Origin of the sequence: Xanthomonas sp. 3307, assembly GCF_014199735.1 — a bacterium.
GTDB classification, from domain to species: Bacteria; Pseudomonadota; Gammaproteobacteria; order Xanthomonadales; family Xanthomonadaceae; genus Xanthomonas_A; species Xanthomonas_A rydalmerensis.
On sequence record NZ_JACHOG010000008.1, the window covers coordinates 56,165 to 113,159 of the forward strand.

At 68.1% G+C, this 56,995-nt stretch carries 55 protein-coding genes and 1 pseudogene (2 of these 56 cut by a window edge); 28 read left to right on the plus strand and 28 right to left on the minus strand.

The window, feature by feature from the left end:
- The 3 genes in view from GGR64_RS17135 to GGR64_RS17145 are tightly spaced (at most 10 nt apart) and all read right to left on the minus strand, a layout consistent with a single transcriptional unit that may run on beyond the window.
- Window positions 1-398, minus strand: partial view of an efflux transporter outer membrane subunit gene (locus tag GGR64_RS17135; RefSeq protein WP_184647328.1) — the start only. 1,036 nt of this gene lie to the left of the window's left edge; 398 of the gene's 1,434 nt are visible here — the first part of the coding sequence; it begins with the start codon at window positions 396-398; its stop codon lies beyond the left edge, outside the window.
- Window positions 395-3,523 (minus strand): efflux RND transporter permease subunit, encoded by a 3,129-nt coding sequence (locus tag GGR64_RS17140; protein ID WP_184647330.1) that lies wholly within the window; start codon window positions 3,521-3,523, stop codon window positions 395-397. The genes GGR64_RS17135 and GGR64_RS17140 overlap by 4 nt, the downstream gene beginning before the upstream one ends.
- Before the next feature lie 10 nt (window positions 3,524-3,533).
- Window positions 3,534-4,676, minus strand: a complete 1,143-nt coding sequence (locus tag GGR64_RS17145) for an efflux RND transporter periplasmic adaptor subunit (RefSeq protein ID WP_276568308.1) — start codon at window positions 4,674-4,676, stop codon at window positions 3,534-3,536.
- A 346-nt stretch (window positions 4,677-5,022) separates the two neighbouring features.
- Between GGR64_RS17145 and GGR64_RS17150 the strand changes: the two genes are divergently transcribed.
- Window positions 5,023-7,452, plus strand: coding sequence for a membrane-bound PQQ-dependent dehydrogenase, glucose/quinate/shikimate family (locus GGR64_RS17150; RefSeq protein WP_326520365.1), 2,430 nt, complete (start codon window positions 5,023-5,025; stop codon window positions 7,450-7,452).
- A gap of 202 nt (window positions 7,453-7,654) precedes the next feature.
- On the opposite strand, the gene GGR64_RS17155 is transcribed toward GGR64_RS17150, so the two are convergent.
- From GGR64_RS17155 to GGR64_RS17170, 4 genes are all read right to left on the minus strand, one after another.
- Window positions 7,655-8,962 (minus strand): MFS transporter, encoded by a 1,308-nt coding sequence (locus tag GGR64_RS17155; RefSeq protein ID WP_184647334.1) that lies wholly within the window; start codon window positions 8,960-8,962, stop codon window positions 7,655-7,657.
- 48 nt (window positions 8,963-9,010) lie between these two features.
- Window positions 9,011-9,916 carry a type I 3-dehydroquinate dehydratase gene (gene aroD, locus GGR64_RS17160; protein WP_260303144.1) on the minus strand — a complete coding sequence of 302 codons (906 nt, stop codon included), beginning with the start codon at window positions 9,914-9,916 and terminating at the stop codon, window positions 9,011-9,013.
- A gap of 36 nt (window positions 9,917-9,952) precedes the next feature.
- Window positions 9,953-10,942, minus strand: coding sequence for a carbohydrate porin (locus tag GGR64_RS17165; RefSeq protein WP_326520366.1), 990 nt, complete (start codon window positions 10,940-10,942; stop codon window positions 9,953-9,955).
- A gap of 342 nt (window positions 10,943-11,284) precedes the next feature.
- The gene (locus tag GGR64_RS17170; RefSeq protein WP_184647336.1) at window positions 11,285-12,793 is read right to left on the minus strand and encodes a NosD domain-containing protein; all 1,509 of its coding nucleotides are present in this window, start codon (window positions 12,791-12,793) and stop codon (window positions 11,285-11,287) included.
- Window positions 12,794-13,058: 265 nt separating this feature from the next.
- Between GGR64_RS17170 and GGR64_RS17175 the strand changes: the two genes are divergently transcribed.
- On the plus strand, window positions 13,059-13,610 hold the full coding sequence (locus GGR64_RS17175) for a gamma carbonic anhydrase family protein (RefSeq protein ID WP_184647338.1): 552 nt from the start codon (window positions 13,059-13,061) through the stop codon (window positions 13,608-13,610).
- A gap of 12 nt (window positions 13,611-13,622) precedes the next feature.
- Here GGR64_RS17175 and GGR64_RS17180 read toward each other — a convergent pair whose 3' ends face one another.
- Window positions 13,623-14,096, minus strand: coding sequence for an Lrp/AsnC family transcriptional regulator (locus GGR64_RS17180; RefSeq protein WP_160962554.1), 474 nt, complete (start codon window positions 14,094-14,096; stop codon window positions 13,623-13,625).
- Between the two features lie 123 nt (window positions 14,097-14,219).
- Between GGR64_RS17180 and GGR64_RS17185 the strand changes: the two genes are divergently transcribed.
- The 8 genes from GGR64_RS17185 (at window position 14,220) to GGR64_RS17220 (ending at window position 23,024) form a co-directional block, all read left to right on the plus strand.
- Complete coding sequence (locus tag GGR64_RS17185; RefSeq protein WP_160968724.1) at window positions 14,220-14,780, plus strand: alpha/beta fold hydrolase; 561 nt, start codon at window positions 14,220-14,222, stop codon at window positions 14,778-14,780.
- A gap of 131 nt (window positions 14,781-14,911) precedes the next feature.
- A complete protein-coding gene (locus GGR64_RS17190; RefSeq protein ID WP_184647340.1) occupies window positions 14,912-15,835 on the plus strand; it encodes a DUF2167 domain-containing protein in 924 nt (307 codons plus the stop codon).
- A gap of 173 nt (window positions 15,836-16,008) precedes the next feature.
- A complete protein-coding gene (locus GGR64_RS17195) occupies window positions 16,009-16,686 on the plus strand; it encodes an RDD family protein (RefSeq protein WP_184450007.1) in 678 nt (225 codons plus the stop codon).
- On the plus strand, window positions 16,683-17,738 hold the full coding sequence (locus GGR64_RS17200) for a stage II sporulation protein M (RefSeq protein ID WP_184647342.1): 1,056 nt from the start codon (window positions 16,683-16,685) through the stop codon (window positions 17,736-17,738). Before GGR64_RS17195 ends, GGR64_RS17200 begins: the two co-directional genes overlap by 4 nt.
- Entirely contained in the window at window positions 17,728-19,386 is a 1,659-nt protein-coding gene (locus tag GGR64_RS17205; RefSeq protein WP_184647344.1) for a DUF4129 domain-containing protein, read from the plus strand. The genes GGR64_RS17200 and GGR64_RS17205 overlap by 11 nt, the downstream gene beginning before the upstream one ends.
- Window positions 19,383-20,570: a DUF4350 domain-containing protein gene (locus tag GGR64_RS17210; protein WP_184647346.1), complete on the plus strand. Its 1,188-nt coding sequence runs from the start codon at window positions 19,383-19,385 to the stop codon at window positions 20,568-20,570. Before GGR64_RS17205 ends, GGR64_RS17210 begins: the two co-directional genes overlap by 4 nt.
- Window positions 20,567-21,559: a MoxR family ATPase gene (locus GGR64_RS17215; RefSeq protein WP_184647347.1), complete on the plus strand. Its 993-nt coding sequence runs from the start codon at window positions 20,567-20,569 to the stop codon at window positions 21,557-21,559. Before GGR64_RS17210 ends, GGR64_RS17215 begins: the two co-directional genes overlap by 4 nt.
- A 166-nt stretch (window positions 21,560-21,725) precedes the next feature.
- Window positions 21,726-23,024 carry a DUF58 domain-containing protein gene (locus tag GGR64_RS17220; RefSeq protein ID WP_184647349.1) on the plus strand — a complete coding sequence of 433 codons (1,299 nt, stop codon included), beginning with the start codon at window positions 21,726-21,728 and terminating at the stop codon, window positions 23,022-23,024.
- A gap of 414 nt (window positions 23,025-23,438) precedes the next feature.
- Here the strand turns inward: GGR64_RS17220 and GGR64_RS17225 are convergent, their stop codons facing one another.
- The 5 genes from GGR64_RS17225 to GGR64_RS17245 form a co-directional block, all read right to left on the minus strand.
- Window positions 23,439-23,717, minus strand: coding sequence for a hypothetical protein (locus tag GGR64_RS17225; protein ID WP_184647351.1), 279 nt, complete (start codon window positions 23,715-23,717; stop codon window positions 23,439-23,441).
- A 229-nt stretch (window positions 23,718-23,946) separates the two neighbouring features.
- Entirely contained in the window at window positions 23,947-24,252 is a 306-nt protein-coding gene (locus GGR64_RS21045; protein WP_326520368.1) for a hypothetical protein, read from the minus strand.
- Between the two features lie 361 nt (window positions 24,253-24,613).
- Window positions 24,614-25,795: a glutathionylspermidine synthase family protein gene (locus tag GGR64_RS17235; RefSeq protein WP_184647353.1), complete on the minus strand. Its 1,182-nt coding sequence runs from the start codon at window positions 25,793-25,795 to the stop codon at window positions 24,614-24,616.
- A gap of 34 nt (window positions 25,796-25,829) precedes the next feature.
- Window positions 25,830-26,384, minus strand: a complete 555-nt coding sequence (locus tag GGR64_RS17240; protein WP_184449995.1) for a DUF1190 domain-containing protein — start codon at window positions 26,382-26,384, stop codon at window positions 25,830-25,832.
- A gap of 102 nt (window positions 26,385-26,486) precedes the next feature.
- Window positions 26,487-27,758, minus strand: coding sequence for a cellulase family glycosylhydrolase (locus GGR64_RS17245; protein ID WP_184647481.1), 1,272 nt, complete (start codon window positions 27,756-27,758; stop codon window positions 26,487-26,489).
- A gap of 330 nt (window positions 27,759-28,088) precedes the next feature.
- Between GGR64_RS17245 and ilvD the strand changes: the two genes are divergently transcribed.
- Entirely contained in the window at window positions 28,089-29,927 is a 1,839-nt protein-coding gene (gene ilvD / locus GGR64_RS17250) for a dihydroxy-acid dehydratase (protein ID WP_184647355.1), read from the plus strand.
- Window positions 29,928-30,073: 146 nt separating this feature from the next.
- On the opposite strand, the pseudogene GGR64_RS21050 reads toward ilvD, so the two are convergent.
- Window positions 30,074-30,238, minus strand: a pseudogene (locus GGR64_RS21050) (tyrosine-type recombinase/integrase); the annotation flags it as partial.
- Window positions 30,239-30,446: 208 nt separating this feature from the next.
- On the opposite strand from GGR64_RS21050, the gene GGR64_RS17260 reads away from it, so the two are divergent.
- The 16 genes from GGR64_RS17260 (at window position 30,447) to acpA (ending at window position 39,999) form a co-directional block, all read left to right on the plus strand.
- Entirely contained in the window at window positions 30,447-30,854 is a 408-nt protein-coding gene (locus GGR64_RS17260; protein ID WP_184647357.1) for a hypothetical protein, read from the plus strand.
- 62 nt (window positions 30,855-30,916) lie between these two features.
- Entirely contained in the window at window positions 30,917-31,690 is a 774-nt protein-coding gene (locus GGR64_RS17265; protein WP_184647359.1) for a hypothetical protein, read from the plus strand.
- Between the two features lie 105 nt (window positions 31,691-31,795).
- Entirely contained in the window at window positions 31,796-32,200 is a 405-nt protein-coding gene (locus tag GGR64_RS17270; RefSeq protein ID WP_184647361.1) for a hypothetical protein, read from the plus strand.
- Between the two features lie 119 nt (window positions 32,201-32,319).
- Window positions 32,320-32,604 carry a hypothetical protein gene (locus tag GGR64_RS17275; RefSeq protein WP_184647363.1) on the plus strand — a complete coding sequence of 95 codons (285 nt, stop codon included), beginning with the start codon at window positions 32,320-32,322 and terminating at the stop codon, window positions 32,602-32,604.
- Between the two features lie 66 nt (window positions 32,605-32,670).
- Entirely contained in the window at window positions 32,671-33,045 is a 375-nt protein-coding gene (locus GGR64_RS17280; protein WP_184449985.1) for a hypothetical protein, read from the plus strand.
- A gap of 56 nt (window positions 33,046-33,101) precedes the next feature.
- Complete coding sequence (locus GGR64_RS17285) at window positions 33,102-33,641, plus strand: transglycosylase domain-containing protein (protein ID WP_184449982.1); 540 nt, start codon at window positions 33,102-33,104, stop codon at window positions 33,639-33,641.
- An 86-nt stretch (window positions 33,642-33,727) separates the two neighbouring features.
- A complete protein-coding gene (locus GGR64_RS17290) occupies window positions 33,728-34,264 on the plus strand; it encodes a hypothetical protein (RefSeq protein WP_260303178.1) in 537 nt (178 codons plus the stop codon).
- A 5-nt stretch (window positions 34,265-34,269) separates the two neighbouring features.
- Window positions 34,270-34,740, plus strand: a complete 471-nt coding sequence (locus GGR64_RS20945; RefSeq protein ID WP_255421809.1) for a DUF1161 domain-containing protein — start codon at window positions 34,270-34,272, stop codon at window positions 34,738-34,740.
- A 31-nt stretch (window positions 34,741-34,771) separates the two neighbouring features.
- Window positions 34,772-35,116, plus strand: a complete 345-nt coding sequence (locus GGR64_RS17300) for a hypothetical protein (protein WP_260303180.1) — start codon at window positions 34,772-34,774, stop codon at window positions 35,114-35,116.
- A 69-nt stretch (window positions 35,117-35,185) separates the two neighbouring features.
- A complete protein-coding gene (locus tag GGR64_RS20950) occupies window positions 35,186-35,482 on the plus strand; it encodes a DUF2695 domain-containing protein (RefSeq protein ID WP_237475202.1) in 297 nt (98 codons plus the stop codon).
- Window positions 35,479-35,790, plus strand: a complete 312-nt coding sequence (locus GGR64_RS17310; protein ID WP_326520369.1) for a hypothetical protein — start codon at window positions 35,479-35,481, stop codon at window positions 35,788-35,790. The genes GGR64_RS20950 and GGR64_RS17310 overlap by 4 nt, the downstream gene beginning before the upstream one ends.
- A gap of 28 nt (window positions 35,791-35,818) precedes the next feature.
- Window positions 35,819-36,157, plus strand: coding sequence for a hypothetical protein (locus GGR64_RS17315; protein ID WP_184647364.1), 339 nt, complete (start codon window positions 35,819-35,821; stop codon window positions 36,155-36,157).
- Window positions 36,154-36,543 carry a VOC family protein gene (locus tag GGR64_RS17320; protein ID WP_184449980.1) on the plus strand — a complete coding sequence of 130 codons (390 nt, stop codon included), beginning with the start codon at window positions 36,154-36,156 and terminating at the stop codon, window positions 36,541-36,543. Before GGR64_RS17315 ends, GGR64_RS17320 begins: the two co-directional genes overlap by 4 nt.
- A 260-nt stretch (window positions 36,544-36,803) precedes the next feature.
- Entirely contained in the window at window positions 36,804-37,799 is a 996-nt protein-coding gene (locus GGR64_RS17325; RefSeq protein WP_184450108.1) for an AI-2E family transporter, read from the plus strand.
- A gap of 34 nt (window positions 37,800-37,833) precedes the next feature.
- On the plus strand, window positions 37,834-38,124 hold the full coding sequence (locus GGR64_RS17330) for a hypothetical protein (protein WP_184647366.1): 291 nt from the start codon (window positions 37,834-37,836) through the stop codon (window positions 38,122-38,124).
- Window positions 38,125-38,286: 162 nt separating this feature from the next.
- Entirely contained in the window at window positions 38,287-39,999 is a 1,713-nt protein-coding gene (gene acpA, locus GGR64_RS17335) for an acid phosphatase (protein ID WP_184647368.1), read from the plus strand.
- Window positions 40,000-40,087: 88 nt separating this feature from the next.
- Here acpA and GGR64_RS17340 read toward each other — a convergent pair whose 3' ends face one another.
- Window positions 40,088-41,395, minus strand: coding sequence for an MFS transporter (locus GGR64_RS17340; RefSeq protein WP_160964450.1), 1,308 nt, complete (start codon window positions 41,393-41,395; stop codon window positions 40,088-40,090).
- A gap of 374 nt (window positions 41,396-41,769) precedes the next feature.
- On the opposite strand from GGR64_RS17340, the gene GGR64_RS17345 reads away from it, so the two are divergent.
- Complete coding sequence (locus GGR64_RS17345; protein WP_184647370.1) at window positions 41,770-42,237, plus strand: metallophosphoesterase family protein; 468 nt, start codon at window positions 41,770-41,772, stop codon at window positions 42,235-42,237.
- A 206-nt stretch (window positions 42,238-42,443) separates the two neighbouring features.
- Here the strand turns inward: GGR64_RS17345 and GGR64_RS17350 are convergent, their stop codons facing one another.
- From GGR64_RS17350 to aroE, 13 genes are all read right to left on the minus strand, one after another.
- Window positions 42,444-44,015: an SDR family oxidoreductase gene (locus GGR64_RS17350; protein ID WP_160964451.1), complete on the minus strand. Its 1,572-nt coding sequence runs from the start codon at window positions 44,013-44,015 to the stop codon at window positions 42,444-42,446.
- 232 nt (window positions 44,016-44,247) lie between these two features.
- A complete protein-coding gene (locus GGR64_RS17355) occupies window positions 44,248-44,805 on the minus strand; it encodes an ankyrin repeat domain-containing protein (protein ID WP_184449973.1) in 558 nt (185 codons plus the stop codon).
- 64 nt (window positions 44,806-44,869) lie between these two features.
- Complete coding sequence (gene katB / locus GGR64_RS17360) at window positions 44,870-46,393, minus strand: catalase KatB (RefSeq protein ID WP_184647372.1); 1,524 nt, start codon at window positions 46,391-46,393, stop codon at window positions 44,870-44,872.
- Window positions 46,394-46,924: 531 nt separating this feature from the next.
- Window positions 46,925-47,422 (minus strand): hypothetical protein, encoded by a 498-nt coding sequence (locus tag GGR64_RS17365; protein ID WP_237475203.1) that lies wholly within the window; start codon window positions 47,420-47,422, stop codon window positions 46,925-46,927.
- Between the two features lie 361 nt (window positions 47,423-47,783).
- A complete protein-coding gene (locus GGR64_RS17370) occupies window positions 47,784-48,311 on the minus strand; it encodes a DUF6624 domain-containing protein (RefSeq protein WP_260303194.1) in 528 nt (175 codons plus the stop codon).
- Between the two features lie 77 nt (window positions 48,312-48,388).
- Window positions 48,389-49,474 carry a hypothetical protein gene (locus GGR64_RS17375; RefSeq protein WP_184647376.1) on the minus strand — a complete coding sequence of 362 codons (1,086 nt, stop codon included), beginning with the start codon at window positions 49,472-49,474 and terminating at the stop codon, window positions 48,389-48,391.
- Window positions 49,475-49,544: 70 nt separating this feature from the next.
- Entirely contained in the window at window positions 49,545-49,712 is a 168-nt protein-coding gene (locus GGR64_RS17380; protein WP_167087915.1) for a hypothetical protein, read from the minus strand.
- Between the two features lie 26 nt (window positions 49,713-49,738).
- Window positions 49,739-51,910: a peptidase domain-containing ABC transporter gene (locus tag GGR64_RS17385; RefSeq protein ID WP_184647378.1), complete on the minus strand. Its 2,172-nt coding sequence runs from the start codon at window positions 51,908-51,910 to the stop codon at window positions 49,739-49,741.
- Window positions 51,907-53,190 (minus strand): HlyD family efflux transporter periplasmic adaptor subunit, encoded by a 1,284-nt coding sequence (locus GGR64_RS17390; RefSeq protein ID WP_160964457.1) that lies wholly within the window; start codon window positions 53,188-53,190, stop codon window positions 51,907-51,909. Before GGR64_RS17390 ends, GGR64_RS17385 begins: the two co-directional genes overlap by 4 nt.
- Before the next feature lie 198 nt (window positions 53,191-53,388).
- Window positions 53,389-55,518 carry an ATP-dependent DNA helicase DinG gene (gene dinG, locus GGR64_RS17395; protein ID WP_184647380.1) on the minus strand — a complete coding sequence of 710 codons (2,130 nt, stop codon included), beginning with the start codon at window positions 55,516-55,518 and terminating at the stop codon, window positions 53,389-53,391.
- Between the two features lie 67 nt (window positions 55,519-55,585).
- Window positions 55,586-55,951 (minus strand): hypothetical protein, encoded by a 366-nt coding sequence (locus GGR64_RS17400; RefSeq protein ID WP_160964459.1) that lies wholly within the window; start codon window positions 55,949-55,951, stop codon window positions 55,586-55,588.
- A 30-nt stretch (window positions 55,952-55,981) separates the two neighbouring features.
- Window positions 55,982-56,308: a hypothetical protein gene (locus tag GGR64_RS17405; protein WP_184647382.1), complete on the minus strand. Its 327-nt coding sequence runs from the start codon at window positions 56,306-56,308 to the stop codon at window positions 55,982-55,984.
- 49 nt (window positions 56,309-56,357) lie between these two features.
- Window positions 56,358-56,995: the 3' portion of a shikimate dehydrogenase gene (gene aroE / locus GGR64_RS17410; protein WP_184647384.1), read on the minus strand. Its footprint extends 211 nt past the window's final position; only the last 638 of its 849 coding nucleotides appear in the window; the start codon falls outside the window, past its right edge — the gene reads right to left on this strand; the stop codon is at window positions 56,358-56,360.

The window sequence follows — 56,995 nt, forward strand, 5'->3', positions numbered from 1 at the left end:
TCGCTGGTGCTGACCTCGGGAACGCCGTCGTCGTTGCTGGCGGCGCTGGTGCGACTGCGGTTCACGCTGGCGTTGGCATCGAACGACGGCAATTGCGCGGCGCGCTGGAGGCGGTACTGCGCGCGCGCCTTGTCGATGGACAGCATCGCCACGCGCAGGTCGCGGTTGTTCTGCAAGGCCAGCGCGATGGTCTGGCGCAGTCGCGGATCCAGGAACACCTGCTGCCAGTCCGGCATCGCCAGGGTGTCGGTGGCGGTGCCCGCGGCGGGCGCCGCGTCGACCGCCGCCAGATCGGCCGGCACCGGCGCCGCCGGGCGCACGTAGGTCGGCGCCAGGGTGCAGCCGGACAGGGCCAGCAGCGTGGCCACCGCCACGCTCATGCGCGATGCGGCGCTCATGCCTGCGTCTCCGGGTTGGCGACCGCCGGCCCGGGGAACATCCGCCGCACGATCACGTAGAACAACGGCACGAAGAACAGGCCCAGGGTGATCGAGGCCAGGGTGCCGCCGGTGACGCCAGTGCCCAGCGAGTGGCGCGCGGCCGAGCCGGCGCCCTTGCTGAACACCAGCGGCAGCACACCGAGCAGGAACGCCAGCGAGGTCATCAGGATCGGCCGCAGACGCATCTGCACCGCGTGCAGGGTGGCGGCGAGCAGGCTTTCGCCGCGGTGCTCGAGGTCGCGCGCGAACTCGACGATGAGGATGCCGTTCTTCGCCGCCAGGCCCACCGTGGTCAGCAGGCCTACCTGGAAGTAGACGTCGTTCTCCAGGCCGCGCAAGGTCATCAGCAACACCGCGCCGAACACGCCCACCGGCACCGCCAGCATCACCGCGAACGGGATCGACCAGCTCTCGTACAACGCCACCAGGCACAGGAACACGAACAGCAGCGAGATCCCGTACAGCGCCGGCGCCTGGTTGGCCGACAGCTTTTCCTGATAGGCCATGTCCGACCACGCGTAGCCGAAGCCGTGCGGCAGTTGCTTGCTCAGTTCGGCCATCGCGTCCATCGCCGCGCCGGAGCTGACCCCGGGCACCGCCTGGCCGGTCAGCTCCATCGCCGACACGCCGTTGTAGCGCTCCAGCGCCGCCGGCGCGCTGGTCCAGTGCGAGCGGGTGAACGCCGACATCGGCACCATGTCGCCGCCGCCGTTGCGCACCGTCCAGCGGTCCAGATCCTGCGGCGCCATGCGTGCGTCGGCATCGCCCTGCACGTAGACCTTCTTGATGCGGCCCTTGTAGATGAAGTTGTTGACGAAGTCGCCGCCGAGCGCGCTGTTGAGCGTGGCGTTGATGTCGCCCGGGTCCACGCCCAGCGCCTGCGCCTTGGCGTCGTCGATCTTGACCGCGTACACCGGCGCGTCTTCCAGGCTGGCGTAGCGCACGTTCATCAGCTTGGGATCGTGCTGGGCCAGCCGCAGCAGCTTGTCGCGCGCGGCGACCAGGGCGGCGTGACCGGCACCTTCGTAGTCCATCAGTTCGAAGGTGAAACCGGAGGCGTCGCCGAGGCCGGTGATCGCCGGCGGCGAGGTCACGAACAGCTCCGCGTCGGGCACGTCGGCCAGCGCCTTGTTCAGATGGTCGGCGATGGTCGCCGCATCGTCGTCGCGGTCGTCCCAGTCCTTCAGGCGCACGAACGCCATGCCGACGTTCTGGCCGGCGCCGGTGACGCTGAAGCCGGCCGAGGACAGCACCGAACGCACGCCGGGGTCCTTCAGCGCGGCCTTGGTCAGCCGGTCGGTCACCGCCAGGGTCTGCTCCAGGGTGGAGCCGGCGGGCAGCTTGACCAGCACGTTGAGCATGCCCTCGTCCTCGTCGGGCAGGAACGCGCCGGGCAGGCGCCACAGCAGCAGGCCGGTGACCGCGATCAGCAGCGCATAGGCGATCAGGCCCAGCGCGCGCCGGCCGAGCACCCGCTCGACCAGCGTGCGGTAGCGCTCGGACAGGTGCCGGAAGCGGGTGTTGAACCAGACGAAGAACCAGCCCAGGCGGCCGTGCGACCCGATCGGCGCCTCGCCCTGGTGCAGCGGCTTGAGGATGGTCACGCACAGCGCCGGGGTCAGGGTCATCGCCACCAGCACCGACAGGATCATCGAAGCGGCGATGGTGATGGAGAACTGCCGGTAGATCACGCCAGTGACGCCGTTGAAGAACGCCATCGGCACGAACACCGCGGTCAGCACCAGCACGATGCCGACCAGGGCGCCGCCGATCTGCTGCATCGAGCGCAGCGTCGCCTCCTTCGGCGGCAGGCCTTCCTGGCCCATGACCCGCTCCACGTTCTCCACCACCACGATGGCGTCGTCGACCAGCAGGCCGATCGCCAGCACCATCGCGAACATGGTCAGGGTATTGATGGAGTAACCGAAGGCGGCGAGCACGCCGAAGGTGCCCATCAGCACCACCGGCACGGCGATGGTCGGGATCAGCGTGGCGCGCCAGTTCTGCAGGAACAGGTACATCACCGCGACCACCAGCAACACCGCTTCGATCAGGGTGATGACCACTTCCTTGATCGAGGTGGTGACGAACGGGGTGGTGCTGAAGGCGATGTGGTAGTTGAAACCGTGCGGCCAGTACTGCTTGAGTTCCTGCAGGCGCTGGTCGATGGCCTTGGAGGTTTCCACCGCGTTGGCGTCGGAGTTGAGCTCGATGCCCAGCGAGGCCGAGGGCTTGCCGTTGAAGCGGGTGATGCTGTCGTAGGTCTCCGGGCCCAGGCCGATCTTGGCCACGTCCGACAGGTGCACGGCGGCGCCGCTGGCGTCGCTCTTGAGCACGATCGCACCGAACTGCGCCGGGGTCTGCAGGCGGCTGCGGGTAGTCACGGTGGCGTCCAGACGCTGCCCCCGCAGCGCCGGCTGGCCGCCGATCTCGCCGGCCGACACGTCGGTGTTCTGCGACTGCAGCGCGTTCTCCACGTCCGATGGCATCAGCGCGTACTTGCGCAGCTTCTCCGGGTCCAGCCAGATGCGCATGGCGTATTCCGAGCCCATCGGCTGGATGTTGCCGACGCCGCTGACGCGGCTGATCTGGTCGTCGATGTTCGATTCCATGTAGTTGGCGACATCGAAGTTGTCCATGCTGCCGTCGTCGGACGTGAACGCCACCACCTCGAACAGCGAGCCGCTGGACTTGGTGATGACCAGGCCGTTCTGCTGCACCGCCTGCGGCAACACCGACATCACCGACTGCAACTGGTTCTGCACCTGCACCTGCGCGGTGTCGGCATTGGTGCCAGTCTCGAACACCAGGTTGACCTGCGCACTGCCGTCCGAGGCGCTGGTGGAGGTCATGTACAGCAGGTGGTCCAGGCTCTGCTGCGACTGCTCGATCAGCTGGGTGACGGTGTTCTCCACCGTCTGCGCCGAGGCGCCGGTGTAGGTGGCGCGCACGGTGATGGTGGGCGGCGCCATGTGCGGATAGCGTTCGACCGGCAGCCCATGGATGGCCAGCATGCCGATCAGGACGATGACGATGGCCATGACCCAGGCCACCACCGGGTGGTTGACGAAGAAGCGCGACATGCGGGAGTCCTCAGTCGGCCTGGGCGTCGTCGCCCGGCAGCGCCGGCGCGGCATCGAGCTGGGCGGCGGTGACCGGATACGGCTGCGCCGGCTTGCCGAGTTCGGCGCGGCTGCCGTTGACCACGATCAGGCGCTCGCCCGGCTTGAGCCCGGACTCCACCACCCAGTCGTGACCGACCGCCTCGCCGGTGCGGATGTGGCGCTCCACCACCTTGTTCTGCGCGTCGAGCAGCTTGACCAGCGGCTCGCCCTTGCTGTCGCGGGTCACCGCCTGCTGCGGCACCAGCACCGCGCCCTGGTCGGTGGCCATCGGCAGCACCGCGCGCAGATACATGCCCGGCAGCAGCAGGTGCTCGGGGTTGGGCACCACCGCGCGCAGGGTGACGTTGCCGGTGCCGGCGTTGACCTGGGTGCCGACGAATTCGAGGGTGCCGGCATGCGGATAGGTGCTGCCGTCCTCCAGCCGCACCTGCACCTGCGCCTTGCCGTCGATGGCGTGGATCTGCCCGGCATCGAGTTGGCGACGCAGCGCCAGCATCTGCGTGCTGGACTGGGTGACGTCCAGGTAGATCGGGTCCAGCCGCTGGATGGTGGTCAGCGCCGCGTCCTGCGCGGCGGTGAGCAGCGCGCCGACGGTGTAGGCGGAGGTGCCGATGGTGCCGGAGATCGGCGCGGTGATGCGGGTGTAGTCGAGGTTGATCCGCGCCGCCTGCAACGACGCCTTGGCCGCGACCACGGCCGCCTCGTCCTGGCGCAGCGCGGACACCGCGTCGTCGGCGTCCTGCTTGCTGGCCGCGTCCATGTCGGTAAGGCTGCGGGTGCGCTCGGCCTTGGGTCGCGCGCTGGCCAGCGCCGCCTCGGCCTGCACCAGGTTGCCGCGCGCGATGTCGTAGGCGGCCTGGTACGGCGCCGGGTCGATCACGTACAGCGCCTGCCCGGCCTTGACCTCCTGGCCCTCCTGGAACAGGCGCTGGCGCAGCAGGCCGCCGACCTGCGGGCGCACGTCGGCGGTCTCGTAGGCCACGGTGCGACCGGCCAGGGTGCGCTCGACCGGCAGGGTGCGCGCGCCCAGGGTCAGCACCCCCACCCGCGGCGGCGGCGCGGACGCCGGCTTGTCGCCGGAGCAGCCTCCGGCCACGGCAATGGCCAGCAACAGGGCACAGCGAACGGGACGACGAGGCGCCTGGAAGAGGTCGGACATGGGGAGTGCGGCTGGGAAGAAACGCGCAACGCTACTCCACCGATGTGTCGCATCGCACCATCGCTGTAACGGTGTGTTGTACGGGCTTCACCAAGGTCGGAGAAACGTCGGAGCCGGCGCGCAGCATCGCGCCGTCGAACATGGCCATTCGTTCTATTACCGAACACAAATGCGATAATCGCCCAGCCTGCCGACGCTCTTTCGAGTTGCGGCATGCCATCGTGCGCACGCCCCGCCCTCGCCGCCGTCGTGGCCCGGCAGCGGACGCCGCGCGCCTACCCTGCAGAGGATCGAAAACGTGCAAACCCAATCGGATGTGTCGGCCGGCGGCCGGATCGTGCTGTGGAGCGTCGGCCTGCTGCTGGCGCTGATCGGGCTGGCGCTGCTGGTCGGCGGCATCCGCCTGGCCACGCTCGGCGGCAGCGTCTACTTCCTGGCGATGGGCGCGGCCTGCGTGGCCTCGGCGCTGCTGGTGCTGCGGCGGCGCCCGGCCGGCGCCTGGCTCTACGCGCTGGCCTTCGTGCTGAGCGTGCCCTGGGCGTACTGGGACGCGGGCCTGGCGTTCTGGCCGCTGGTGTCGCGGCTGATGATGCCGGCGGTGCTGGCGTTGCTGGTCGCCCTGGTCTACCCGACCCTGCGCCGCGCCCGCGGCCTGCCCGGCGGACGCGGTGCGTATGCACTGGCGGCGGTGCTGGCGCTGGCCTGCGCCGGCGGCCTGGCCGGCATGTTCGTGCCGCACCCGCCGGTGGCCGCCAGCGGCCCCGGCCCGGCACCGGTACCGGTGACCCCGGCGCAGGCGCAACGCGACTGGAGCCACTACGGCAACACCGCCGGCGGCAGCCGCTTCGCCGCGTTGGACCAGATCGGCCGCGGCAACGTCAGCCAGTTGCAGGTGGCCTGGACCTACCGCACCGGCGACATCGCCCTCAGCGACGGCAACGGCGCCGAGGACCAGACCACCCCGCTGCAGATCGGCGAGACGCTGTACGTGTGCACCCCGCACAACAACGTCATCGCGCTGGATGCCAGCAGCGGCCGGCAACTGTGGAAGCGCGCGATCAACGCGCAGTCCTCGGTCTGGCAGCGTTGCCGCGGCCTGGCCTACTTCGATACCGATGCGCCGCTGGCGCAGCCCAGCGCGGCCGGTGCCTCGCCGGTCGCGGCGGCGGTGCTGCCGGCCGGCGCGAATTGCCGGCGCCGCGTGCTGACCAACACCATCGACGCGCGGCTGATCGCGCTGGATGCGGACACCGGCGCGTTCTGCAGCGGCTTCGGCCAGAACGGCCAGGTCGACCTGAAGGCCGGCCTCGGCGCTGCGCCGGATCCCCTGTACCAGTTGACCTCGGCGCCGACCGTGGCCGGGACCACGGTGGTGGTGGGCGGCCGCGTCGCCGACAACGTCCAGGCCGACATGCCCGGCGGCGTGATCCGCGGCTTCGACGTGATCACCGGTGCGCAGCGCTGGGCCTTCGACCCGGGCAACCCGCAGGACACGCAACCGCCGGCCGCGGGCACGTCCTACGTGCGCAGCACGCCGAACGTGTGGGCGCCGATGTCCTACGACGCCGCCTCCAATACCGTGTTCCTGCCGATGGGCAGCCCGTCGACCGACCTGTACGGCGCCGAGCGCACCGCGCTGGACCACCGCTTCGGCGCCTCGATCACCGCGCTGGACGCGAGCACCGGCAAGGTCAAGTGGGTCTACCAGACCGTGCACAACGATCTGTGGGACTTCGACCTGCCGATGCAGCCGAGCCTGATCGACTTCCCGATGGCCGACGGCCGCCGCGTGCCGGCGCTGATCATCGGCACCAAGGCCGGGCAGCTGTACGTGCTCGACCGTGCCACCGGCAAGCCGCTGACCGAGGTCCGCGAGGTGCCGGTGAAGGCCGCCGACATCCCGCACGAACCGTATGCGCTGACCCAGCCGCTGTCGGTGGGCATGCCGCAGATCGGCACCAAGCATCTGACCGAGGCGGACATGTGGGGCGCCACCCTGCTGGACCAGATGCTGTGCCGCATCGCCTTCAAGCAGATGCGCTACGAGGGCCTGTACACCGCGCCCGGCACCGACGTGTCGCTGAGCTTCCCCGGCTCGCTGGGCGGCATGAACTGGGGTGGGCTGTCGGTCGATCCGCTGCACGACGTGGTGTTCGCCAACGACATGCGCCTGGGCCTGTGGGTGCAGATGATTCCGCAGAAGGCCGAGAAGGCGGCGGCCTCCAGCGGCGGCGAGGCGGTCAACACCGGCATGGGCGCAGTGCCGCTGAAGGGCACGCCGTACGCGGTCAACAAGAACCGCTTCCTGTCGGCGCTGGGCATCCCCTGCCAGGCACCGCCGTTCGGCACGCTGAGCGCGATCGACCTGAAGACCCGCCGCATCGCCTGGCAGGTGCCGGTGGGCACGGTGCAGGACACCGGCCCGCTCGGCTTCAAGATGCACCTGCCGATTCCGATCGGCATGCCGACCCTGGGCGGCACCCTGGCCACGCAGAGCGGCCTGGTGTTCATCGCCGGCACCCAGGACTACTACCTGCGTGCGTTCGACAGCGGCACCGGCAAGGAACTGTGGAAGGCGCGGCTGCCGGTGGGCAGCCAGGGCGGGCCGATGACCTACCTGTCGGCCAAGAACGGCAAGCAGTACATCGTGATCACCGCCGGCGGCGCGCGGCAGTCGCCGGACCGCGGCGACTACGTGATTGCCTACGCGCTGCCGGACGCCAAGTAGGAACACGGCACGCCATTGCCGGCAATGGATGGCCCTGCGTTCGTGAGACCTCACAGCGCCTCGACCGAGGCGCAGCGTGTTGGACCAGACGTGGGTCAGGGCGCCTGGCAGCGGCGCCGATCGGGTGACGCGGCCCAGGTCGCGTCGCAAAGCGCGTTGTTCCCGAAGACTGGAACAGACCCGCGCCCGCCCCGCCCCGGCCTCAACGCGACGGTTGCAGCCGCATCGTCAGCACCGCGGCAATGGCCACCAGCAGCGGCAACGCCAGTACGTAGTACAGGTTGGCCGGCTGCCAGCCGGCGTCGACCAGCACGCCGACGGTCATCGGCGAGAGGATCGCGCCGACACGGCCGATGCCGATCGCCCAGCCCAGGCCGGTGGTGCGCACGGTCGGCGCGAACACGATCGGCGCCACCGCATACAGGCCGGCCATCGAGCCGAACAGCGCCGCGCCGATCACGAAGGCCACCGGGAAGGCCAACTGCAGCTGCGCGCCGAGCGTGGCGAACGCCGCCATCGCGAGTGCGGCGATCAGGAAGCTGGCCGCGGTCAAGCGCGGCAGTGCGAAGCGTGCGGCCAGACCGCCGAACAAGGCGCCACCGACGATGCCGCCCAGGTTCAGCAGCACGCCGCCGGTGACGCCTTGTTCGGCCGACACCCCGGCTTGCACCAGCAGCTTTGGCGTCCAGCTCAGCACGAAATAGAACGCGAACATGTGCATGAAGAAACCCAGCGCGATCAGCACGCTGTTGCGGCGCAGGCGCGGGGTGAACAGCGCCGCGTAGCCCGCCTTCTCCTGCACCGGCGGGCGCGGCGGCAGGGCATCCAGGGTCGGTGCGCGCATGCGCGTCAGCAGCACGTTGAGCCGCGCCAGCGCATCCGGCGGGCGCCGGCTGAGCAGGAAGTCCAACGACTCGGGCAGCAGCGCCAGCACCACCGGGATGCACAGCAGCGAGGCGAGTGCGCCGAACAGGAAGGCCGCATGCCAGCCCCAGCGTTCCAGCAGCATCGCGGCGATCAAGCCGCCCAGCGTGGCGCCGATGGGATAGCCGGTGGCCTGCAGCGCCACCGCGGTGCTGCGCCACTTCGGGCTCGCGTATTCGGCGGTGATCACGCCGACGCCGGCGAGCATGCCGCCGATGCCGATGCCGGTGAACACGCGCAGCGCGGCCAGTTGCCAGATGTCCTGCGCCAGCGCCGAGGCGGCCATGCCCACGGTCAGGATCGCCAGGCAGCACAGGATCATGTTGCGCCGGCCCCAACGGTCGGCCAGCGGCGCCAGCAACAGCGAGCCCAGCGCCATGCCCACCAGCCCGGCGCTGAGCGCGATGCCCAGCAGCTTGCCGGACAGGTGCCAGGCTTCCGACACGTGCGGGGCGATGAACGCCATCACCATCACGTCGAACCCGTCGAGCATGTTCAACAGCACGCAGACCGCAATCGCCGTCCACTGGAAACCGCTCATGCGGTCCAGGACGAGCGCGGAAGGCGGGGCGGCGGCATGGCTCATGGCAACACTCCTGCAAGAACGGCGAACGAGAACCGCGGCGTCGCGGGATTACTTGGAGGGCGCGGCGGCCTGCAGCGCGTCGAGCGCCTGCCGCAACCGCGCCGCGTCGATCTGTCCCGGCGCCGAAGCGCTGCCGAGCATGCCGAAGGTCAGGCTCTGCCCGAAGGTACCGCCGGACAACCGCGACACCGCGCCCAGCGGCCCCATCGCCATGGTCAGCAACGGCTGGCCGCTGCGCTGGCGCATCTGCCAGGTGGCGTCGAGCAGGTGCAGCACGTCGCCCGGATCGCGCGGCATCACCGCGATCTTCAGCACGTCGGCGCCCAGTGCCTGCTGCCGCTGCAACCGCGCCACGATCTCCGCCACCGGCGGAGTGGCGTGGAAGTCGTGGCTGGACATCACCACGTACACGCCCTGCCGGTGCGCATGCTCCACCAGCTGCCGCACCACCGCCGGATCGCGGAACATCTCCACGTCGAGCAGGTCGGCGAAGCGCGCCTCCAGCAGGCGGGCGTACAGCGCGCCGTAGGCGGCATCGTCGATCGCCGCCGCACCGCCCTCGGCCTTGGTGCGGAAGGTCAGCAGCAGCGGCTTGCCGTGCAGCGCCTGCGCCAGGCGCGGCCCCAATCCCGCCAGCGCCGCCGCATCGGTGGCGTCGTCCATCAGATCGATGCGCCATTCGGCCAGATCCGCATCGGGCGAGGCGGCGATGCGCTGCGCCTGCACCAGCGCCTGCTCGGCGTCTTTCGCGGTGATCGGCACGATGATCTTGGGCAGGCCGGCGCCGATAGCGAGCCCACGAATCTGCAGGACGTGCGGCGCCGGCAACGGGGTCGCCGTGGGTGGCGACGCCGGCGCAGTTGCGGGAGGCGCCGCAGCCGCGGCCTGCAGCGGCGAGGCCAGCAGCAGGCCGGCGCAGCACAGCAAGGTCAGTCGGGAAGGAAACAGGGGCATCGGGATCGGCCTGCAAAGAAGGCGCGCAGCGCGCGCTCAGAAGGTGAGCTTGACCTGCAGCCCCACCGCCAGCGCGTTGTCGGTGCGCGCATAGGCGAAGGTGCCGGGGTTGACGATGTACTGCACATCCGGCCGCAGCATCAGCCACGGGGTGAGTTGTGCGCTGTAGGACAGTTCGTAGAGTTCCTCGGCGGTGTCGAGCGCGAACACCGGCGCGTCCGGTGGCACGCCGGCATCGAGCAGCGCCGCGCGCCGCGCGTCGAGCAGGCGATGGTTGATGTCGGCGCCGACATAGCCCAGGGCGATGCGGTCCTGGCTGCGCCGGCCGATGCCCTGGTAGACGCCGCCCAGCGCGTACCAGCGGGTGATCTGCGCGGTGGCGCGGTCGGAGACCATGTACTGGGCGAAGCCGGTCAGGCCGCGGCCGCGCTCGCCACCGGGCGAGTACAACTTTTGTTCGACCAGCAGGTAGGCGCCGTCGCGGCCGGTGGTGGCACGCGGATCCAGGCCCTTGCGCGGCACCCGCGAGGAGTCGTAGTAGCCACCGAACTTGTAGGTGCCCGGATAGGCACCGCCGGCGCCCGGCGTCCAGGTGAGCTCGACGGGGAACAACGAGCCGGTGGTGCCGCGCGCGTCCAGGTCGAACGCGGTGTGCACGTTGTTGTTGGTGCTGGGATTGACCTGGAACCAGCCGACCCGCAGGTTCGTCGACGGCGTCAGTTGCTGCGCCGCCTCCGCGCCCCAGCGCGCGTTGGGATAGTTGTACCAGCCGCTGTTGCCGGACATCGCCAGCGGATGCGCACAGAACGCGGCGTTGACGAAGTTGGTCAGCAGCGTGTGCGCGCCGAACTGGTTGCCCATCGCGTAGAAGCCGGCCTTGATGTAGCTGCGCCCGTCGTTGAAGCGGCGGTCGTAGCTCAGTTCGGTCAGCCGGGTGAACTGGCCGCCGTAGGCTTCCTGGATCGGGAAGCGGTTGCCGAGCAGGTCGGCCGAGGTGCTGCGGCCGCGGCGGTCGTTGACCGTCACATGTAGCGCGCCGCCGTCCCCAGCCGGCGAGTTTCGCCAGGTCCAGGTCCACGCCCAGCCGCACCTGCTGCGCATAGCGCGCGCCGCGCTCGCCGCGGCCGCCGTCGACCACGCCCATGGCTTCGCCGACGTAGTCGCCGCGTACGGCGACGCCGCGCTGCAGCCAGTCGCTGCGCGTGCCGTTCCAGTCGCCGCTGAAGGTGCTGTGCGCCAGATCGGTGGCGTCTTGCGCGGCGGCGACCGCCGGGACGAAGGCGACGGCCGCGGCCAGCAGCGACCAGGCCGGCAACGACGGCGGGCGTCGCACCGCGCGAGCGCGAGCGCCAGCCAATGCAGCGCGGCTCACGGCGCCACCGCCAGCGGTGCGCTCAGCGGCGAGGTCGCGCCGTCGTCGCTGGTGACGGTGGCGGTGAGCGTGGCCAACTCCGTGGCATCGCCGTCCAGCGGCACCACAAACCGGCCCTGCCCCTGCGCATCCACCGGCGCTTCGACGCGGCCGAGATAGCGTTCGGCCTCGTCGTCGCCGGGGCGGCGGTTGCCGAACAGTTCCACCGTGTAGAGGTGGCCGGGACGGCCGACGAAGCTGCCCTGCACCCGCGGCGTGCCGGCGTCGCGTTCGATCGCGCGCAACTGCGGCGCGGCCTGGCCGAAGTTCGGCGGCGGTTGGCAGCCCTCCGCCGCCGCGGCGCCGCAGATCGCCGCGCGCTTGCGCGGATCCGGATCGACGCCGATGCCGCGCGAGCCGACGAAGGGCGCATGCTCCAGGCCGGGCACGCCGAACACGATGGCGCCGCGCGGCTGGCCCGGGACGCAGGTGCCGCCGGCGAAACAGCGTTCGATCTTCAGGCCGTTGCCGGACAGCAGGTTGGCGCTGAAGCGGTTGGGTTCGCTGCGCGGCTGCGGGCGTACCGCGATGCCGATGCCATTGCCGACCAGGCGGTTGCCCTCGATCAGGTTGTCGCGCCCGGTGACGCTGACCCCGATCGAATTGCCGGCGAAGTCGTTGTCGGCGATGGTGTTGCGGTTGCCCCAGTTGATCTGCAGCCCGTCGGAATAGCGCTCGAAGCGGTTGCGCAGCACCGTGTTGTCGTTGCCCCACAGGATCTCGATGCCCTGCGAGGGCTCGGGGTTGGCGTCGGTGGAGCGGAACACGTTGTCGGCCACCAGGTTCCAGGCCGCGCCGCGGGTCAGTTCCAGGCCGTCGCCGTTGTCGAGGAAGTCGTTGCGCACGATGCGGTTGCGCACCGTGGTGGTGGCGGTGGACTGGCCGTTGCCGTCGTCGCCGGTCAGCATCACCCCGGCGCCGCCGTGGTTGGCGACGATGCGGTTGTCGCGCAGCACGTTGTCGCTGGCGCGGTTGATCAGCACGCCGATGCAGAAGTTGCGGATCTCCAGGCCGCTCAGTTCCACGCCATGGGTGTCGCGCAGCACCAGGCCCGGCAGCGTGGTGCTGCGCACGTTGGTGCCGAACTGGCCCTTCTCCGCGCCCGGGCAGGCGGCGGTGCCCTTGCCGCGGATGTAGCCGGCACCGTCGATGGCGATGTACTGGCCGTCGCGCGCGCGCGCCAGGCCGACCACCTGCAGCGGCCCCTGCAGCGCCGGCAACGGCGCGCGCGGGCGGATCACGTACGGCGGCGCGCCCACCGCGGCGATCTCGATGCGGTAGCGGCCGGGGGCCTGGTTGGCGGTCGTGATCGCCCAGCGCAGGGAGCCCGGGGCGTCGTCGTCGGCGTAGCGGTCCACGGTCAGCACGCTGCGCTCCGGCGGCGGCGGCTCGGCCTGGTAGGCGCACACGGCGCCGGGAAGCAGGGCCGCGAGCACGGCCAGGCCACGGAAACACACAGGGGACATGCACCATCTCCAACAGGATCGGGACCGCACCGGCGGCTGCGCGCCGGACGCCGTCGCGTCCGTGGCACGGCGCCGGAACAGCGGCAACGCTAGTTTTATCGCAGTGCACCATTCAAGTGCGAATATCGATTGGCGGTGCGTTTATCGCACAACACCGTGCACATCGGCGTTTCCCGGACCCGCCGGCGCGCGGCGGCCGGCCCGGGCCACCGCGCTATCATCGGCAGCCGCGTGGCCGCCGGCCGCCCTACCGCCGGAGAGCGCCATGTCCCCGATCCGTCCGTTCCTCGACAAGACCCCGCAACTGGGCGCACGCGTCTATGTGGACCCGGCCTGCACCGTGATCGGCGAGGTGGTGCTGGAGGACGACGTGTCGGTGTGGCCGGGCACGGTGATCCGCGGCGACGTCAATCACGTGCGCATCGGCGCGCGCAGCAACATCCAGGACGGCACCATCATCCACGTCAGCCACCACAGCCCGTTCAACGCGGCCGGCTACCCGACCCTGATCGGCGCGGACGTGACCGTGGGCCACGGCACCATCATCCATGCCTGCACCATCGAGGACCTGTGCCTGATCGGCATGGGCGCGTGCATCCTCGACGGCGCCACGGTGAAGAAATACGGCTTCGTCGGCGCCGGTGCGGTGCTCGGCCCGGGCAAGACCGTCGGCGAGGGCGAGCTGTGGCTGGGCAATCCCGCACGCAAGGCGCGCATGCTCAGCGACAAGGAGATCGAGAGCCTGCACTACTCCGCGCAGCACTACGTGCGACTGAAGGACCGCTACCTGGCCGCGGCCGCGGCGTCGCCGCAGTAGGCGGCGGCGCCGCTACTCGGCCGCCAACGCCATCAGCGCACGGCCGATCGGGCGCGGCGTCTCGCTGCGCAGCACGACGCTGGTGGTCACCGCACCGAAGCGCGCCAGGGCGTCGATGACCGGCTCCAGCTGCGCCGGCGCGGGCACCAGCACGCGCAGCACGAAGCAGTCCTCGCCGGTGACCCGATGCACGTCCAGTACCTGCGGCATCTGCGCGAACAGTTCCAGGCATGCGCCGATCTGCGCATGCGTGGTGCGCAGGCGGACGATGGCCGAGGTCGCCAGGCCCAGCGCGCGCGGATCGACCCGGGCGGTATAGCCGGTGATCACGCCCTGTTCCTCGAGCCGGCGCACGCGCTCGGACATCGCCGGCTGCGACAGCCCGATGCGCCGCCCCAGCGCCGCCAGGGCGATACGTCCGTCGCACTGCAGCGCCTCCAGGATCGCGTAATCCAGGGCATCGCCCCGCCAGGTCTTCGCCGCCACTCGCCTCGCCCCTCGTCACGCACCGTGGATTCATCGGAAAAACGCTGCATCGGCCGATGCATCGCCATGGCGATGCCGGACAGGCCGCGCGACACTCATGCTTTCTTCGACGGAGCGTAGCGCATGCAGGACGTGGTGATCGTGCCGGGCATCGGCGACTCGGGGCCGGAGCACTGGCAAACCCTCTGGCAGCGGCAGGACACGCGCATGCGCCGGCTGCAACCGGACTCGTTCGCGCACCCGCAACTGCAGGACTGGCTGCGCGCGCTCGACCGCTGCGTGCAGGACTGCGCCACGCCGCCGTTGCTGGTCGCGCACAGCCTGGGCTGCCTGCTGGTCGCGCATTGGGCTGCGCGCGCCGACCGCCTGCCGCGCGGCGCCTTCCTGGTCGCGGTTCCCGATCCGGACAGCGACGCGTTCCCGCATGCGCTGGCCGCCAGTTTCGTCCCGGTGCCGACGGCGCGCCTGCCGTTTCCCAGCCTGATCGTGGCCAGCAGCGACGATCCCTACGCGACGCCATCCTACAGCCGCCGCTGCGCCTACGACTGGGGCAGCGGGCTGGTCGAACTCGACCGACTGGGACATCTCAATGCGGCCAGCGGCCTGGGCGCATGGCCGCACGGCGCGCAGTTGCTGGCCGCCTTCGACGCCGGCCTCGGACCTGCATCGGCCTCACCCGTCTGAGCGCTGCCGGCGCATCGCCGGCAGGACGCCGCGCGGCGCCGTGGACCGGCAAACGGGCGCGCGCGCGACTGGCGCGCCATGCACGCCTGCGCGACACTAGGCGCCTCTGGCGTGGGGACGCCACCGAACGAATGGAATCGCCAATGCTCAAGACCTCGCTGCGCGGCCTGCTGGCCGCTTTTTTCTGTGCGCTGTGCGCCACTGCCGGCTCGGCCCTGGCCCAGGACAGCGGCCCGGACATGACCGCCGAACAGTTCGTCGGCTCACTGCATTTCCGCAACAGCCATATCGAACTGCCGCAGGCCAAGGTGCATTTCGATCTCGGCCCGGCGTTCCGCTTCCTGGACAAGGCCGACGCGCGCAAGGTGCTGGAGAGCTACTGGGGCAACCCGCCGGACGACGACGTGCTGGGCCTGATCGTGCCGCGCCAGCCCGCACTCGACGAGAAGGGCAGTTGGGCGGTGGTCGTCACCTATTCCGACGATGGCTACGTGTCCGACGAGGACGCCAGCAAGATCGACTACCAGGCCATGCTCAAGGACATGCAGGAGGAGACGCGCGAGTCCAACGCGCAGCGCAAGAAGGCCGGCTACGAGCAGGTCGACTTGGTCGGCTGGGCGGTGCCGCCGCGCTACGACACCGGCAGCAAGAAGCTGTACTGGGCGCGCGAACTGGCGTTCGCGGGCGAGGGCGAGCACACCCTGAACTACGACATACGCGTGCTCGGACGGCATGGCTACCTCAGCCTCAATGCGGTCTCGGGCATGGGCGAACTGGCGCAGGTGCGCGAGGGCATGCAGCAGTTGCTGCCGATGGCCGAGTTCGACAGCGGCGCCCGTTACGCCGACCACAACCCCTCCACCGACAAGATCGCCAGCTACGGCGTGGCCACCCTGATCGGCGGCGGCCTGGCGGCCAAGGCGGGCCTGTTCGCCAAGCTCGGCCTGCTGCTGGCCAAGGCCTGGAAGCTGCTGCTGGTCGGCCTGATGGCCCTAGTCGCCGGCGTGCGCAAGCTGTTCTCCAGGCGCCAGCGCGACGGCGGCACGGTGCGCTGATCGGCGCCGCCGGCGTGCTGGGCAATTCACGTCACGCCGGCTAAAGTGCCGCTTCGGAAGCAGGACGCAGTCGAGAGCAGCATGCCGCCACAGGCAGCCGGCCGAACGGAAGGACGGCCTCCCCACATCGCAGGCGCCCTTGTCCGCCGCGCCGCGCGGCGGCGGTGACACGCATGCTCGATACCTACCGCGAGGTCATCACGCCCGAGGGCGTGGCGCTGCACCTGCCGGCCGCCGGCGCGGTGCCGCGCGCGCTGGCCTGGCTGATCGACCTGGCGCTGCGCTTCGCCCTGCTCACCGCCATGGGCATGTTTCTCGGCCTGCTCGGCGGCCTCGGCCAGGGCCTGTACCTGGTGGCGATGTTCCTGGTGTTCTGGGGCTACCCGATCGTGCTGGAGGGCTGGCGTGGCCAGACCCTCGGCAAGCAGGCGCTGGGCCTGCGCGTGGTGGCGCGCGACGGCGCGCCGGTGGGGTGGATGGCGGCGATCACCCGCAACCTGCTGCGCACCGTGGACATGCTGCCGTTCGGCTACGCGGTTGGCCTGATCGCCTGCCTGTTCGACGCCCATTCGCGGCGCCTGGGCGACCTGGTCGCAGGCACGCTGGTGGTGCACCAGCCGCCGCGCGCGGACGAGGCGCTGCCGCCGATCGCCAGTGCGCTCGCGCCGCCGCGGCCGCTGCTGCCGGCCGAACAGACGGCGCTGATCGCCTTCGCCGAGCGCGCGCCGCGACTCACCCCGGAGCGGCAACTGGAACTGGCCGCGCTGGCGCAGCCGCTGACCGACACGCCGGGCCAGGCCGGGGTGCTGCGCCTGTACGCGATGGCCAACTGGCTGCTGGGCCGCCGATGAAACAGGAACAGTTCGTCCTCCGCCATCAGCACGAGTGGCAGGCATTCGAGGCCTGGCTGCAGCGCAGCGGCAGCGGCAACGGGCGCAAGCCGGCGGCCAAATCCACCGCAACCGACGCCACGGATGCGGTCACGCCACCGAACGCGCACCAACCGCCGCCGCTCGCCGACGAGGACATGCCGGCGCGCTACCGGCGCCTGTGCCAGCAGCAGGCGCTGGCCTGCAAGCGCGGCTACAGTCCGCAGGTCACCGCACGCCTGCAGCACCTGATGCAGCAGGGCCACACCGTCCTGTACCGAGCGCCGCGTCCGCGCTGGCGACGCGCGGCGGAGTTCCTGTTCGCCGAATTCCCGCAGCTGGTGCGCAGCCAGGCCGGCTACATGGCCGCGGCCACCGCGCTGTTCGTGGTGCCGCTGGTGACCATCTTCGTGCTGCTGCAGTTCCGCCCGGAACTGATCCACGGGCTGATGGACCCGATGCAGGTCAGCCAGATCGAGCGCATGTACGACCCGGCCGCCAGCGCGCAGAAGCTCGGCCGCGACAGCGGCACCGACTGGCAGATGTTCGGCCACTACATCATGAACAACATCAGCATCGGCCTGCGCACCTTCGCCAGCGGCCTGTTGGCCGGACTGGGCACGGTGCTGGTGCTGCTGTTCAACGGCATCACCATCGGCGCGGTGGCCGGGCACCTGCACCAGATCGGCTACGGCGTCACCTTCTGGCGCTTCGTCGCCGGGCATGCGCCGTTCGAACTGACCGCGATCGTGATCGCCGGCGGCGCCGGCCTGCAGCTCGGCCTGAAGGTGCTGGCGCCGGGGCGGCGGCGGCGCATCGACGCGCTGGTGGAAGGCGGCAAGATCGGCGCCCGGCTGTGCCTGGGGGTGGCGGCGATGCTGCTGGTGGCCGCCTTCATCGAGGCGTTCTGGTCGTCCATCGCGACCGTGCCGGCGTGGATCAAGTACAGCGTATCCGCGGTGCTGTGGACGCTGGTGCTGGCGTGGCTGTGGCGCGGCGGGCGCGGCCGCGCGGAGGCCATCGATGCGGATTGAGCGCCTGGACGTGGTGCTGCGCGCACGCTCGGCCTGGGAAGCGATGGAACTGGGCAGCGCCCTGGTCCGCCGCCACGCCGGGGCGATCTGGAAGCCGTGGCTGCTGGTCACCCTGCCGCTGTTCGCCGCGCTCAATCTCGGTGCCTGGGCGATCGACCAGCTGTGGCTGGCGCCGCTGCTGCTGTGGTGGCTGAAGCCGGTGCTGGACCGGATTCCGCTGTTCGTGATCTCGCGTGCGGTGTTCGGCGACGTGCCGCGCGTGCGCGACACCGTGCGCGCGCAGGGCGGCTGGGGCTGGCGCACCCTGATCGGCTACCTGACCTGGCGCCGGCTGAGTCCGGCGCGCAGCGTGTTCATGCCGCTGGAGCTGCTGGAAGGCGCAAGCGCCGACCAGCAGCGCGAGCGCCGCCGCACCCTGGGCGGCGCCATCTACGGCCATGCACTGCTGATGGCCAGCGTCTTCGCCACGTTCGAAGGCATGCTCAGCCTGGCCTGCATCGCCACCATCTTCCTGTTCGTGCCCATCGACCTGCTGCCGGAAACCGCACGCGCGGCCTGGTCGCTGATCGGCCAGCAGACGCCGGTGTGGGCCGACATCGGCTTCAACGCCATCGCCTGGCTGGCGATGACCCTGATCGAACCGTTCTTTGTCGGCGCCGGCTTCGGCCTGTATCTCAACCGGCGCACCCAGCTCGAAGCCTGGGACGTGGAGATGGCGCTGCGGCGGATGGCCGCGCGCCTGCGCACTTCTGCGCCGCTGGCGATGCTGTGCGTGGCCCTGCTCGCCGCACCGATGGCGGCGCTGCGTGCGCAACCGGCCACCGACACGGCGGTGCACGCTGCCCCCGCCGACGACAAGCACGATGGCGCTGACGAGACCGACGCCGACCAGGACGCAGACACCGACAGCAAGGCCACCGCGCACGCCACCGACAGCCAGCACCACGGCGCGCGCCCGGTCCCGCTGGACGAGGTGTTCGACACCGTTCCCGCCGCCGATGCGCGTTTCGCCCGCGCCGCCGACCGCGCCTACGACGACCCCCTGCTGACCGCCAAGCGCACCATCGGCTACTGGAAGAAGCGCAATCCCGACGAACCGCCCAAGCCGGACGACAAGAAGCAGGACCTCACCGCGTTCGGCCAATGGATCAAGGCCGCCGCCCAGGCCATCGCCTTCGTCGGCAAGTGGGGCATGTGGGTGCTGGCGGGGATCCTGGTGCTGGTGCTGCTGCTCACCGCCAGGCACTGGCTGCCGTGGATGCGCGGCGGCGGCGGACGGCAGCGAGCACCGGTCGCGGCGGCGCCGGAGCACACCCCGGTGCTGGCGCCGCAACCGCTGCCCGACGACGTGGCGACGGTGGCACGACGCGCCTGGCGCGAGGGGCGCCACCGCGATGCGCTGGCGCTGCTGTACCGGGCCAGCGTGGCGACGCTGTGCGAGCGCGCCGACCTGGTGCTGCCGCCCAGCGCCACCGAGGCGCAGTGCCTGCGCGCCGCGCAACGCCTGCCCGACGACACTGACCGCAGCCTGTTCGCCCGCATGGTGCGGGTCTGGCAGCACGCCGCCTACGCCGGCCGGCTGCCCGAGGACGGCGCCTTCGACGCGCTGGTCGACGACCTGCAGCGGCAGTTCCGGTGGCAGGCATGAACAGCGGCACGCGCAATGCGCTGATCTTCCTGGTCGGCCTGCTGCTGGTCAGCGTCGCCGCGGCCTGGTTCTTCGGCCGCTACGAACGCGCCGAGCGGGTGATCGTGCTGCCGCCGCGCGGCGAGGCCGCCTACAACCCGCTGTACGCGCTGCGCCAGACCCTGCGCGCCGACGGCGTACGCGCCGAGTCGCGGCAACGCCTGGACCTGGCGGCGATGCGCCTGCGCCCGCACGACAGCGTGGTGCTGTACGGCGATCCGCGCATGCTCGGCAAGGCCGACGGCGACGCCTTGCTGGACTGGGTGGAGCATGGCGGACACCTGGTGCTACGCACGCCTACCGCGGAGGTCAAGCGCGGCGACGTACCGATCCTGGACGCGCTGGATATCACCGTCGAGGCGCGCAGCCCGGACAACTGCCTGATGATGGCGGTGCCGGGCGCACCGCCGCAGAAAGTGTTCTGCGACGGCCGCCGCTTCCACATCGATCCGGACACGCCCGACAACTGGTGGAGCGGCGAGGACGACGACTTCGTGTTTGCGCGCGTTCCCTACGGCGACGGCAACGTGGACGTGCTGTCGGAGCTGGACTTCCTCGAGAACCAGGACAACCGGATCGGCGCGATGTTCGATGGCTCGCCGATGGAGAACGACCCGATCCTGCGCAAGGGCGGGCTGCGCGAAGCCGGCAACCGCCTGCTGACCCGTCAGGTGCTGGGCCCCAACTACGGCCAGGGCACCATCCACCTGATCTATTCGGCCGAACTGCCGTCGCTGTGGCGCACCCTGTTCACCCGTGGCTGGCCGGCCTGGCTGCCCGCGCTGCTGATCCTGCTGGCCTGGCTGTGGTCGCGCATGCAGCGCTTCGGGCCGCTGCTTGCCGCACCGCCGGCCGACCGCCGCTCGCTGCTGGAACACGTGCGCGCCAGCGGCGAACATCTGCTGCGCTATGGCCGCGCCGACCTGTTGCATGCGGCGATGCGCGAGGCGTTCCTGGCGCGGCTGCGCCGGCGCGCGCCGATCGCCGCCGCGCTGGAGGGCCCGGCCCAGGCCGCGGCCATCGCCGAACGCCTGCAACTGCCGGTGGCGCAGGTCGAACAGGCGCTGCAGCCGCCGCCACCCAACCAACCCGCCGCCTTGCGCGAGCGCATCCGCCTCCTCGTCCAGATGAGAAACCAGTTATGACCACCGCCTCCTCCGACGCCGTCGCGCCGCTCGCCGGCCCTGCCCTGATCGAACGCGCCGAGGCGATCCGCGCCGCGGTCGGCCACGCCTTCATCGGCCAGCCGGAGGTGCTGGACCAGATCCTGATCGCGCTGCTGGCCGGCGGCCACGTGCTGATCGAGGGCGTGCCCGGCCTCGGCAAGACCCTGCTGGTGCGCGCCCTGGCGCAGGCGCTGGAACTGAACTACGCACGTGTGCAGTTCACCCCGGACCTGATGCCCAGCGACGTCAGCGGCCACGCCGTGTACGACCCCAAGACCGAGAGCTTCAAGATCCGCCGCGGCCCGGTGTTCACCCATCTGCTGCTGGCCGACGAGATCAACCGCGCCCCGGCCAAGACCCAGTCGGCGCTGCTGGAAGTGATGCAGGAAGGCCAGGTCACCATCGAAGGCAAGCCGTTCCCGCTGGCGCCGCCGTTCCTGGCCCTGGCCACGCAGAACCCGGTCGAGCAGGAAGGCACCTACCCACTGCCGGAAGCGCAGCTGGACCGCTTCCTGCTGAAGATCCTGATCGACTACCCGCAACTGGAGGACGAGGCGCGCATGGTCACCGCGGTCACCAGCGGCCGCAGCGCCGGCGACTTCGACCTGTCGCAGGTGCCGCGCGTGCTCGGCGCCGAGGACGTGGTGGCGATGCAGGCCGGCACCGCTGCCATCGCGGTCGACCCGCAGGTCATCGACTACGCCGTGCGCATCGTCGCCGCCACCCGCCGCTGGCCCGGCATCGCCCTAGGCGCCGGCCCGCGCGGCAGCATCGCCCTGGTCCGCGCGGCGCGCGCGCAGGCAGTGCTGTCCGGCCGCGACTTCGTCACTCCCGACGACATCCGCGACGTGGCCAAGCCCGCCCTGCGCCACCGCATCGCCCTGGCCCCGGAACTGCAGATCGAAGGCCAGAGCGCCGACGACGCTCTCGGCGCGTTGCTGGCCAAGGTGGAGGCGCCCAGGAAATGAGCCGGGAGTCGGGAATGGGGAATGGGGAATGGAAAAAGCCGGGATTCCTGGCGTTTCCGGCAATTCCCGATTGCAATGAACTGACGAACGCCGTGATGCGTCGCGCTGCAGCCCTGCCGCTTTTCCGATTCCCCATTCCCCATTCCCCACTCCCGGCCCCCAAGCCATGAGACCCGCCCCGCCCCTGCTGGCCTTGCTTGCGCTGTGGGCGCTGTACGGCCTGGCCGTGGCGCTGGGCTGGCTGCCGCTGTGGAGCTGGCAGGCGGTCGCGGCGGCCATCGCGCTGGTCGCGGCGTTCGATGCGTGGCGGCTGTGGCGGCGGCCGACGCCGCAGCTGCGCCGTGAGCTGCCCGAGGCGTTGCCGCTGAGTGTGCAGCGCGAGGTGGTGCTGTATCTGGACAGCGCAAAACGCCAGCGCGTGGACCTGTTCGACCTAGTGCCCAGCGGCTGGGAGTTGCAGGGCCTGCCGCAGCGGCTGACCCTGCCCGCCGCGCACCAGACCCAGGTGCGCTACCAGCTGCGCCCGACCGCGCGCGGCCGCTTCGTGTTCGACGGCACGCACCTGCGCCTGCATGCGCCCTGGCGCCTGTGGTGGCAACAACGCCTGGCCGGGCCGGCGCAGACCGTGCGCGTGTATCCGAACTTCGCGCCGCTGACCCGCTTCGCCCTGTTCAGCGCCGAACAGGCCTCGCGCCTGGTCGGTGCGCACCTGAAGCGTCGCCGTGGCGAAGGCACCGACTTCCACCAGATGCGCGAGTACCGGATCGGCGACAGCCTGCGCCAGATCGACTGGAAGGCCACCTCGCGCGCGCGCAAGCTGATCTCGCGCGAGTACCAGGACGAGAAGAACCAGCAGCTGCTGATGCTGATCGACACCGGGCGGCGGATGCTGGCCAGCGAACGCGGCCTGTCGCATTTCGACCACGTGCTCAACGCCGCGCTGGTGGTGTCGTACCTGGCGCTGCGCCAGGGCGATGCGGTGGGCATGATGGCCAGCGGCGGCGACGCGCGCTGGGTGGCGCCGCAGCGCGGCATGGCCACGGTCGACGTGCTGCTGCGCGCCAGCTACGACCTGCAGCCGCAGCCGGTGGCCACCGACTACCTGGCCGCGGCCACCGAACTGTCGCTGCGCCAGCGCCGCCGCGCGCTGGTGATGCTGGTCAGCAACGTGCGCGACGAGGACATCGAGGACCTGCTGGCCGCGGTGCGCCTGCTGCAGCGCCGCCACCTGGTCTGCGTGGCCAGCCTGCGCGAGCGCGAACTGGACCAGGCGCTGGCCGAGGACGTCCACGAGCTGCCGCAGGCCGTGCAGGCCGGTGCAGTGGCGCGCTACCTGCAGCAGCGCAGCGCCGCGCACGACGCACTGCGCAGCCACGGCGTGATGGTGCTCGACGTCACCGGCGAGGAACTGCCCGCCGCGCTGATCGAGCGCTACCTGGCGGTGAAGCGCGACGGCTTGCTGTAGCGCGACGCTGTCGATGCAGTGCGGTGGCATGCCGCCCGCGGTATGGCCAGCACATGGCGGCTGCATCGCCCCAGCCGCTCCTGACGAGAACGAGGCTGGCGTAATGGGTGCACTGTGGGAGGGACTTCAGGGGACCTCGAATAACCACAGAGTCCCGTTGTAGGAGCGGCTTCAGCCGCGACAAGCGCTACCGGGAATGCCCGTCGCGGCTGAAGCCGCTCCTACGAGGATAACGACGTGTCCGGCTGCGCCGCGGCAACGCGCGTTATTAGAGACACCTTCAGTCCCGACAGCGTCCGAAGACGACCGACGTTCACGCCATCGTGCGTCGCGGCCGAAGCCGCTCCCATGGCGGCAACGCGCAGCAACCGCAACATGCCAGAAACGCGCATGCCGGGCTGCGCTGCACGCGCGTCAGTGCATGGTCAGATGCTTGAAGAACAAGGCCACTTCGTTCTTCGATCTGCTCTTGGACAACACCTCTTCGTACCTGCGTTCCAGCAGCGTCAATCGCAGGTGCAACGCAAGATGCGCCTTGCTCCTGGACAGAGAAATCTCATAACCACGGATGTTGCTACCCCTATCGGCCGCTTCGAACCGATGCCGCCGGCGCACGAAGCCCTGAGGCTCGAGCAGCGGGCCGACCACGTCGGCGATCTGCAGGACGACGGCATTTTTGGTCTGATTGTTCATGGCCAATGCCCCACTGGCGCATCGTTTCTCCCGATGCGCAACGCCGGGCACGTCAGCCGTGCTTCACGCCTCGGCGTGCTGACGCTGGCTGCGTCCCCTCCGGCAGTCCAGCATCCCCGCCAACACCGCATCATCGCTTCCGCAACGCGTGTCAACCGCGTCGAGTCGATCAGGTCCACACCCTGCGCTCGCACGGCGACAGCTACAGCATCCGGCATTCCGCCACCGCTCACTTTGCCGCAGGCAACGACGGCAACTGCGCGCAGGCCTGCTGCAGGCGCTGCAGCGTCCGCAGCATCAGTGGGCGGTGCCGCGCCAGCTTCATCCACGCCGGCAACCGCGCCACCATCGAGCGACCGAACAGGCCGCGGCGTTCGCGCAGCGTCGCCGCCACGTAGTCCTGCAACTCCTGCAGATGACGCGGGTTGTAGGCCCACAGCACCCCGGCGCGGGTCGGCGCAACCAGCACCAGCGGCATGCCGAAATGCGGATCGCAGGGCGATCCATCGCGCACGCGATACGTGGTGACCGCCACCGCGCTGCTTTTCCCGCAATGCGCGCAACGCCCGGGCAAGGTCGCGGGCGCTGCGGTTGCACCGGTCGACGTCGCACGCACCCGCACCCACTTGTGCCCACAATGGCCGCAAGCGCGATGACCTTCCAGCTGCACCGCGCCCACCCAATCGTCGGCGTCGCTGTCCAGCCCCGCAGCGCACTGGCCGCAACGAAAGCGCGCCTGCCACCGGTAAGGCTCCCATTGCGCGAGCACCCAGCCAGGCGCACCGCAGCGATGGCAGCGCACCGCCACCTGGTCCGCATAGGCGGCCAAAGGCGTGCCGTCGTTGCGATGCCGACGCGGCGCGTCAGGCGACACCGCATCGGCGCGCGACACAGACTCAGGCATACAGCACACCCGGCTGCGCGTCCTCGACGATGGCGTGCGGCAGGAACCGCGCGCTGTCGCGGGTGATCGGGCCGTCGTCCTCGCGGATGCCGATGCCGCAGGCGCGGTCGCCGACGATCCAGCTGCCGACCATCGGGTAGCGGCCCTCGAACGCCGGCAACGGATGCGCCTGCTGGCGGATGTAAGGCCCGGCATAGGGGCCATCGCTCTCCAGCACACGCCCGTCATCCAGGTGCAGCACGATGTTGGCGCCCTCGCGCGAATGCAGCGGCTTGCGCACCCAACCCGGCGGCAACGCGCTGCCATCGTCGAACGTGGCCGGCAACAGGTTGGGATGGCCGCGATGGCGCTCCCACAGCAGCGGGAGGATGCCCTTGTTGCTGAGCAGCGCCTTCCACGGCGGCTCCAGCAGGCGCAGGCCCGATCCCGGCAGCGCCTGGCCGAAGCGCTCGGCGAACATGTCCTCCAGCGGATACAGCTTGAACAGCGCGCCGATCACCGTGTCGTCCAGATCGGTGTAGCGGCCGTCGCTGGACAGGCCGATGTCCTCGATCGCGATCATTTCGCCAGCGACGCCGGCCTGCGCGGCGCAGTCGCGCAGGTAGGCGACCGTGCCTTGATCCTCTTCCGAATCGCGCACCGCGGCGAAGTACAGCGGCGGCGGCAGCCAGCCGGCGAGCGCGGCAAAGCGCTCCAGCAAGGCCTCGTGGATGGAGTTGAACTGGTCGGCGTCGTCCGGCAGGCGGCCCTGCGCGCGCTGGTCCTCCAGCCATTGCCATTGGAAGAACGCCGATTCGAACAGCGAGGTCGGCGTGTCGTAGTTCAGTTCGTACAGCTTGGCCGGGCCGCGGCCGTCGTAGGCCAGGTCCAGGCGCCCGTACAGATGCGGCTCGCGGCGCCGCCAGCTGTCGGCGATCCAGTCGCGGAACGCCGGCGGAATCGCCAGCCGCTGCATCAGCGCCTCGCTGGCGACAATGTCGTCGAGCAAGCCCATCGCCATCGCGTGCAGTTCGGCGCTGGGGTCTTCCAGGTCGCGCTCGATCTGGCGCAGGCTGAACGCGTAGTAGGCGCGTTCGTCCCAGTAGCGTTCGCCGTCGATGGTGTGGAAGCGGAAACCGTACTCCGCGGCCTGGGCGCGCCAGTCGCCGCGCTCGACGATCGCGATGCGTTTCATGCGGGGTCTCTTGCGAAGAGGAAAAAAGCCGTGCTCAGCTGCCGAAGCCGCGCCCACCGCCGGATTCGCCGAAGCCGCCGCGGCTGACGGTAACGGCCCGGTTCGGTGTGGCGCCGATATGGGTCATGGTCTGGTTGCCGCGCAGGCTGCTGCCGGCCGCGGCCGCACCGGCACCGCCGGAATAGGACGCCGGCCGCTGCCACTGGTTCTGCCGGTCCTGATAGGCGGGCGCAGCATTGAACCCGGCGGCGCGGTTGTTGTTGAGCATCTGCGACAGGAAGAAGCCGGTCATCATCGGCCCGATGAAGGAATGGCCGTGGCTGTCGCGCTGCTCCACGCAGCGATCTTGCGAGTAGTCCTGCGCGCACTGCTCGCGGCTGGCGTACTTGGGCCCCTGCTCGGCCGCCTGCTTCTGCGCCTGGGCGAAGGCTTCGCGGCAGGTGGCGATGTCGTGGGTCTGCGCCACGCAGGCATCCACCGAGGTGTACAGGCCTTCCTGGGCCTTGGCTTCCGGCTCACGGCCGCAGGCGGTGAACAGCAGCGGCGCCGCGCTCATCAGCAGCAAGGCGGTCGTCTTCGACCTTTTCATGGCAACGTCTTCCTGAGTCCAGCCACGATGATGCCCGGTTCCGCCGGCCGCGGAAACCCGCGGCCGGCGGTTGGACGTCACGGCGGACGCGGTCGCGACGCGTCAGCTCGTCGGCGGCGGCGGCACGTAGCTGGACAGGCGCGCGTCGAAGTACGGCTGCACCGCGGCGATGTTGGACTTCACCTGGATATCCATGCCGACGTCGCGACTCATGCCCAGCACGTCGTTGTCCGGCCAGCCGGGCCCGAAGCACCATTGCGTGCTGGGGATGTTGTTGGCCTGCAGGTGCGCGAGCATGCGCTTGGTCGCCAATTCCGCACTGGCGTTGCCCGCCGGATAGCCGTGCTCGCCGAGGAAGCCGCGCTTGCCCCTATGTGCCAGCCAGTCGATGAAGGGCGTGACCATCTCGATGCCGGTGTCCGGCGCAACGGATTCATTGGGATTGGCCCAGGCACCGCCTCCGCGGCCCTCGTTATCAAGGTAATTGTGGGCCTCGTAGACGATGCGATCGTACGGATCGGGGATCGTGTCCAGGTTGTTGGACACCTCTTTCCACCGGCGGGCGCTAGCGTATTCGTTGCCGCAGACGAACACGTAATGCGACCGGTCGAAATCGAAGATGCGCGCCGCGGTGGCGGTGGCGGTGCGCAGCCAGTGGTCGGCCATCACCAGCTTGCTGCCGTCGGCGTTGAGCTCCGGTCCCTGGTAGGGCTCGTTCATCAGGCCCCAGCCGAAGATCGCCGGATGCGAGCGGAAGCGCTGCACGATGCGGCTCCACAGGTCCGGCAGGCCGGCGGCGTTGTACAGCGTGCAGCCCGGCGTGCCGATCACGCGGTACTCGTAGAGCTTGAGCAGGCTGTCGGCAGGATCGAAATAGCCCAGGTACAGGAAATTGCCCTTGCGGTAGGTGCCGTCCCACACCGTCTGGTCGGCGGGATCGGTGACCGCGCGCCCATCGGGCCCTACCAACTGACCGGAACTATCGCGCCGGTAACCGGACTTGCTCGCGACCTTGATCGGCAGGCGCATGTAGTCGTGCAATTCCAGGATCGCCACCTTGCCGCGCTGCGCGAGCCGATTCAGCACCTGCTCGACCTGGTCGCAATACGTGGCGTTGAGCGGTATGCCCTGGCCGGTGCTGAAGCGTGCGGCGGTGGTGGGCAGGCGGAACAGCGGGCAGGCGCCGGCGGCGGCGATGTGCTGGTCGCGGATGTCGCGGTAGTGCCGGTCGATGACGGCGTTGTCCACGAAATTGTTGGACGCCAGCCCGGACAGGTTGAGGCCGGCGAACGGCAGCGTGCCCGCAGCGCGGGCCTGGCCGCCGAGGCCCCACAGCGCGGCACCGGCGGCGATGCCGACACCGGCGCGCAGCACGCTGCGGCGGCCCGGATCGGCCGGGGTGGAGGCGAGGGACGGGGTGGGGGAGGAAACAGCGGAAGACGAACGCACATGCCGGAGCATGGACACCTCCTGTGGTCAGGATGGGCGAGCCGGGCCTACGCCCCCTGACGCACCGGCCTCCGCAGTCTGCCAAGCACAGGCAGGCGGGTCTGCGACCCGCTTCGCACTCCCGGCCGGCGTATGGCGGCGCCAGCGTGCGTGCTAACGTGGTCGGCCCACCGGTGGGCGCCAGGACGGTTGCAGCAGCAACGATCCGATCGCGCCACCATCGCCAGCCTCCCCGCCCGCTCGTTTGCTGCTCCCATGCCCGACTATCGCTCCAAGACCTCGACCCACGGCCGCAACATGGCCGGCGCCCGCGCGCTGTGGCGCGCCACCGGCATGCAGGACGCCGACTTCCACAAGCCGATCATCGCCATCGCCAACTCCTTCACCCAGTTCGTGCCCGGCCACGTGCACCTGAAGGATCTCGGCCAGCTGGTCGCGCGCGAGATCGAGCGCGTGGGCGGCGTGGCCAAGGAGTTCGACACCATCGCCGTGGACGACGGCATCGCCATGGGCCACGACGGCATGCTGTACTCGCTGCCCAGCCGCGAGATCATCGCCGACTCGGTGGAGTACATGGTCAACGCGCACTGCGCCGACGCCCTGGTGTGCATCTCCAACTGCGACAAGATCACCCCCGGCATGCTGATGGCCGCACTGCGCCTCAACATCCCCACCGTGTTCGTCTCCGGCGGGCCGATGGAAGCCGGCAAGACCAAGCTCGCCGACCACAACCTGGACCTGATCGACGCGATGGTGATCGCCGCCGATCCCACCGCCTCCGACGAAAAGGTCGCCGCATTCGAGCGCAGCGCCTGCCCCACCTGCGGCTCCTGCTCGGGCATGTTCACCGCCAACTCGATGAACTGCCTGACCGAAGCGCTGGGCCTGGCCCTGCCCGGCAACGGCACCGTGGTCGCCACCCACGCCGACCGCGAACAACTGTTCCTGAAGGCCGGCCGCACCGCGGTGGAACTGTGCCACCGCTGGTACGGCGCCGAAGACCCGCGCGCGCTGCCGCGTGGCATCGCCACCTTCGAAGCGTTCGAGAATGCGATGACCCTGGACATCGCGATGGGCGGTTCCACCAACACCATCCTGCACCTGCTCGCCGCCGCGCAGGAGGCCGAAGTGCCGTTCACCCTGCGCGACATCGACCGCCTGTCCAAGCGCGTGCCGCAGCTGTGCAAGGTGGCGCCGAACACGCAGAAGTACCACATCGAGGACGTACATCGCGCCGGCGGCATCGTCGCCATCCTCGGCGAACTGGCGCGCGGCGGCCTGCTGCATACCGACCAGGCCACCGTGCACAGCCGCAGCCTGGCCGAGGCCATCGCACAGTGGGACATCACCCAGAGCGAAGACCCCGCGGTGCAGACCTTCTACCAGGCCGGGCCAGCCGGCATTCCCACCCAGGTCGCCTTCAGCCAGGCCACGCGCTGGCCGAGCCTGGACGCCGACCGCGCCACCGGCTGCATCCGCGACGTCGCCCACGCCTACTCGCAGGAAGGCGGCCTGGCGGTGCTGTACGGCAACATCGCCGTGGACGGCTGCGTGGTGAAGACCGCGGGCGTGGACGAATCCATCCACGTCTTCGAGGGCAACGCCAAGGTGTTCGAGAGCCAGGACGCCGCGGTCAAGGGCATCCTCGCCGATGAAGTGAAGGCCGGCGACGTCGTGGTGATCCGCTACGAAGGCCCCAAGGGCGGCCCGGGCATGCAGGAAATGCTGTACCCCACCTCGTACCTGAAGTCCAAGGGCCTGGGCAAGCAATGCGCCCTGCTCACCGACGGCCGCTTCTCCGGCGGCACCTCCGGCCTGTCGATCGGCCATGCCTCGCCCGAAGCAGCGGCGGGCGGCGCCATCGGCCTGGTCCGCGACGGCGACAAGATCCTGATCGACATCCCCAACCGCAGCATCAACCTGCTGGTCGACGACGCCGAACTGGCCGCCCGCCGCGCTGCACAGGACGCGCAAGGCTGGAAGCCGGTGGAACATCGCCCGCGCAAGGTCACCACCGCACTGAAGGCGTACGCGCTGCTGGCGACCAGTGCCGACAAGGGTGCGGTGCGGAACAAGGCGATGTTGGATGGGTGAGGTATTGCCTGAAGACCGTGGAACTCGGCGGTCTTCAGGGGCGTCCCCGCACTGCACTGTGGGAGGGACCTCAGTCCCGACGCGCGACCACGAACGACCACCGTTGGGTTGCTTCTCTTGATGCTGGCATCCTCGTCGCCGGCGACCAGCCCATCCAGAGGACTGCGCGCCGCATATGCCCCACGACCCAGCACATGCGTATAGATCTGCGTCGTGGCCCCATCCTTGTGGCCCAGCAGTTCCTGCACCGTGCGGACATAGTGACCGGCCTCGAGCACATGCGTGGCGAAGGAATGACGCAGCGTGTGACAGGCGGTAGATGTGCCGTTACGCCTTCATCGTCATGGGTGTAACTCATACGCCAGCTCGAACGTCGATAACGCAGCCAGCATTGACATCCGGAGCCGCGATCACCACCCGGCAAGTCATTGATGCGAAGTAGGAATTTCCCTCTTTGCAGACGTCTGGCGTTGGTGGATACTTGGGACATCACCGCTTTTCGGCGGTCCAATAGTAGTTATGCCCCAAGACCAACCACCAAAAGTTTCTCGCTGGGCCCACTACAAGCGCATCAAGGCGTGGCGCTATGTGGCAATCTCCGCTGTGGCCATTGCGTTCTTTGCCTGGCTGTCATTAATGAAGGGAGACTGGACTTACTTTGAGCGTAGCGGCGGCATCGTTGCCCTGCTTGGAGCGTTGCTCGGCCTACGGAAGCTCTTTCGCAAAGGCGCTCGCGACCTCAATGCTCCCAATGATCCACTTGTGATCAACCGCAATCAGTTCAACGTACAAGCCATGTGGCAAGAAGTGGAGGATCTAAGTGATTCGTTTGCACAAGAGCTTGGCTTGGCACTCGCAGTAGTCGGCACCCTCATCAGCGCAGCGGGAGCACCACTGCTCCAAGTCCTGCTGCCACTTGGGGCATAACATTTCATTCAAGCCGACGCCGCTTCGCGGCGCGGCTTAATTCAGGCGTTAGGCGGCTGTCCGTGCAAACTCGCAAGCTTTCGGAACAAATCTCGATTAACGCCGCGAAGTTCTCCAGAAGTTATGTCGCGTGCTACAAGGCAGACTGCGACGGCCGCCCCTACCACGCGGGGACTCTTACAGGAATTGATCTTGGACATCAGATCGTACTGGTCACAGCTAAGCATGTGCTGGAGAAGGACAACGCTAATCCATGCGACGAAGACAACGTGCTTTACGCTTTTGTCGGCGGCAAGATTGACCAGCTCAATCGACTTCAAACGGCGATTCTTCCGCTACCCAATGGCAAGCTGTTAGACATATCTGTATTCGTGCCAGAGACTCATGATCCAGGCCAAATTGTATCTGCACCAATTCCCCTAAGCGCAGTGATGGCCAGCCCGACTACAAGCACTCACTATTTGGCTGCTTGTGGATTTCCTGAAACAAAGAATCGCAGAAAGGGCAAAGAACTGTCGAGTCGCCCATACGGCTATTTTGGTAAAGCAAAGAACATCGCCGCCCGTCACCACTGTGACTACGATCCAAGCTTCCATTTTGCTATAGAGATAAATCTTAAAAAAACTTACCGAGGAAACTTAAAAGAAGTGATCGCGCCATGTCCACAGGGTATTAGTGGTGGTCCGGTTTTCGTCACGCACGACTTTGCCCCTAATACACAGATCGATTGCATGCTCGCTGGTATAGTCATTGCGCGCGACCCGGAATCAAAACACCTGATTGGAGTTCATGCAGGGGTGATCGTTGATATCGCCCACGAGCTGTTCGGAAAATAAATCCGGCCACCTAATAATCCATTCAATCCGACGCCACTTCGCGGAGGGGATTAACTCAGGTGTTAGATACAAAACTCAATCACAGGCATACGAGACCACTACAACATGGATGATTCTGAAGAGCGCCCGAGCCGCGAAGAGTTCCTAGGTCTACTGTGGAGTGACATCATCAATTCGCCGATGCAGGAAGTCTGGATCGACAATGCAATTGACGCATCGCGGAAGCAGCCTGACGGTCCATTCGGGGACGCCGGGCCAGCCCTGGAACGGCTGATTTCTTTGGGAGCATCGAGGCGCGACCTGTCCCTCCTCTATCGCATGGCATCTTATGAGGCCGTGTTCGACACGCTCTATAAAATGGCTGATCCAGGGATCAAACCAGATGACGCGGCCATGCTCTTTGAGGATCTGCTTGGCTCGGACCCATCGGGTTTGGACGCCGGGCCTGGTTCAGCACCGGAAAAGAACTCCGAACAGTTGATGCAAAGTTTACCGCACCGTTGGCTGTGACGGGCTAACATCCTAGATAGTTTCTTGCCAGCCAGCACTCTGCGCACCACTGGTGTCTAACAATCATTCGAGCTAGACCGCTTCGGGGCTTGGCTTAATTCAGGCATAAGGCTCTTCATATGAAAAACGATCCACTTGATCCAGACTCGGTAAAAGACAGAGAAAGCTTTGTCCGCTTTGTTCATGCACTAATCACTGATCGTGAGAATGCTGAGCAGCTTGAAAGGGCTGACCCCAAGCGGTACCAATTGGGCGGAGCTAATGGCTGGCAGAACGGAGCAATCTCTTCCTTTCTCGATTGCGCACTGGCGGGAGCTGAGGCGCAAGATGACTGGGGCAATACATCTGAGCCAAGCTGGACAGATCTAGCAGTCTTTCTGTACCTAGGAAAAATATACGAGTGATCGTCCAGCGCGCTGCGGCGGACAGTCGTTGAACTCCACGTCCACCACGCACCTCGCAGATGCCCCATGAACTGGAAAGCGATCCTTGCCTACACCGCGCTACTGTTCCTTATCCAGTGCGGCACTGGCATTGCCAGCGGGTTCTTTGACCCTCTTGGATGGATCAATGCCTGGAACCTCCTCTCGTTCCTGCTCTGCGCCGCGCTGTTCGCACATATGACGCGACGGGTGGCGCAACACCGCCTCGCGCATGCCTGCCTCATCCTGGCCATGTACGCCGTCTTCGCGGATGTGGTCGCAGCGCTATTGCCGCCAGACATGACTGATGAACCGGCCATGTTTTTCGCTTTGGAATGGCTGCAGCTACTCGCTTCCACAGGCCTCGGCTTGCTCGTCGGCTGGGTGTTTCGGCACGCGGCCGATCAACACCGGATGCTGTAGTCGCCTGCAGCGCACGACTTCACCTGCCAAAGTCACCCGAGGGCTGGCTGACGCTCATGGTCAAGATCATCAAATTCGTTGGAAGAGGAACGGCACTGCTCCTCCTGGCAACGCTTGTCGCATTGGTCGCTTACGATGCACTCGCTGTCCGCCCACATCTGGCCCGAATTCGTGATCTGCTCGCCCAGGCCAGTCCAGAAGATGCCTCTCCTCCCGAAGCGATCCGCAGGCTGATTGATGCGAATGTGGGGTCGCCCTCCCCGCATGCGGCTCGCCTGGTGACGTCCCTCGTCTACCCGGATTTTGCGCAACGTCAGTCGCGCGTGCGCAACGCGCTTTGGAGCCTGCTGTTGCCAATGCATTTCGACAAGTCGCAAATGTACGGCATTTACGCCACCCTTTCTTACAACGGCCAAGATCATGGACTGAGCAGCTTTTCCCATCGGGAGTTCGGCAAGCCGCTCAGCCAGCTCTCACCAATGCAGGCTGCGGCGACCGTTGCGATCACCCATGCCCCTACGATCTACTTGAGAGACCGCGACAGGCTGGAAAAACACGCTCGGACGCTCCTGGTGAGGAGCCATCATCCGCATTAGCCTTACATTCGTGTCAAAGGCGACACCATCGGTACCCGCACAGAAATCTCTCTGACACGATCCTCCCCAACAGGATTGGCACTAGAATGAAGAAGACCCTAGCGTGCATCGCAATGACAGCGACCTTGGCGAGTCTGCCGCTCGCAGCACCGGCGTCTGAGCCGGTGCCATCCATCACCCAATCGACACTGAAGGAGTCCGAGAGCGAGTACCAACACAGCCCGCTCTGCACCAAGGAAGAACTCACCTTGTGGACGTGCCAAACGCGCAAACGCGTGTTCTCTCTATGTTCCTCGAAGGTGGTCAACCGGACCTCGGGCTACCTGCAGTACAGGGCGTCGGACGGTGGCAAACTGGTGATGCAGTATCCCGCCGACAAGAAGCCGCCGACTGGGCTTTTCACCTACACCTCGTTCCTGAACGGCAATGCATCGATCGAGTTCAGCAACGGCGGCTACCGGTACAGCCTGTTCGATCCACTCCGATCCGCCTCGTCCATTTCCGTCTCCGGACCTGGAGCGTCGGACAAGATCACGCAGATCGCCTGCGGCCCTAACCAGACCCTGCAGCTCAACTACACCATGCGGCTGATGTACGACTCGGGCGTCTGGGCCGACCCTTGAACGCGATGCAGTACGGCTCGCGCACCCTCGTCAGCACGTCGCCTGCCGCGTCTGGCATGGCGGACCGCAAGAAGAGTGCGACGGCCCGTGGCGATTGCCGCAATCGGCAAGTTGCTACACTCGACGCATACATGCAGGTCTCACTTAGCGCTCTCTGCAGGCAAGTGTTCGGTTTCACCGTCAATCCGGCACCTCTTTTTGCTGACTCCGAAAGATCCCTTTCCTCAACCATCGGCCCCATCATGAAATACGCAATCGCCTTCCTATTGCTTGCCCTCGTATCGTCGCCGGCGCTTGCCGGCAAGAACTGCGATGAGTTGAAGGCAGAGCTCACCGCGAAACTCGATGCCCACGGCGTCAAGAACTACACGCTGGACGCCGTCGACAACGCCGATGTCAAGGATCGCAAGGTCATTGGCAGTTGCGAGGCAGGACGCAAGAAGATCGTGTACAGCAAGAACAAGCCGTCGACGTAAGCGACAGGAGCTGTTACGTCATGCATGCAACATGGACGCGAAGCATTGTTCTCGCGCGTCGAAGGAACGTGCTATGCAGGTAGTGGATCACGCGCCTCATGCCTGGTTCCTCCTGCGCGACGGCGACACCCTGCTGCTCGACGTCAACTGCAGCCAAGGCCCCGTCGGTTACGAGTGGACCATGGCACTGACTGCCCAGGAAATTGCGCAGTTCCGCGCCCTTGGACGTGATTTCATCGCGCAGCTCGCCGAGCGCGTGCAGTCGACCGCGCCGGGGGTATTGGGCAATCGGTCGCCGTATCTGGTTCGCAAGGCGGATGCCGAGACCCGCCAGCGGGTCAACCTGGCGATCAAGGCCTGGATCAAGGACAACTGATCGTCCGGCGCGCGCCGTACTTCCCCGCTACTTCCGCCGCAGCATTGTTTTCTACCAGCGACAGCGACAATGACAGAAGACCCGAAAGCCCAAGGTCGCAAAGCGCTCCGCAGGAAGGTGGAGTCCGAGCAGCGCACATCTGAAGAGGCCGCGCTTCCCCTTCCCAAGGAAACACTCTGGGCCTTGTTCGATCACTTGAACGACGCGCTCGCCGATGGCTGCGATCATTCCTTGCGGCTCACCACGCAGTTCCTCGCGTCCCACGGTGTCGCGCCGGAGTCGGTCATCCCCTGGCTCGGTGCGCACGGCGGCTTCTGCGATTGCGAGGTGCTGTTCAATGTCGAGGAGCGCTGGGGCAAGCCGTGACCGGACATATGCCTGATGCAGGCCTGCCGTATCACTTCCTGGCCGACCTGCATCTGCATCCTGCGCAGCCAGGAAGCAAGGCGATTGCGCTCGTCCCCGGCCAGTGGTGCGCCATTCTCTGCATCGATCAGCAACAATGGTCCGCCCGCCTCACCTTCACCGGCAGCCCGTCGCCCGGCGATACGTTCCGGGCAGCGGTACAGTTGTTGATGTCTGAGGCAATTGCATGTTTCCCGGCAGGCACTGATTTCACGCTCTGGGCGAACGGCAACGCCGGGACAGGCCACGTGGTCTCGAGTACGGCCTGACGAACACGGCGGTCCACACCGAGCCCACATGCACGTCGACATCAGCCACCACGTAGACGCCAGCGAGCCCGACGACGAAGACGGCTACTACTACGCCTACACCCTCTACCACTTCAGCGACGGCCGCGACCGGCTGCTGGCACGCAGCTACGACGACGAGGCGGAGCAGGCGCATTTCCTGAGCATCGAAGTGGAAGGACGCGCCAGGACGATGACGGATGCGGACCTGCGGCATCCGCTGCTGCTGGCCGCCGCCGCGTACCTGGCCGGGGCCGGCAAGCGTAGACTGCGCTGGCTGAGCGGCCGCGGCGACGGCTACGAACCGCTGCCCGGCCAGCCCACCATCGGATCAGCGGAGGCTCCATGAAGCGCGTCACCGGGATTGGCGGCATCTTCTTCAAGGCACAGGATCCGGCCGCACTGCAGGCCTGGTATCAGCGGCATCTCGGCATCGACGTGCAGGCCTGGGGCGGCACCGCCTTCGCCTGGAACGACGACAGCGGCGCGCCGGTGACCGGCTCCACCGTCTGGTCCATCGGCGCGGCGGCACAGGAGCCGCACTTCTCGCCCGGCACGGCCCCCTTCATGATCAATTACCGGGTGCACGATCTGCACGCCCTGGTCGCGGCGCTGCGCGAGGAAGGCTGCCACGTGCTGGAGCGCATCGACGAATCCGAATACGGCGCATTCGCCTGGGTCATCGACCCGGAAGGCAACAAGGTGGAACTCTGGCAACCGCCCGCAGGGCAGTAGCGCCGGCAGTTACCGCTGGGCGCCCGACCAACGAGCGTCGAAGCCGCCCCACATGCTGGCGCCCGCCGGCATCGCCCATGGCCGCCGACCGGTGGGTGGGTGCGGCCGACGGCCGGCACTCGATCTTCGCTCGCCCTGCACTGCGCTATCACTACTGTCCGCGCTCATTGTCCTGATCGGGATCTGCGCCGCCGATGAATGCCTCCCTCCCGAGTTCCCCCTCGCCCCTGCGTCCCTTCACGGCGCGGGTCCTGGTCGTCATGGCGCTGGGCGCACTGGCGCTGCTGGCCTGGCAGTTGTCGGAGCTGCTGCTGATCGTGTTCGGCGCGGTGGTGGTGGGCGTGCTCCTGCACGGGCTGGCCACGCTGCTGCGCAAGTGGTTGCCGCTGCCGGAGTGGGCGGCGCTGGCGCTGGTGATCCTGGTGCTGGTGCTGGCGCTGTCGGCGATCGTATTGCTGTTCGGCGCCGAGGTCGCCGCGCAGATCGACACCTTCCGCGCTACCTTGCCCGCGGCCTGGAACAAGTTCCATGCCTGGCTACAGTCCGGCCCGCTGGGGCCGCAGATCGAGCGCATCCCCGATCAGTTGCGCGACGGCGCCTCGACCCTGGCCACGCACGCCGGCGCCATCGTGCTGTCGGCCGGCGGCGGTGTCACCGACGCGGTGCTGATGATGGTCGGCGGGCTGTATCTGGCCGCGCAGCCGAAGCTGTATCGGCAGGGCCTGCTGCACCTGCTGCCGCGCGACCGCCGCGGCGTCGCCGACGAGGCGCTGACCGCCAGCGGCCAGGCGCTGCGTGCGTGGCTGACGGGCCAGTTGCTGGCGATGGCGGTGATCGGCACCCTGACCGGCATCGGCCTGTGGCTGCTGGGCGTGCCGGTGGCGCTGGGCATCGGCCTGTTGACCGCGCTGCTGGACTTCATCCCCATCGTCGGCCCGATCGTGGCCGCGGTCCCGGCGATCCTGCTGGGTTTCACCGTCAGCCCGCAGGTGGCGCTGGGCGCGCTGCTGCTGTTCGTGGTGCTGCAGCAACTCGAAGGCCACGTGCTGCAGCCGCTGATCCAGGCGCGTGCGGTGGACCTGCCGCCGGCGCTGCTGCTGTTCTCGCTGTTCGGCATCGGCGTGCTGTTCGGGCCGATGGGCGTGGTGCTGGCGGCGCCGCTCACCGTGGTGGTCTACGTGCTGGTCAAGCGCCTGTACGTGCAACATGCGCTGGGCGATGCCGAGGGCGCCGAAGATGCCGGGAAGCCTGCCTGACCGGCGCTGCCGCATATCTCTCCCCCAACCCACGATGCCCACCGCTCCGCAGGACCCGCAGCGCGACCTGGCCGACACCTTGCACGGTGCCGCCGCGTACAACGACAAGGGCTACGCCTGGCTCGGGCACGATGCCCAGCAGATCGCCGACATGCAGCACCGGTTCCAGGCGCAATTGACCGAGCTGGCTGCGCGTCTGGGCGAGGCGCGGCTCGGCCCGGCGCTGAATGCCGCCATCGCCAGCGGCGCGGCAGCGCGCGACGGCTCGGGCATCTATGTGGCGCTGTGCGAGCAGGCATTCGGCAGCGTGCGCGCCTGCCGCTGAGGGTAGCTCCGGGCGCCACCTGCCGCAGCGTCATCCATAACCCGGGAAGCGCGCTCTGCGATACGGCCGCTGAACGCGAGTCTGGCGCTGGGACGAGCTGGCTTTGACTTGTCATTCACGCGGCCCACACTGGCGGGTGCCTTTCCCTCGCCCGATGACCCCGTGAAGAAGCCGCCCCAGGATCCTGCGTCCACCACGCCCGCCGACACCGACACCACCCCCGAAAACCCGCAACGCCGGCGCCTGCTCGGTGGCCTGGCGTTGGCCGGCAGCGCGCTCGCGATCGGTGGTCCCGCCGAGGTCCACGCCGAGACCGCCAAGCGCGCGCCAGCGCGTGCGCTGTCGCCGATGGAGCTGGATCGGCAACTGCGGCAGAAGATCGAACACGTGGTGGTGATCTACGCCGAAAACCGCAGCTTCAACAACCTGTTCCCCGAGTTCCCGGGGCTGCAACAGCCGCTGTCCAAGGTGACGCCGGCGCAGGCGCGGCAGGTGGACCGCGACGGCAGCGTGCTCGACATCCTGCCGCCGATCTGGGGCGGGCTGGCACCGGACGAACAGGTGGTGGCGCACCGCCGCTACAAGATCGGCGAGGACGCGATCGGGCCGCTGCCCAATGCGCCGTTCGCGCTGCGCACGCCCGACGGCCAACTGCTGCCGCACGGCATCGTGACCCGCGACCTGGTGCATCGCTTCTACGAGAACCAGATGCAGATCAACGGCGGCCGCAACGACGGCTTCGCCGCGTGGAGCGACGCCGGCGGCCTGGTGATGGGCCACTACGCCGATGCGCCGGCCACGCTGCGGCTGTGGAGCCTGGCCCGCGACTACACGCTGTGCGACAACTTCTTCATGGGCGCGTTCGGCGGCTCGTTCCTCAACCATCAGTACTTGGTCGCCGCGCAGGCGCCGTACTATCCCAAGGCCGACAGCAGCCCGGGGCGGACGCAGATCAGCGTGCTGGCCAGCGACCGTCCCGACGAGATCCGCCTGGCGGTGCAGGACGATTCGCCGGGCAGCGCGCTCAACGGCCGGCCGCGCTTCGTGCGCAACGGCGCGCTGACCCCGGACTTCTGGGCGATCAACACGCTGAGCCCGCCGTTCCAGCCCAGCACCAGCCAGGACCCGGCGCGCCCGGACTACGCCGACCCCAACAGCCCCAACACGCTGCCGCCGCAGACCCACCGCCACATCGGCGACGCGCTCGACGCCAAGGGCGTGGACTGGGCCTGGTACGCCGGCGGCTGGGCGCTGGCGGTGCAGGGCAAGGGCGACACGGGCGACACCAGCGAGTTCCCGACCAGCCCCAACTTCCAGATCCACCACCAGCCGTTCAACTACTTCGCCAACCTCGCCCCGGGCACGCCGGCACGGGCGCGGCACCTGCGCGACGGCGGCCTGGGCGACAGTGCCCCGGAGAACCGCTTCCTCGCCGACGTGCAGGCCGGCACGCTGCCGCCGGTGACGTTCTACAAGCCGCAGGGCAACCTCAACATGCACGCCGGCTATTCCGACGTGGCCGCCGGCGATCGCCACATCGCGATGGTGGTGGACGCGCTGCGCAACAGCCCGCTGTGGGAAAAGACCGTCGTGTTCATCACCTTCGACGAGAACGGCGGCTGGTGGGATCACGTGGCGCCGCCCAAGGCCGACCGCTGGGGACCGGGCTCGCGTATCCCGGCGCTGGTGGTGTCGCCGCACGCCAAGCGCGGCCATGTCGACCACAGCGTCTACGACACCGGCTCGATCCTGCGCTTCATCACCCGCCGCTTCGGCCTGGAGCCGTTGCCGGGCCTGGTCGAACGCGAACGCGCCATGCACGCCGCCAGCGGCGTGGTGCCGGGCGATCTGACTGCCGCACTGGATCTGAGCTAGACCAGCGCCGGACGCATACCGGGGCGCGTTGCCCAGGCAGAGCGCGGCAGACTGCAGCCGCCCTGCCCTCCTCCACGCAGTGCCGCGCTCAGGCGGCGTGGAACGTGTCGGCGCCGCGCTGGCGACGGAACAGCAGCAAGGTGCAGGCCAGGCCGATCAGCGCCGCCAATGACAGCCACAGCGCCGGCGCGGCGCGGCTGTGGGTGGCGTGGATCAGCCAGGTGGACACTGCCGGGGTGAAGCCGCCCATCGTCGCGGTGGCCAGGCTGTAGGCCAGCGAGAAGCCGGTGGTGCGGACCTCCGCCGGCATCACCTCGGTCAGCGCCACCACCATCGCGCCGTTGTAGGCGCCGTACAGCAGCGACAGCCACTCGCCGATCAGCAGCAGCCGACCGAACGAGGGCGCGTCGACCAGCCACTGCAGCGCCGGCCACACCGTCAGCAGCATGGCCACGCTGGCGACCACCAGCAGCGGTTTGCGACCGATGCGGTCGCTCAGCGCGCCCATCACCGGCAGCCACACGAAGTTGGACAGGCCGATGCAGCCGGTCACCACCAGGCTGTCCAGTTCGCTCAGATGCAGTTCGGCGCGGCCGTAGGTCGGCATGTAGGCGGTGATCAGGTAGAACGACACGGTGGTCATCATCACCATGCCCACGCCGGCCAGGATCAGCCCGACATTGGCACGCAGCGAGCGTGCGATGCCGGCCAGGTCCGGCGCCTTGCGCGCGGCGAACTCGGGGGTTTCCTGCAGCGAGCGGCGGATCAGGAAGATCAGCGGCACGATCAGGCTGCCGATGGCGAACGGCACGCGCCAGCCCCAGCTGTCCATCACGCTGTCGGACAGCAATGCATGCAGGGCCACGCCGAGCGCGGCGGCGAACACCACCGCTACCTGCTGGCTGGCCGACTGCCAGGCCACGTAGAAACCGCGCCGTCCCGGCGTGGCGATTTCGGCCAGGTACACCGACACGCCACCCAGTTCGGCACCGGCGGAGAAGCCCTGCAGCAGGCGGCCAATCAGCACCAGCACAGGCGCCAGCACGCCGATGGTGCCGTAGCCGGGGACGAAGGCGATCAGCAGCACGCCGGCCGACATCAGCCCCAGGGTCAGGATCAGCCCCTTGCGACGCCCGTGCCGGTCGATGTAGCCGCCCAGCACCAGCGCGCCGATCGGCCGCATCAGGAAGCCGGCGCCGAAGGTGGCCAGCGACAGCATCAGCGAGGCGAACGCGTTGTGCGAGGGAAAGAACGCATGGCCGATGGCCGTGGCATAGAAGCCATAGACCATGAAGTCGTACATCTCGAGGAAGTTGCCGGTGACCACGCGGAACACGGCGGCGGCGCCGTGCGGCGCGGCATCGGCGGCGGCAGGGGGCGTAGCGGAAGAGGTCATCGGTCGAAGTCTGCTGGAGAAGAAAGGCAAGGCCCTGCGCGGTCGCGCGACATCGAGGGCTGAACGCGGATGGCAACGGTACAACACGCCGTGTGCGTCCGCCGCACTCGGCGCGCGCGCCGCTCCGTGCAGGTTAATGCTCGAGCGCGATGGCGCGGTCCTGCAGGGCCGGTGGCTGCCAATCGCGGGGGCACTGCCGGGCTTACCGCTGCACGCCGACGTACCGATGCAGGCGTGCGAACCCTGCGCGTCCACGCTCGCTGCGCTGGCGCGACTCGCTCCATGGACCGTGGCACCTACACGGCGGTCGCGACGGCGCCACCACGTCCGACTGCGTAGGCTGGACGCTGGTCACGCACCAGGAAGCGCCACCGATGCGTCCCGTTCGACCGCTGCATCTCGGCGTGATCGCCGACACCCATGGCCTGCTGCGTCCCGAGGCGCTGGCGGCCTTGCGCGGCTGCGCCGCGATCGTGCATGCCGGCGACGTCGGCAAGCCCGCCGTGCTGGAAGCGCTGCGGGAACTGGCGCCACTGCACGCGATCCGCGGCAACATCGATACCGCGCCGTGGGCGCAGGCGCTACCCGAGACCCTGGACCTGGACATCGACGGCGTGCGCCTGCACGTGCGCCACGACCTGAAGACGCTGGGACACGTCGCCGACGGCGTGGACGTGGTGATCAGCGGCCACTCGCACATGCCGTCGCTGCAGACCCGCGACGGCGTGCTCTACCTCAATCCCGGCAGCGCCGGACCGCGCCGCTTTCGCCTGCCGATCAGCATCGGCCACCTGTATCTGACATCAGCCGGCCCGCGCGGCGAGTTGCAAAGCCTGGGCTAGTAAGGGCGGGTCCGGCGCCGCGACGCAGGGACACGCGGCGTGCGGCGGCAGGCGGCGAACGCGCGTGTTCTTCGCTGTTCAGTGCCGGGGCCGCGAGAAGGCCGCCGCCGCCGTCACCGCGACGACCGCAGGACGCGACCGCGGCTAGTCCCCGAGCGCGGAGCGGATGCACATCGCGCGCACCGCTCCGGTCGAGCGGCGCCGCCTCACCAGTCGGTCGGCGCGTAGTCCTTGAGGAACTGGCCCCACACGTGCTCGCCGGTGTTGAAGCCGTGGATGATCGGATCGACGATGCGCGCGGCGCCGTCGACGATGTCCAGCGGCGGATGGAAGCGCTCTTCCTCCACCTTGCGCGCAGCGATCTCGGCCGGATCCTCGTCGGTGACCCAGCCGGTATCCACGCTGTTCATGTGGATGCCGTCGTTCTGGTAATCCGCCGCCGAGGTGCGGGTCATCATGTTCAACGCGGCCTTGGCCATGTTGGTGTGCGGATGCCGGGTGGTCTTGAAGTTGCGGTAGAACTGCCCTTCCATCGCCGACACGTTGACGATGTGCTTGTCGCGCTCGGGCGTGCGCAGCATCAGCGGCTTGAGCCGCGCGTTGAGCACGAACGGCGCGACCGCGTTGACCAATTGCGTCTCCAGCAGCTCCACCGAGGACACTTCGTCCAGCAGCAGGCGCCAGGAGTTGCGTCCGCGCAGGTCCACCTGCTGCAGGTCCTGGTCCAGCCGCCCTTCCGGGAACAGGTGCTGCTGGGCGAGCAGATCGTCGGCCAGCAACGGCACCTGCGACAGCTCCGCGGCGCGCAGCAGGCCGTCGGCGCCGCCGCGCCCCTGGCCCGCACCGGCCGGCAGCGTGTTCCCCCCGGCCGGCAGCAGGTCGGGGCCGCGTAGCCCTTCGTACTGGCCCACCAGCCGGCGCACGTGCTCGGGCAGGTCGTGCAGCGCGGCAGTCTCGCCGGCCAGCATGTGCGCGTAGAACTGCGGCGGCCGGCGCACGGTCTGGCAGGCGTTGTTGACGATGAAATCCAGGCGCGTGCGGGTCGCCAGCAGTTCGCTGCAGAACGCCTCGACGCTGGGCGTGTGGCGCAGATCCAGCCCGTACACCTGCAGGCGGTGGCCCCACTCGGCGAAATCCGGCTCCTCCGCGTAGCGCGCGGCCGAGTCGCGCGGGAAGCGCGTGGTCACGATCAGTTCGGCGCCGGCGCGCAGCAGCTTGAGCCCGGCCTGATAGCCGATCTTGACCCGGCCGCCGGTGAGCAGCGCCACACGCCCGCGCAGGTCCGCCGTCTCGGTGCGCTTGAAGTAGTTCAACTCGGCGCAGGGCGGGCACATCTGGTCGTAGAAGTGGTGCAGCTCGGTGTACTTCTGCTTGCACACGTAACAGTGGCGCAATTCGGGCGAATGCGTCGCGGGCGTCTCGGCCACGGTTTGCGCATGCGCCAACGCGGCCGGCATGTGCGGCGGGAAATAGTTGGGCGTGCTGAACACCGGCTTGCGCCGCAGCGCACGGATGCCGGTCTGCGCCAGCAGTTCCTCGGCCTTGCGCACCTTCTCCTGGTGGCGCTCGCGCGCCTGGTCCTTGAGCAGCTTGCGCCGCGCCTTGGGTTCGGGGTTGAAGACCTGGGCGACCACCTGCAGCAGGCGCACCCGCTCGGGCTCCGGCAGGGTATCGAGCACGCGCCGGTCGGCAGCGATGGTCTCGAGCAGGTCCAGGGCGATGCGCAGGCGCTCGGCCTGGGGCAGGTCGTCGGGAGAAACGGGGGCAGTGGCGTTCAAGACAGATCCGGGATGGGCGACGGCGAGCCGCGGCAGAGCGCCGGCACGATGCCGACAGGGCAGCACGCGGCCCTGATGTGCCACCGCCCGCCGAAGCGGAAACGGCGACGCACGGGCCGCGGCGGGCCGGAGGAACCGGCCACCCGGGCATTTTCGCCGATCCGGGGCCTGCGATCCACGCGCCGTGCGATTGCCCGACCCGGCACCCGCCCCGGAAGCGGGGCGGGACCGCTCAGCGCGCCGGTGCGGTCGCGAACTCGCCGCGCTGCAGCCGGGCCACGTCGTTGCCTTGCGCGTCCCGGGCCTGCAGGTCGGCGCCCTTGGCGGCGAGGTCCTTCAGCACCTCGGTGCGCTGGAACAGCGCCGCATACATCGCCGCGGTCTGCCCGGCGTTGTTGCGCTGGTCCGGCGCGCAATCGGCCTGCATCAGCCGCTTGGCGATGCTCAGCTCGCCCTTGAAGATCGCGCCCATCAGCGCGGTGTTGCCGCGCTTGTCCTGCGCGCAGGGGTCGGCACCGGCGCGCAGCAACTGCTCCACCGCTGCCTGTTGCCCGTGATAGGCGGCCAGGATCAGCGCGGTGTAGCCCTTGTCGTCGCGGGTATCGAGGTCGTAATGGGCGCGGATGAACTCGGCCAGCATGTCCTGGCGGCCCTGCCGCGCGGCATCGAAGAAGTAGCTGCGCAATTGCGCCTGCACCGCAGCCGGATCGGGGGTCGCAGGCGCAGCAGGTGCGGCGGCGGCCGTGGCGCTCACGGCGAGGCCGAGAAGAAAGAGGACAACACGACGCATAGGGGGTCTCCGCAAGAAGGTGCGCGGCGCCGCGATAGCGCCGCCGGGCCGCGCGTGGGACGGATCAGTCCTGCAGCTGCGCGGCCAGTTGCTTGACCCGCGCCAGGTCGCCCTTAGCCACCCGCGTCACGCCGCTGCCGTAGGCCGGGTCGGCCTTGTACAGGAACGAGAGCATGAGGTGCTTGCTCACGTCGTCCGTGCCGGCCAGCGATTCGCCGAAGCTCTGGATCAGGTCCTGCTGCTCCTTCTTGCTGTAGCTGCGAAACAGTTCGCCGGCCTGCTTGAAGTTCTGCTCGCGTGTGATCTTGGCCTGCTGGGTGGTGCCGGACAGCGGCAGCTGGCTGTAGCGCGCGTTCGGATCCTGCGGCCGCGGGCTGAGCCGGCTCGGCTCGTAGTTCACGCCGCCACTGGTGCTGCCGGCATTCATCGCGCCGTCCTGATTGCCGTTGTTGACCGCCACGCGCGGCCGGTTCACCGGCAGACTCAGGCCATTGGTGCCGACGCGGTACAGCTGCGTGTCGGCGTAGGAGAAGATGCGCCCCTGCAGCAGGCGGTCTTCCGACGGCTCGATGCCCGGCACCAGATTGGCAGGCGCCATCGCCACCTGCTCGGTCTCCTGGAAGAAGTTGTCCACGTTCTTGTTCAGCACCATCTGCCCGATCTTGCGCTCGGGCACGCCCGGCCAGATCTTGGTGGCATCCAGCGGATCGAAGTCGAACTTGGCCAGGTCCTCGGGCGCGAGCACCTGGATGTACAGGTCCCACTTCGGGTAGTCGCCGCGCTTGATCGCGCCGACCAGGTCATTGGTCAGGTGGCTGTAGTCCTTGCCCTGCACTGCAACCACCTGCTGCGGATCCAGATTCTTGAGGCCTTGTAGGCTCTTCCAGTGGAACTTCACGTAATGCACCTGGCCCTGCGCGTTGACCAGCTTGTAGGCATGCACGCCATTGCCGTCCATGAAGCGGTAGCCGGCCGGCGTGCCTTCGTTGGAGTACAGCAGGGTCAGCGTGCGGGTTGCCTCGGGCACGTGCGAGAAGAAGTCGAAGCGGCGCGCATCGTCGTCGAGGTTGGTGCGCGGGTCCGGCTTGAACGCGTGCACCATGTCCGGGAACTTGATCGCATCGCGGATGAAGAAGGTCGGGAAGTTGTTGCCGACCAGGTCCCAGTTGCCTTCGCTGGTGTAGAACTTGGTGGCGAAGCCGTGCGGATCGCGCAGCGTCTCCGGCGAATGGTTGCCGTGCACCACCGAAGAGAAGCGCACGAACACCGGCGTGGTGGTGCCCGGCGCGAACACCTTGGCCTTGCTCAAGTCGGAGATGTCGGCGGTGGCGGTGAACTCGCCATGCACGCCGGTGCCGCGCGCGTGCACCACACGCTCGGGGATACGCTCGCGATCGAAGCGCTGCAGCTTCTGGATCAGTTGCACGTCCTGCAGCAGCGTCGGACCGTTGGGCCCGGCGGTCTGCGAGTTCTGGTTGTCGCCCACCGGCGCGCCATTGTCGCGGGTGAGCGTGGACTGCGCGGCGCTGGCCGACAGGATCAGGGAAGGCGACAACAGGACAAGCAGCAGCAGGGATCCAGGGCGCATGGCGTCGGCTCGTGTGAATGGAGCTGCAGCATGGCGGCAGTGCCGCACGCAGAACATTCGTTCCTTGCAATCACTGCCATCGACACGGCCAATCGTGCGCGCGCACTGTGACCGCGAGCGCTGGTGGAGCGCGCAATGCGTTGCAGCTGCAGCGCCGGCGCAGCGTCAGTCGAAGGCCGTGCCGGCGCAGATCGGCCGCAAAATGTAGACGCGTGCCAGGCCGTCTGCGGCAGCAGCGCGTGGTGGAATGCGCGGGCAGCGACACAACGGGACGCCACACGTCGGAAGACGCGCGGCCGAACAACGCCAGGAGACAAGGTTGCGGCGTCTATCGGCGACAGGCGTCTGCCGGCTGCGGGCCACACCGCAGCACCGCGGCAAGCGACATTGCCGAACGCGCGTGCGCACAACCTCCGCACGCGACCGATGCGGCGGCATCTGCGAAGTGGGCCGTCGTTGCGCGCGCGTCGCGCCAGCGACGGGGCCAGTGCAACGTCGCCGCCCTTCCTGGCTTTGCCGCGATGGCGGCGGCTAGCGCTTCGCGCTCAGCGCCCGGCTGCGATCGGCGAACAGCGTCTGATCGGCACGGCTATAGGCCTCGCGCTGCACGGCCGCGTCGATGCCGCGCTGGAAGTCGGCGCGGAACCCAGGCTCGTTGATGCGCTGGGCGATCAGGAAGGCCGCATGCGCCACATCGGCACCGACCGCGTGCGCATCGGGAAATCCCTGGCGCCGGATCAACTCGGTCAGGCGCCCGAAGCTTTCCTTCTGCGCCATCCTCAGTTCTCGCGCGAACGCGCGCAGTGAGACGGTATCGTGCTGCAGCCGCTGCGGGGTGTAGTCCCGTTTGAGATCGGCGCGGGCCTGCGCGTCGTCGCTGATCAACTGCAGCAGTTGCGTGCGGTAGGCCGGATTGGCCGGCGCCGCCACTGCGGTGTCTTCTGTCGGTGTGCCCGTCGGCTGCGCCGCGGCGATGCTGGTCAGCACGCACAACGCCGCTCCGAACGCCCACTGCCTGGCGATTCGCATGATGATTCCCCCTGTCGCGGGGATAGTAGACCAGTAAGCGCGACCTGTCCCCGATCTGGGCTGGACAACACAGATCGCCGCCTATGCGACATGGAATTATCGATGGAAATCACATCTATAGACCAAACCAGATCACTCATTTATGCGAAGTCTTCAATGCGCTGTGGCATAGCCATTCAGACGCCCACTGGCAGCCGGCCTCGGCGCCCTGTCGCCCGCGGCCACCCGATCTGCAAACACAGAACCGCCATAGAAGCTCAGCGCCGCTCCCTAGCTCGTGATCCAGTGCGCCGCCGCGATCGAGCCGCCGCCCGGACGCTCGCAGAATAGCCAGGTGCCCGAACCGCACGTACTGAGTGCTTCAGTGTCCGGCGACGTCCGGCGGCAATCCCATCGCGGCTCGGCGCTGCTGCAGTTGTTCGGGCTGTTCAACGTCGAACAGACTGCCATCGGCCTTGTGCTGGGTGCCGTAAAGTTGCGGCTGCCCGCTCAGGACCCGATTGCGATCCACGAACAGCGCAAGATCCTCCTTGCTGTAGCGTCCCTGTTCTGCAGCGGCTTCGATGCCTTTCAGGAACGCATCGCGGAACGCCCGGTCGCCGACATGCTGTGCCACCAGAAAGCCTGCATGTGCGCCGTCACTGCCGGCGACCGCCGTATCAGGAAAGCCGTACTTGGCCATCAAGGCGGAAAGCGTCTGCTGATTCTGTTGCTGCGAGGCATGAATCTGCAATGCAAGCGCACGTGCGCTGCCGGGGTCACTCTGCAACTGCTGCGGCGTGTATTTCTTCAGGGCGTCTGCACGGATCTGCTGGTCGGCTTGGGCCAACTGCAGGAGCTGCTGCCGGTAGTCGGCGTTGAAGTGTTCGGCCTCAACGGAATGGGACATCGATTGCTCCTGTTGAGGACGGGCGAAACCTCCGCCAGCGATCGCAAGCAGGGTGGCCGCGGTGGCCAGGCGCATCATCATTCGCATAGGGGATTCGCTTCGGAAGGGGTGGACACCCGCGCGGGGGCTTGGGCAGACGGCGCCGCTGCAACAGGCTTCGGAAATTCTCGATAACGCGCAGTTGCTCCATACACCAGCAAGCTACAGAACTTACGTGCGATATCCAGTTGCGCGAGCCTCTGATCCAGATAGAGGAACTGGCCGCCGGGATTGAGCTCGATGAAGATCGGCTCCCCTCCATCCGCTGGCACAAGGAAATCAGCGCAGAAGAAGTCGATGCCCAGCGTTCGCCGCAGGCGTTCGAGCTTGGCGATCAACTCATCAGGGAGCGCAGCTTCGGCATACGTAATCGTCGTCTTGTGGCGAACGGCACGATAATCGATCTCTCCCTCCAGCGCGTGCGTCATCTTGACCGCCACATACTCGCCCTGAAGGCAGACGATGCGCACATCGCCGCGGTGGCGCACCACCTCCTGATAGTTGGTCGGGCACGCGCTCACGTCGCCATCGGCCAAGGTCTCTTCGATGCTGACGCGCGTCGCATACGACACGCTGTAGCCGGCATTCTCCGACCAGGCGCCGACGTTGAACGGCTTGACGACAACGCCGTCCGGTTCGCGACTGCGAAAGCGGCGAATGTCTTCCGCACGGTGGCTGATCAGCGTCCGTGGGACGCGCAGGCTACTGGACGCCGCCGTGGACAGCTGCAACGCCTTCTGGTCCGCCATCAACGCCTGCATCGGCGCATTGATCCAGCGCTGCACGCCGACTCCACTGCCCATGACGGCCAGCGTGCCGAGGTCGAACAGCATTCCCTCGGAACGAATGAACCCTACATCCTGCTCGTGCACACCCGGCGGCGCCTGCTTCTTGAACAGCAACCGTCGGCACCAGGCAGCGTCATAGCAGAGCGGCGCCCCGTCGCGTACGAAGCGGGCACCGTGTGCATCGCACAGCATCGATCCGGCCAGGCCCGTCGGCCAGGCACCGCTATCGAAGAAATTCACCTTATGTCCTGCCGCAACGATCATGGCGGCGATGGTCGCCGCGTGCGTATCGTGCTGCGGCGCCACGATCAATACGTTCTTTGCGTCTTCCTGCATCGTCCGGACATCCGTTGTGCATCCTCGCCAGATGCATGGCGGCGCTGCAGCACCGCCATGCGCCGTCCGATCAGCTGAAGATGATGACCGTCTCGGTGTCCACGGCCTCGACGACGATGATAATCAGAGTGTCCTGACCGCCACCGCAGGAAATCGCACTGACTTCCTCCTGGGTCATCTCACGCGCGAAACGCTGGGCAACGGGACGCGAATTTTCCGTGTTCACGACATTTTCCATTACACTCTCCTTGAAAGACAGCAGGGTTATTCGCCAGCGACGATGCCGGCGAGCTTCTCGACGCTTCGCGACGCGTCAAGTCTTTCGGCGCCATGTCGCACGCCTTGATTCCGCTCCGCCCCCAGCACGACCTTGCGGTCGGCCGAGGCGATGGTGTCTTCTCGATGCGCGATCAGCACGCGCGTCATGCTCAGCGCCTTGATGTGCGCATTGACGATCTCGTCGCGCTGCCGATCCAGATGGCTGGTGGCCTCATCCAGCACCAGGATCTTGGGCTGCCGATACAGCGCGCGCGCAAGAATCACTCTCTGCCGTTGTCCGCCCGACAGGATCGATCCCATGTCGCCCACCAGCGATTCGTATCCCATCGGCATACGCACGATGTCATCGTGAATGGCCGCCAGCTTTGCGGCTGCCACGATGCGCTGCAGGCTGGCGTCAGGGTCGAAGAACGCGATGTTGTCGGCCAGGGAGCCGGCGAAAAGCTGGTCGTCTTGCATCACCGCACTGACCATGCCGCGATAGGTCTCCAACCCCAGTCTTCGAATCTCCACGCCGCCCACTTCGATCTGTCCTTCGGTTGGCGCAAGCAAACCCAGCAGAAGCTTGGCCAAGGTGGATTTCCCACACCCGCTCGGTCCGACGATGGCCACCGACTCGCCTGCGCGGACCTTGAGATCGAAGTGGCGCAGCACCCACGGGTCGTCGTCGGAGTAACGGAAGCTCACTCCCTTGAACTCGATCTCCGGCGCGAGCTCGGGCCCACTGTAGTGTCCCAGCGCATGCGGCTCGGGATCGCTCATGGCGATATCGGCGATGCGCTCGGCATGCAGTCGCAGCATGCGGAACTCGATGCACTTGTCGACCAGGCTTCCCGCCCGACTGGTAAACAAGTCCGCGTAGCTGAGAAACGCCACCAGCATGCCAGCCGACAACGCGTCCTGCAGCGCCATATAGCCACCGATACTGATCAACAGGACGCGCTGGATCCCGAAGACGCCGCCATTCAATGCCGTGAACGCCAGGCCGATGCGCTGCGACTGCATATCCAGACTGGCGGCCTGCACGGTCGCCGCGAACAACCGGCTCTGACGCAAGCCCTGCTTGTTGGCCAGCTTGATCGCCTGGATGCCACGGACCGACTCCATCAACTCGCTCTGTTGGCGCGCCGTATGGAACAGTTGATCACGCGTGATGCCGAACTGGACCCGGTACATCGCCACGCGCAGCAGCAAGTAGCACGCGAATGCGGCCAGCACCACGCCGGCGAGCTTGGCGCTGTAGAAGAACAGCACCACCAGCGCCAGCATGCCGGTCATGCCGTTGAGGACCGCTTCGACGAAGCTTCCGGTCAACGTGGTCTGGATCGACTTCAGCGATCCGAACCGCGACAGCACATCGCCCATATGCCGCTTTTCGAAGTAGTCCAGCGGCAACCGCATCAGGTGGCCGAACAGGTTGTTGATCCATTGGCTGTTGAGCGAGGCACCCAGCCAACTGACCACCCAGCTGCGCGCCAGCATCAGCGACGTCTGCGCCAGCACTGCGATCAGAAATCCGATCGCCAGAATCTTGAGCAACGGCATGTCTGCAGAGACCAGGACATGGTCGATCAGCCATTGCATCTGGAATGGCATCAGGAGCACCAACATCTCGATCGCCAGCGCCAGCGCGAAGACCTGCACGAGCGCGCGACGCAGCCCAACGATCCTGCCGGTCAACATGCGCAAGGACACCGGCTGCGGCGCCGCCACCTTCTCGAAGCTCGGGCTGGGCACCAGTTCCAGCAACACCCCGGTGAAGTGCTTGCCCACCTCCGCCAACGGCAGCCGCAGCAGTCCGCGCGCAGGGTCGTGGATCACCGCGACGCCTCGCGTCACCCGCTCCAGGACCACGAAGTGGCTCAGATCCCAATGCAGGACGCAGGGACCGCCAACGGCGGCCAGGTAGTCGAGCTCAGCGCGCATCGGTCTGACGTCGAAACCGATCGTGCGCGCGATTTGCATCAGGCGTTCGAGACGCGCGCCCTGCAACGAGATGCTGAAGCGTCGACGCAAGCTGGGCAGGTCGACCTTCTGGCCGTGGAAACCCGCGACCATTGCCAGGCAGGCCAGGCCACACTCTGCCGCTTCCGTCTGCATGATCGGCACGATCCGCGTCGCGAACGGCGACCTCCAGGGCGACCAGGACCGGCTCATGATCCACGCTCGTTCGAGGGGATGTCGCGCATGCCGGAGGCCAGCTCGTAGACCGGCTCGAACATCCATTCGATCAAGTGCCTGCGTTCGAGCAGGATGTCCGCATCCAACGCCATTCCGGGACGCAGTGGTTCCTTGCGCCCATACGCCACGACATCCTGGCTACCCAGTTCGACGATCACCCGGTAACGCTGCTCCTTGATGTCCTGGCCCAGCAACCGGGTCAGATCGCCCGAACTCATCGCACTGCGCGAAATCTCCGCGACACGGCCGGCATGGCGCCCGAACTTCTGATACGGGAATGCCTGATAGCGCAGCACCACCCGGTCGCCCGGGCTGACGAACCCGACCGCCCGCGAAGACACCCACAGCTCGGCGCGCAGACGCGTGTCCCGCGGCAACAATGTCATCAATGGCTGCTGCGCGGCGACCGGCTGCCCCGGATACACCAGCAGATTGCCGACGATCCCGTCCGATGGCGCGCGCAGGATCACCGCGCGGCGGGCCTCGCTCTCGGAGATCGACTGCGCGACGTCCGCCAGTTGCCGGTCGATCTCGTTGTTCTTTCCGATCAGCGTTGCCGGAAGCTGCTCCAACTGTGTCCGCAACTGGGATTGCTGCTGACGCAGTTCCAGCGAATGCTTCTGCAGATCCTTGAGCTGCGCCTGATTCTGTATCGCCACATCCTGCTGCTGCAGCAGCTGTACCTTGGTCAGCACCCCGCGATTACTGGGACTGGACCATTGTTCGTACAGGCGCATGGCGCTTTCGGCACGTTGCCGCTGCAGACCGATCTGTTCTTCGGTACTGGCGATCTGGCCCTTCAGCAACTCGATGCGCGTGCGCAGGTCGCGATCCTGTGCTTGCGACAGGCTGCGTTGTTCCTCGATGTCGGAACGCAGGCGCTCGCGCTTGACGCGCAACTGCGCGATCACCGATGCCTGCGTATCACCGAGCGATGCGCTGTCCTGTTCGCCGGAGATCTCGATCAGCGGTTGTCCCGCACGTACTTTTGCACCCTCCTTGGCGAACGTGCGCACGACCCGTCCGGATGCGGAAGGCGTCATGGTCAGCAGTCCGCGATCGGGTACCAGCGTGCCGTTGACCGCTTCTCGTCGCGTATAACTGCCGATGCACAGCAGCACCAGAACAATTACGAGCAGCGCGACGCTGACCCAGAAATAAGCCCAACCGAAGCGTGGTGCGTCCAGGCGCACGGCGCCGAGCCAGCCCTCGCGGCGCGCTCGAAACACTTCTTCCCTGAAGAATCCGTCCGCCATTGCCATCCCCTGAGCGGCGCTGCATGCGTTCCTAGCGCGTGAATGTTTATCGCTTGCCGGATAAACGCCGTCAAGCGCGCAGCTGCACATGCGTGGTCGGTGCGGTAGACAATTCCTGTTGCGACGACACCGCACGCTGCGTGACGATCGGCGCGGTCGGCGACACGCGCACGACCATCGCCATCGCACGTGCAACCGCTAGCCGATCACCCGCTTGAACGGCGGCAGCGCGTCGATGATGCGCTTGCCGTAGCGCTTGGTCAGCAACCGCGAATCGAGAATGATCACGCGGCCGTGGTCGTCGGAGGTACGAATCAGGCGGCCGGCGAACTGGGTCAGGGTGCGCAACGCGTGCGGCACCGCGATCAGGTTGAAGGCGTTGAGGCCGCGGCTCTCGAACCATTCGCCGAGGGTGGCAGTCTGCGGATCGGTCGGCACGGCGAACGGCACCTGGGTGATGACCACCGTGGTGCAGGCCTCGCCCGGCAGGTCCAGGCCCTCGCCGAAGGAGTTGAGGCCGAACAGCACCGAGCCTTCGCCGGCGGCGATGCGGCGCATGTGCTCGCCGATCATCTGCGACTTGGAGCCGTCGCCCTGCACGAGCACGCGGTTGCGCTGCGCGATCGGCAGCAGGTCGGCCACCTTGAGCATCTTCCAGCGCGAGGTGAACAGCACGATCGAGCCCTTGCCCCAGTCCAGCTCGCGCACCAGGTAGCGCGCCACCTCGCGCGGATGGCCCTCGCGGTCGTCCGGTGCCACCGGGAACGCCGGCACGATCAACTCGGCCTGGTTGGGCAGGTCGAACGGCGAGGACAGCGACACCATCTCGGCGTGCGCGGGCAGGCCGTTGTCGATCGCCAGCGCCTGGAAATCGCCGCCACCGGTGAGCGTGGCCGAGGTCAGCACCGCCGCGTCCACCTCGCTCCACAGCAGCGAACGCAGCACCTGCGCGGCCGACACCGGCGAGCAATGGCAGATCAGGTCGGCATCGCGCGAGGCGGTGATCCAGCGCGCCATCGGCGGCTGTCCGTCCTGGTCCTCGCGGCGCCAGCCCAGCCATAGCGCGTACTGCTGCTCGACCATCTCCAGGGCCATGCCCAGGTTGCGCTGCAGGCGTTCCTTGGCCGCATCCTCCTGCTTGGACTTGGCCGCCATCTGGTGCGCGGCCTGCACCCAGTTCAGCAGCGCGCCGGTGTCCTGCGCCTGCGCGTCGATCAGTGGTTTCCAGTCCTCGGGCAGGCGGCCGTTGGGCGCGCGCCACATCGGTTCGTCCTGGCCCGGCTCCGGCACCCACACCCGTTCGATCTCGGCGCGGAATGCCTTCAGGCCCTTGGCCACCTGCGCGGCCAGTTCGACCGCCTCGTTGGGCAGCTGGTTGCCGATGCGGTCCTTGTCGGCGAGCCGGTAGGCGGCGCCGACCAGCGCCTGCAGGCGGCCGGTGCGTCGCGCCATCTCGTCCAGCGGCAGATTGGCCGCGCCCTGATCGATGGCGACGCCGGCGATGTGGTGGCCCTCGTCGAGCACCAGCAGCATGTCCGACGGCGGCGCGATCAGCGGCTGGCCGTTGTCGCTGTCGCCCAGCGACAGCGCCGACAGCAGCAGCGCGTGGTTGGTCACCACGATCTGCGCATCGCGCACCTCGCTGCGCGCCTTCAGCACCGGGCACTGCACCGCGAACGAGCAGCGGCGCCCCGCGCAGCCGGCGGCATTGGTGGTGATGCGCGCGCGCAGCGACGGCGGCACCGGCTCCGGGGCGGCATCCAGGTCGCCGTTCCAGGTCTTGTCGGCATAGGCCTTGGCCAGCGCGCGCGCCTGTTCGGCCTCGGCCGGGCTCAGCGGACGGTCGTACAGCGGCGCCTCGTCCTCAAACATGCGGTCCTGCGCGGCTTCGCCATGCAGTTCGGCGACGTTGCGTGTGCACAGGTAGCGGGTGCGGCCCTTGGCCAGCGCTACCGTGGCCTCCAGCCCGGTGGCCTTGAGGAAGGCCGGGATGTCGCGCTCGACCAGCTGCGACTGCAGCGCCACCGTGCCGGTGCTGATCACCAGCTTCTTCTTGCTGGCCAGCGCGATCGGCACGCCGGCGGTCAGATAGCCCAGGCTCTTGCCGACGCCGGTGGGCGCTTCGGCCACGCCCACGCCGCCGGAGGTACCCAGCGCACGCGAGACCACGCCGATCATCTGGCTCTGCGCGCGACGCACGCGGAAGCCCGGCGTGTTGGCCTGCAGCTTGGCATAGGCATCGCGGATGGCCAGCTTGACCGGTTCGGTGAGCTGACGCGGGGACGGGCCGGACGCGCGCGGCGTCGACGGCGAAGCGGAATCGGTCATCCGGACATTTTCTCACGTCCCGTCGCAAGGACTGAAACGCCGGAACTGAACGGCGTTGCGCGCAGCGTTACGCCGACGGCGGCGCGGCCTTGCGCGGCAGCGCCAGCCACAGCGCGCGCAGCAGCAGGCCCAGCCCGACCACGTACAGCGCATCGTCCAGCAGATGCACCAGCGCAGAGGCGTCCGGATGAGTGCTGCGGAACTGGGGTGTCATCAGCGCTACCCAGCCCAGCACCGCACTCAACAGGCGCGGCAGGATCGCGCCCATCAGCAACACCGTCAGCCCGAACCGCGCCAGGGTTCGGGCGTGGCCCGGCGCCAGCCGCGGAAGCAGCAGCAGCGCGATCAGCGGCAGCAACAGCCGCGCCAGCAGGCCCAGCGCGCCGGTCAGCACGCTCAGGTCCAGAAGCGGGTGCACGCCCATCGCCAGCATCACGTCCTCCCTCGAACCCGGTTCCGTCGGTCAGTGCGGCGGCGTCACGCGCGGCGGCAGGGCGAAGCGCAACGCCAGCACCACCAGCAGCACGCCCACCGCCAACATCAGGCCGAGGACCGCGCGCAGCATCCCCAACCACAGGGCGAACTCGGAAAGGCTGGCGCCGCGCGACATCGCCAACATCGGCAACATCGACAGCGCCGTGCCCAGCACCATCACCAGCAGCATGATGCTCAACCCGCACAGGGCCAACGTGCGTGGCCGGCCAGGACGCCGCGTGAACAGCAGCGCCAGGCCGACCACGTACATCACCACGACCGGCAGCTGGAACAGCAGGGTCGTCAGCAGTTGCATCGCAAATCCATTGTCCACGCGGTCGTTCCTCTTGATGCAGTCGTCGGTGTCAGTCGGCGCTGACCAGCACCGCGTCGCGCTCGCGCAACGCGGCGTACACCGGATCGGTCTCCGGACGCACGCCGTGCCAGGTCTCGAAGCTCTCGGCCGCCTGTTCCACCAGCATGCCCAGACCATCCACGGTGTCGCGGCAACGCGCCGCGCGCGCCCAGGCCAGGAACGCGATGGCGACCTCGCCGTAGTTCAGGTCCACCGCCAGGGTCATGCTGTTGATCAGCGACAGCGGCAGGGTGAAGCTGGCGGTGGGGTCGCGGCCGATGGTGGTGGCATTGACGATCAGTTCGAAATCGCCCAGCTCGCGCAGGTCCTCCCAGTAGCGCGAGATCGCGCGCGCCGGTTCGCCCAGCGCATCGACCAGCGCATCGGCGCGTTCCGGCGCCCGGTTGACCACCACCAGTTGCTGCACGCCGGCCTCCAGCAGCGCCGGCGCCACGCCGCGTGCGGCGCCGCCGGCGCCCAGCAGCAGCGCGCGGCGGCCGCGCAGATCCAGTCCATTGCGGCCGGTCAGGTCGCGCACCAGGCCGGCCCCGTCGGTGTTGTCGCCGTGCCACTGGCCGTCGCGATAGCTGAGCGTGTTGACCGCACCGGCGGATTGCGCGCGTTCGCTGTGCACCAGGCTGAGCGCGA

Coding starts and splice junctions, on each gene's coding strand:
- GGR64_RS17155 (WP_184647334.1), bottom strand. CDS start 8,962: ATGAGCCATGCCGCCGCCCCGCCTTCCGCGCTCGTCCTGGACCGCATG.
- GGR64_RS17355 (WP_184449973.1), bottom strand. CDS start 44,805: ATGCGTCGTGTTGTCCTCTTTCTTCTCGGCCTCGCCGTGAGCGCCACG.
- GGR64_RS17235 (WP_184647353.1), bottom strand. CDS start 25,795: ATGAAACGCATCGCGATCGTCGAGCGCGGCGACTGGCGCGCCCAGGCC.
- GGR64_RS17330 (WP_184647366.1), top strand. CDS start 37,834: ATGCCCACCGCTCCGCAGGACCCGCAGCGCGACCTGGCCGACACCTTG.
- GGR64_RS17170 (WP_184647336.1), bottom strand. CDS start 12,793: ATGTCCCCTGTGTGTTTCCGTGGCCTGGCCGTGCTCGCGGCCCTGCTT.
- GGR64_RS17400 (WP_160964459.1), bottom strand. CDS start 55,951: ATGCTGGCGATGGGCGTGCACCCGCTTCTGGACCTGAGCGTGCTGACC.
- GGR64_RS17315 (WP_184647364.1), top strand. CDS start 35,819: ATGCACGTCGACATCAGCCACCACGTAGACGCCAGCGAGCCCGACGAC.
- ilvD (WP_184647355.1), top strand. CDS start 28,089: ATGCCCGACTATCGCTCCAAGACCTCGACCCACGGCCGCAACATGGCC.
- GGR64_RS17345 (WP_184647370.1), top strand. CDS start 41,770: ATGCGTCCCGTTCGACCGCTGCATCTCGGCGTGATCGCCGACACCCAT.
- GGR64_RS17320 (WP_184449980.1), top strand. CDS start 36,154: ATGAAGCGCGTCACCGGGATTGGCGGCATCTTCTTCAAGGCACAGGAT.
- GGR64_RS17280 (WP_184449985.1), top strand. CDS start 32,671: ATGAACTGGAAAGCGATCCTTGCCTACACCGCGCTACTGTTCCTTATC.
- GGR64_RS17380 (WP_167087915.1), bottom strand. CDS start 49,712: ATGGAAAATGTCGTGAACACGGAAAATTCGCGTCCCGTTGCCCAGCGT.
- GGR64_RS17340 (WP_160964450.1), bottom strand. CDS start 41,395: ATGACCTCTTCCGCTACGCCCCCTGCCGCCGCCGATGCCGCGCCGCAC.
- GGR64_RS17385 (WP_184647378.1), bottom strand. CDS start 51,910: ATGAGCCGGTCCTGGTCGCCCTGGAGGTCGCCGTTCGCGACGCGGATC.
- GGR64_RS17275 (WP_184647363.1), top strand. CDS start 32,320: ATGAAAAACGATCCACTTGATCCAGACTCGGTAAAAGACAGAGAAAGC.
- GGR64_RS17290 (WP_260303178.1), top strand. CDS start 33,728: ATGAAGAAGACCCTAGCGTGCATCGCAATGACAGCGACCTTGGCGAGT.
- GGR64_RS17260 (WP_184647357.1), top strand. CDS start 30,447: ATGCCCCAAGACCAACCACCAAAAGTTTCTCGCTGGGCCCACTACAAG.
- GGR64_RS17220 (WP_184647349.1), top strand. CDS start 21,726: ATGAGACCCGCCCCGCCCCTGCTGGCCTTGCTTGCGCTGTGGGCGCTG.
- GGR64_RS17285 (WP_184449982.1), top strand. CDS start 33,102: ATGGTCAAGATCATCAAATTCGTTGGAAGAGGAACGGCACTGCTCCTC.
- dinG (WP_184647380.1), bottom strand. CDS start 55,518: ATGACCGATTCCGCTTCGCCGTCGACGCCGCGCGCGTCCGGCCCGTCC.
- GGR64_RS17195 (WP_184450007.1), top strand. CDS start 16,009: ATGCTCGATACCTACCGCGAGGTCATCACGCCCGAGGGCGTGGCGCTG.
- GGR64_RS17270 (WP_184647361.1), top strand. CDS start 31,796: ATGGATGATTCTGAAGAGCGCCCGAGCCGCGAAGAGTTCCTAGGTCTA.
- GGR64_RS17175 (WP_184647338.1), top strand. CDS start 13,059: ATGTCCCCGATCCGTCCGTTCCTCGACAAGACCCCGCAACTGGGCGCA.
- GGR64_RS17365 (WP_237475203.1), bottom strand. CDS start 47,422: ATGCGAATCGCCAGGCAGTGGGCGTTCGGAGCGGCGTTGTGCGTGCTG.
- GGR64_RS17225 (WP_184647351.1), bottom strand. CDS start 23,717: ATGAACAATCAGACCAAAAATGCCGTCGTCCTGCAGATCGCCGACGTG.
- GGR64_RS17215 (WP_184647347.1), top strand. CDS start 20,567: ATGACCACCGCCTCCTCCGACGCCGTCGCGCCGCTCGCCGGCCCTGCC.
- GGR64_RS17375 (WP_184647376.1), bottom strand. CDS start 49,474: ATGCAGGAAGACGCAAAGAACGTATTGATCGTGGCGCCGCAGCACGAT.
- katB (WP_184647372.1), bottom strand. CDS start 46,393: ATGCGCCCTGGATCCCTGCTGCTGCTTGTCCTGTTGTCGCCTTCCCTG.
- GGR64_RS17200 (WP_184647342.1), top strand. CDS start 16,683: ATGAAACAGGAACAGTTCGTCCTCCGCCATCAGCACGAGTGGCAGGCA.
- GGR64_RS17240 (WP_184449995.1), bottom strand. CDS start 26,384: ATGAAAAGGTCGAAGACGACCGCCTTGCTGCTGATGAGCGCGGCGCCG.
- aroD (WP_260303144.1), bottom strand. CDS start 9,916: ATGCCCCTGTTTCCTTCCCGACTGACCTTGCTGTGCTGCGCCGGCCTG.
- GGR64_RS17205 (WP_184647344.1), top strand. CDS start 17,728: ATGCGGATTGAGCGCCTGGACGTGGTGCTGCGCGCACGCTCGGCCTGG.
- GGR64_RS20945 (WP_255421809.1), top strand. CDS start 34,270: ATGCAGTACGGCTCGCGCACCCTCGTCAGCACGTCGCCTGCCGCGTCT.
- GGR64_RS17390 (WP_160964457.1), bottom strand. CDS start 53,190: ATGGCGGACGGATTCTTCAGGGAAGAAGTGTTTCGAGCGCGCCGCGAG.
- GGR64_RS17185 (WP_160968724.1), top strand. CDS start 14,220: ATGCAGGACGTGGTGATCGTGCCGGGCATCGGCGACTCGGGGCCGGAG.
- GGR64_RS17300 (WP_260303180.1), top strand. CDS start 34,772: ATGGACGCGAAGCATTGTTCTCGCGCGTCGAAGGAACGTGCTATGCAG.
- GGR64_RS20950 (WP_237475202.1), top strand. CDS start 35,186: ATGACAGAAGACCCGAAAGCCCAAGGTCGCAAAGCGCTCCGCAGGAAG.
- GGR64_RS17325 (WP_184450108.1), top strand. CDS start 36,804: ATGGCGCTGGGCGCACTGGCGCTGCTGGCCTGGCAGTTGTCGGAGCTG.
- GGR64_RS17140 (WP_184647330.1), bottom strand. CDS start 3,523: ATGTCGCGCTTCTTCGTCAACCACCCGGTGGTGGCCTGGGTCATGGCC.
- GGR64_RS17405 (WP_184647382.1), bottom strand. CDS start 56,308: ATGCAACTGCTGACGACCCTGCTGTTCCAGCTGCCGGTCGTGGTGATG.
- GGR64_RS17190 (WP_184647340.1), top strand. CDS start 14,912: ATGGAATCGCCAATGCTCAAGACCTCGCTGCGCGGCCTGCTGGCCGCT.
- GGR64_RS17210 (WP_184647346.1), top strand. CDS start 19,383: ATGAACAGCGGCACGCGCAATGCGCTGATCTTCCTGGTCGGCCTGCTG.
- GGR64_RS17370 (WP_260303194.1), bottom strand. CDS start 48,311: ATGTCCCATTCCGTTGAGGCCGAACACTTCAACGCCGACTACCGGCAG.